The organism is Zobellella endophytica, assembly GCF_003012775.1.
Classification (GTDB): domain Bacteria; phylum Pseudomonadota; class Gammaproteobacteria; order Enterobacterales; family Aeromonadaceae; genus Oceanimonas; species Oceanimonas endophytica.
Genome location: NZ_PXYG01000002.1, coordinates 674,834 through 730,818, shown reverse-complemented (window position 1 = coordinate 730,818; position 55,985 = coordinate 674,834). Strand labels below are relative to the sequence as shown.

53 protein-coding genes and 7 tRNA genes (2 of these 60 running past the window's edge) are annotated in these 55,985 nt (G+C 62.8%); 28 read left to right on the top strand and 32 right to left on the bottom strand.

The window, feature by feature from the left end:
• From secA to C7H85_RS08620, 6 genes are all read left to right on the top strand, one after another.
• On the top strand, positions 1–1,423 hold the 3' portion of the coding sequence (gene secA, locus C7H85_RS08645) for a preprotein translocase subunit SecA (RefSeq protein ID WP_106729281.1). The gene continues 1,304 nt to the left of window position 1, outside the view; 1,423 of the gene's 2,727 nt are visible here — the last part of the coding sequence; its start codon lies beyond the left edge, outside the window; its stop codon occupies positions 1,421–1,423.
• 153 nt (positions 1,424–1,576) lie between these two features.
• Positions 1,577–3,244 carry a methyl-accepting chemotaxis protein gene (locus C7H85_RS08640; RefSeq protein WP_106729280.1) on the top strand — a complete coding sequence of 556 codons (1,668 nt, stop codon included), beginning with the start codon at positions 1,577–1,579 and terminating at the stop codon, positions 3,242–3,244.
• 101 nt (positions 3,245–3,345) lie between these two features.
• Entirely contained in the window at positions 3,346–4,065 is a 720-nt protein-coding gene (locus C7H85_RS08635; protein WP_106729279.1) for a 1-acylglycerol-3-phosphate O-acyltransferase, read from the top strand.
• 32 nt (positions 4,066–4,097) lie between these two features.
• Positions 4,098–4,442, top strand: coding sequence for a ribonuclease E inhibitor RraB (rraB, locus tag C7H85_RS08630; RefSeq protein WP_106729278.1), 345 nt, complete (start codon positions 4,098–4,100; stop codon positions 4,440–4,442).
• A 120-nt stretch (positions 4,443–4,562) separates the two neighbouring features.
• Positions 4,563–6,803: a DUF6351 family protein gene (locus tag C7H85_RS08625; RefSeq protein WP_106729277.1), complete on the top strand. Its 2,241-nt coding sequence runs from the start codon at positions 4,563–4,565 to the stop codon at positions 6,801–6,803.
• Positions 6,804–6,839: 36 nt separating this feature from the next.
• Positions 6,840–7,247 carry a hypothetical protein gene (locus tag C7H85_RS08620; RefSeq protein ID WP_106729413.1) on the top strand — a complete coding sequence of 136 codons (408 nt, stop codon included), beginning with the start codon at positions 6,840–6,842 and terminating at the stop codon, positions 7,245–7,247.
• On the opposite strand, the gene C7H85_RS08615 is transcribed toward C7H85_RS08620, so the two are convergent.
• On the bottom strand, positions 7,244–8,056 hold the full coding sequence (locus C7H85_RS08615) for a helix-turn-helix domain-containing protein (protein WP_106729276.1): 813 nt from the start codon (positions 8,054–8,056) through the stop codon (positions 7,244–7,246). The genes C7H85_RS08620 and C7H85_RS08615 overlap by 4 nt on opposite strands.
• A gap of 351 nt (positions 8,057–8,407) precedes the next feature.
• Between C7H85_RS08615 and C7H85_RS08610 the strand changes: the two genes are divergently transcribed.
• From C7H85_RS08610 to C7H85_RS08590, 5 genes are all read left to right on the top strand, one after another.
• Positions 8,408–9,805, top strand: coding sequence for an aspartate ammonia-lyase (locus C7H85_RS08610; RefSeq protein WP_106729275.1), 1,398 nt, complete (start codon positions 8,408–8,410; stop codon positions 9,803–9,805).
• Between the two features lies 1 nt (position 9,806).
• The gene (locus tag C7H85_RS08605) at positions 9,807–10,820 is read left to right on the top strand and encodes a type I asparaginase (protein ID WP_106729274.1); all 1,014 of its coding nucleotides are present in this window, start codon (positions 9,807–9,809) and stop codon (positions 10,818–10,820) included.
• Positions 10,821–10,939: 119 nt separating this feature from the next.
• Positions 10,940–11,161 carry an osmotically-inducible lipoprotein OsmB gene (gene osmB / locus C7H85_RS08600; protein WP_210433600.1) on the top strand — a complete coding sequence of 74 codons (222 nt, stop codon included), beginning with the start codon at positions 10,940–10,942 and terminating at the stop codon, positions 11,159–11,161.
• A 148-nt stretch (positions 11,162–11,309) separates the two neighbouring features.
• Complete coding sequence (gene ada, locus C7H85_RS08595; RefSeq protein ID WP_106729273.1) at positions 11,310–12,398, top strand: bifunctional DNA-binding transcriptional regulator/O6-methylguanine-DNA methyltransferase Ada; 1,089 nt, start codon at positions 11,310–11,312, stop codon at positions 12,396–12,398.
• A gap of 80 nt (positions 12,399–12,478) precedes the next feature.
• The gene (locus C7H85_RS08590; RefSeq protein ID WP_106729272.1) at positions 12,479–13,570 is read left to right on the top strand and encodes a 2OG-Fe(II) oxygenase; all 1,092 of its coding nucleotides are present in this window, start codon (positions 12,479–12,481) and stop codon (positions 13,568–13,570) included.
• Between the two features lie 22 nt (positions 13,571–13,592).
• On the opposite strand, the gene C7H85_RS08585 is transcribed toward C7H85_RS08590, so the two are convergent.
• The 4 genes from C7H85_RS08585 to pepA all read right to left on the bottom strand — a co-directional run bounded on the left by C7H85_RS08585 (position 13,593) and on the right by pepA (position 19,428).
• Positions 13,593–14,138: a CAP domain-containing protein gene (locus C7H85_RS08585; protein ID WP_106729271.1), complete on the bottom strand. Its 546-nt coding sequence runs from the start codon at positions 14,136–14,138 to the stop codon at positions 13,593–13,595.
• A 472-nt stretch (positions 14,139–14,610) separates the two neighbouring features.
• Entirely contained in the window at positions 14,611–17,463 is a 2,853-nt protein-coding gene (locus C7H85_RS08580; protein WP_106729270.1) for a valine--tRNA ligase, read from the bottom strand.
• A gap of 4 nt (positions 17,464–17,467) precedes the next feature.
• Positions 17,468–17,914: a DNA polymerase III subunit chi gene (locus C7H85_RS08575; protein ID WP_106729269.1), complete on the bottom strand. Its 447-nt coding sequence runs from the start codon at positions 17,912–17,914 to the stop codon at positions 17,468–17,470.
• A gap of 2 nt (positions 17,915–17,916) precedes the next feature.
• Positions 17,917–19,428, bottom strand: a complete 1,512-nt coding sequence (gene pepA, locus C7H85_RS08570) for a leucyl aminopeptidase (protein WP_106729268.1) — start codon at positions 19,426–19,428, stop codon at positions 17,917–17,919.
• A gap of 155 nt (positions 19,429–19,583) precedes the next feature.
• On the opposite strand from pepA, the gene lptF reads away from it, so the two are divergent.
• Positions 19,584–20,699, top strand: coding sequence for an LPS export ABC transporter permease LptF (gene lptF / locus C7H85_RS08565; RefSeq protein WP_168388243.1), 1,116 nt, complete (start codon positions 19,584–19,586; stop codon positions 20,697–20,699).
• Positions 20,699–21,769: an LPS export ABC transporter permease LptG gene (gene lptG, locus C7H85_RS08560; protein WP_106729266.1), complete on the top strand. Its 1,071-nt coding sequence runs from the start codon at positions 20,699–20,701 to the stop codon at positions 21,767–21,769. The genes lptF and lptG overlap by 1 nt, the downstream gene beginning before the upstream one ends.
• A 44-nt stretch (positions 21,770–21,813) precedes the next feature.
• On the opposite strand, the gene C7H85_RS08555 is transcribed toward lptG, so the two are convergent.
• Complete coding sequence (locus C7H85_RS08555; protein WP_168388242.1) at positions 21,814–22,314, bottom strand: RDD family protein; 501 nt, start codon at positions 22,312–22,314, stop codon at positions 21,814–21,816.
• Positions 22,315–22,484: 170 nt separating this feature from the next.
• On the opposite strand from C7H85_RS08555, the gene C7H85_RS08550 reads away from it, so the two are divergent.
• The 3 genes from C7H85_RS08550 (at position 22,485) to C7H85_RS08540 (ending at position 24,245) form a co-directional block, all read left to right on the top strand.
• A tRNA-Leu gene (locus C7H85_RS08550) sits at positions 22,485–22,569 on the top strand.
• 76 nt (positions 22,570–22,645) lie between these two features.
• Entirely contained in the window at positions 22,646–23,983 is a 1,338-nt protein-coding gene (gene rlmD, locus C7H85_RS08545; RefSeq protein ID WP_106729265.1) for a 23S rRNA (uracil(1939)-C(5))-methyltransferase RlmD, read from the top strand.
• 61 nt (positions 23,984–24,044) lie between these two features.
• Entirely contained in the window at positions 24,045–24,245 is a 201-nt protein-coding gene (locus C7H85_RS08540) for a hypothetical protein (RefSeq protein ID WP_106729264.1), read from the top strand.
• Between the two features lie 47 nt (positions 24,246–24,292).
• Here the strand turns inward: C7H85_RS08540 and C7H85_RS08535 are convergent, their stop codons facing one another.
• From C7H85_RS08535 to rsmC, 7 genes are all read right to left on the bottom strand, one after another.
• Complete coding sequence (locus C7H85_RS08535; RefSeq protein ID WP_106729263.1) at positions 24,293–25,126, bottom strand: ion transporter; 834 nt, start codon at positions 25,124–25,126, stop codon at positions 24,293–24,295.
• A 180-nt stretch (positions 25,127–25,306) separates the two neighbouring features.
• On the bottom strand, positions 25,307–25,867 hold the full coding sequence (locus tag C7H85_RS08530; RefSeq protein ID WP_106729262.1) for a CBS domain-containing protein: 561 nt from the start codon (positions 25,865–25,867) through the stop codon (positions 25,307–25,309).
• Between the two features lie 79 nt (positions 25,868–25,946).
• The gene (locus tag C7H85_RS08525; protein WP_106729261.1) at positions 25,947–26,270 is read right to left on the bottom strand and encodes a hypothetical protein; all 324 of its coding nucleotides are present in this window, start codon (positions 26,268–26,270) and stop codon (positions 25,947–25,949) included.
• A gap of 172 nt (positions 26,271–26,442) precedes the next feature.
• A tRNA-Leu gene (locus C7H85_RS08520) sits at positions 26,443–26,528 on the bottom strand.
• A 73-nt stretch (positions 26,529–26,601) separates the two neighbouring features.
• A tRNA-Leu gene (locus C7H85_RS08515) sits at positions 26,602–26,687 on the bottom strand.
• A gap of 66 nt (positions 26,688–26,753) precedes the next feature.
• Positions 26,754–26,839, bottom strand: a tRNA-Leu gene (locus C7H85_RS08510).
• A gap of 126 nt (positions 26,840–26,965) precedes the next feature.
• Positions 26,966–27,985, bottom strand: coding sequence for a 16S rRNA (guanine(1207)-N(2))-methyltransferase RsmC (gene rsmC, locus C7H85_RS08505; RefSeq protein ID WP_106729260.1), 1,020 nt, complete (start codon positions 27,983–27,985; stop codon positions 26,966–26,968).
• A gap of 294 nt (positions 27,986–28,279) precedes the next feature.
• On the opposite strand from rsmC, the gene dapA reads away from it, so the two are divergent.
• A complete protein-coding gene (dapA, locus tag C7H85_RS08500) occupies positions 28,280–29,152 on the top strand; it encodes a 4-hydroxy-tetrahydrodipicolinate synthase (protein WP_106729259.1) in 873 nt (290 codons plus the stop codon).
• Between the two features lie 42 nt (positions 29,153–29,194).
• Positions 29,195–29,776: an HAD family hydrolase gene (locus C7H85_RS08495; protein WP_106729258.1), complete on the top strand. Its 582-nt coding sequence runs from the start codon at positions 29,195–29,197 to the stop codon at positions 29,774–29,776.
• Positions 29,777–29,797: 21 nt separating this feature from the next.
• Here C7H85_RS08495 and hfq read toward each other — a convergent pair whose 3' ends face one another.
• Positions 29,798–30,187, bottom strand: coding sequence for an RNA chaperone Hfq (gene hfq, locus C7H85_RS08490; protein WP_106729257.1), 390 nt, complete (start codon positions 30,185–30,187; stop codon positions 29,798–29,800).
• Between the two features lie 104 nt (positions 30,188–30,291).
• Between hfq and C7H85_RS08485 the strand changes: the two genes are divergently transcribed.
• Positions 30,292–31,464: an MFS transporter gene (locus C7H85_RS08485; RefSeq protein WP_245879603.1), complete on the top strand. Its 1,173-nt coding sequence runs from the start codon at positions 30,292–30,294 to the stop codon at positions 31,462–31,464.
• Here C7H85_RS08485 and C7H85_RS08480 read toward each other — a convergent pair.
• A complete protein-coding gene (locus C7H85_RS08480) occupies positions 31,461–32,657 on the bottom strand; it encodes a multidrug effflux MFS transporter (protein WP_106729255.1) in 1,197 nt (398 codons plus the stop codon). The genes C7H85_RS08485 and C7H85_RS08480 overlap by 4 nt on opposite strands.
• A gap of 127 nt (positions 32,658–32,784) precedes the next feature.
• Complete coding sequence (locus C7H85_RS08475; protein ID WP_106454005.1) at positions 32,785–32,994, bottom strand: cold-shock protein; 210 nt, start codon at positions 32,992–32,994, stop codon at positions 32,785–32,787.
• A 322-nt stretch (positions 32,995–33,316) separates the two neighbouring features.
• Between C7H85_RS08475 and C7H85_RS08470 the strand changes: the two genes are divergently transcribed.
• Entirely contained in the window at positions 33,317–33,625 is a 309-nt protein-coding gene (locus C7H85_RS08470) for a putative quinol monooxygenase (RefSeq protein ID WP_106729254.1), read from the top strand.
• A gap of 1 nt (position 33,626) precedes the next feature.
• On the opposite strand, the gene C7H85_RS08465 is transcribed toward C7H85_RS08470, so the two are convergent.
• The 4 genes from C7H85_RS08465 to C7H85_RS20250 all read right to left on the bottom strand — a co-directional run bounded on the left by C7H85_RS08465 (position 33,627) and on the right by C7H85_RS20250 (position 38,082).
• The gene (locus tag C7H85_RS08465; protein ID WP_106729253.1) at positions 33,627–34,604 is read right to left on the bottom strand and encodes a hypothetical protein; all 978 of its coding nucleotides are present in this window, start codon (positions 34,602–34,604) and stop codon (positions 33,627–33,629) included.
• Between the two features lie 94 nt (positions 34,605–34,698).
• Complete coding sequence (locus C7H85_RS08460; protein WP_106729252.1) at positions 34,699–36,303, bottom strand: diguanylate cyclase domain-containing protein; 1,605 nt, start codon at positions 36,301–36,303, stop codon at positions 34,699–34,701.
• A gap of 167 nt (positions 36,304–36,470) precedes the next feature.
• On the bottom strand, positions 36,471–37,955 hold the full coding sequence (locus C7H85_RS08455; RefSeq protein ID WP_245879602.1) for a sensor domain-containing diguanylate cyclase: 1,485 nt from the start codon (positions 37,953–37,955) through the stop codon (positions 36,471–36,473).
• Between the two features lie 4 nt (positions 37,956–37,959).
• Complete coding sequence (locus tag C7H85_RS20250) at positions 37,960–38,082, bottom strand: hypothetical protein (protein ID WP_281257595.1); 123 nt, start codon at positions 38,080–38,082, stop codon at positions 37,960–37,962.
• A gap of 638 nt (positions 38,083–38,720) precedes the next feature.
• On the opposite strand from C7H85_RS20250, the gene C7H85_RS08450 reads away from it, so the two are divergent.
• Entirely contained in the window at positions 38,721–39,230 is a 510-nt protein-coding gene (locus tag C7H85_RS08450; protein WP_106729251.1) for a hypothetical protein, read from the top strand.
• Between the two features lie 7 nt (positions 39,231–39,237).
• Positions 39,238–39,777: a DUF5384 family protein gene (locus tag C7H85_RS08445; RefSeq protein WP_106729410.1), complete on the top strand. Its 540-nt coding sequence runs from the start codon at positions 39,238–39,240 to the stop codon at positions 39,775–39,777.
• 226 nt (positions 39,778–40,003) lie between these two features.
• Here the strand turns inward: C7H85_RS08445 and C7H85_RS08440 are convergent.
• The 5 genes from C7H85_RS08440 to mutY all read right to left on the bottom strand — a co-directional run bounded on the left by C7H85_RS08440 (position 40,004) and on the right by mutY (position 41,690).
• Positions 40,004–40,079 (bottom strand) — tRNA-Thr (locus C7H85_RS08440).
• Between the two features lie 8 nt (positions 40,080–40,087).
• Positions 40,088–40,163: transfer RNA gene (locus C7H85_RS08435), tRNA-Phe, on the bottom strand.
• Positions 40,164–40,192: 29 nt separating this feature from the next.
• Positions 40,193–40,268, bottom strand: a tRNA-Phe gene (locus C7H85_RS08430).
• A gap of 94 nt (positions 40,269–40,362) precedes the next feature.
• Positions 40,363–40,635, bottom strand: coding sequence for an oxidative damage protection protein (locus C7H85_RS08425; RefSeq protein WP_106729250.1), 273 nt, complete (start codon positions 40,633–40,635; stop codon positions 40,363–40,365).
• Entirely contained in the window at positions 40,632–41,690 is a 1,059-nt protein-coding gene (gene mutY / locus C7H85_RS08420) for an A/G-specific adenine glycosylase (protein ID WP_106729249.1), read from the bottom strand. The genes C7H85_RS08425 and mutY overlap by 4 nt, the downstream gene beginning before the upstream one ends.
• Positions 41,691–42,073: 383 nt before the next feature.
• Here mutY and C7H85_RS08415 point away from each other — a divergent pair, with 383 nt between their 5' ends.
• On the top strand, positions 42,074–43,252 hold the full coding sequence (locus C7H85_RS08415) for an aminotransferase-like domain-containing protein (RefSeq protein ID WP_106729248.1): 1,179 nt from the start codon (positions 42,074–42,076) through the stop codon (positions 43,250–43,252).
• 154 nt (positions 43,253–43,406) lie between these two features.
• On the top strand, positions 43,407–44,123 hold the full coding sequence (gene trmB, locus C7H85_RS08410) for a tRNA (guanosine(46)-N7)-methyltransferase TrmB (RefSeq protein WP_106729247.1): 717 nt from the start codon (positions 43,407–43,409) through the stop codon (positions 44,121–44,123).
• Between the two features lie 158 nt (positions 44,124–44,281).
• Here the strand turns inward: trmB and coaE are convergent, their stop codons facing one another.
• The 7 genes from coaE to C7H85_RS08375 form a co-directional block, all read right to left on the bottom strand.
• Entirely contained in the window at positions 44,282–44,887 is a 606-nt protein-coding gene (coaE, locus tag C7H85_RS08405; protein WP_245879601.1) for a dephospho-CoA kinase, read from the bottom strand.
• Positions 44,884–45,747 (bottom strand): prepilin peptidase, encoded by an 864-nt coding sequence (locus C7H85_RS08400; RefSeq protein ID WP_106729245.1) that lies wholly within the window; start codon positions 45,745–45,747, stop codon positions 44,884–44,886. Before C7H85_RS08400 ends, coaE begins: the two co-directional genes overlap by 4 nt.
• Before the next feature lie 113 nt (positions 45,748–45,860).
• Positions 45,861–47,087, bottom strand: a complete 1,227-nt coding sequence (locus C7H85_RS08395) for a type II secretion system F family protein (RefSeq protein WP_106729244.1) — start codon at positions 47,085–47,087, stop codon at positions 45,861–45,863.
• 185 nt (positions 47,088–47,272) lie between these two features.
• Positions 47,273–48,988 carry a type IV-A pilus assembly ATPase PilB gene (gene pilB / locus C7H85_RS08390; RefSeq protein WP_106729243.1) on the bottom strand — a complete coding sequence of 572 codons (1,716 nt, stop codon included), beginning with the start codon at positions 48,986–48,988 and terminating at the stop codon, positions 47,273–47,275.
• A gap of 3 nt (positions 48,989–48,991) precedes the next feature.
• On the bottom strand, positions 48,992–49,435 hold the full coding sequence (locus tag C7H85_RS08385; RefSeq protein ID WP_158260073.1) for a pilin: 444 nt from the start codon (positions 49,433–49,435) through the stop codon (positions 48,992–48,994).
• Between the two features lie 620 nt (positions 49,436–50,055).
• Positions 50,056–50,898 carry a carboxylating nicotinate-nucleotide diphosphorylase gene (nadC, locus tag C7H85_RS08380; RefSeq protein WP_245879620.1) on the bottom strand — a complete coding sequence of 281 codons (843 nt, stop codon included), beginning with the start codon at positions 50,896–50,898 and terminating at the stop codon, positions 50,056–50,058.
• 70 nt (positions 50,899–50,968) lie between these two features.
• Positions 50,969–51,484: a retropepsin-like aspartic protease family protein gene (locus C7H85_RS08375; RefSeq protein WP_210433599.1), complete on the bottom strand. Its 516-nt coding sequence runs from the start codon at positions 51,482–51,484 to the stop codon at positions 50,969–50,971.
• 89 nt (positions 51,485–51,573) lie between these two features.
• On the opposite strand from C7H85_RS08375, the gene ampD reads away from it, so the two are divergent.
• From ampD to aceF, 4 genes are all read left to right on the top strand, one after another.
• Positions 51,574–52,128, top strand: coding sequence for a 1,6-anhydro-N-acetylmuramyl-L-alanine amidase AmpD (gene ampD / locus C7H85_RS08370; protein ID WP_106729240.1), 555 nt, complete (start codon positions 51,574–51,576; stop codon positions 52,126–52,128).
• A 325-nt stretch (positions 52,129–52,453) separates the two neighbouring features.
• Complete coding sequence (gene pdhR / locus C7H85_RS08365; protein WP_106729239.1) at positions 52,454–53,215, top strand: pyruvate dehydrogenase complex transcriptional repressor PdhR; 762 nt, start codon at positions 52,454–52,456, stop codon at positions 53,213–53,215.
• 61 nt (positions 53,216–53,276) lie between these two features.
• Positions 53,277–55,937 (top strand): pyruvate dehydrogenase (acetyl-transferring), homodimeric type, encoded by a 2,661-nt coding sequence (aceE, locus tag C7H85_RS08360; protein WP_106729238.1) that lies wholly within the window; start codon positions 53,277–53,279, stop codon positions 55,935–55,937.
• A gap of 10 nt (positions 55,938–55,947) precedes the next feature.
• Positions 55,948–55,985, top strand: partial view of a pyruvate dehydrogenase complex dihydrolipoyllysine-residue acetyltransferase gene (gene aceF / locus C7H85_RS08355; RefSeq protein WP_106729237.1) — the start only. The gene runs 1,870 nt beyond the window's last position; only the first 38 of its 1,908 coding nucleotides appear in the window; its start codon is at positions 55,948–55,950; its stop codon lies beyond the right edge, outside the window.

Genomic DNA, 55,985 nt, shown 5'->3' with positions numbered 1-55,985 from the left:
CAAGGCCATCGTCGCCGACATCAAGGACTGTGTGGAGCGGGGCCAGCCGGTGCTGGTGGGCACGGTGTCCATCGAAAACTCCGAGCTGCTGTCCCATATCCTCAAGCAGGAAGGCATCAAGCACCAGGTGCTCAACGCCAAGTTCCACGCCAAGGAAGCGGAAATCATCGCCCAGGCCGGCCGGTCCGGCGCCGTGACCATCGCCACCAACATGGCCGGCCGGGGTACCGACATCGTGCTCGGCGGCAGCTGGATGGCGGAAATCGACGCCCTGGGCGAGGCATCCCCCGACCAGATCACCGCCATCAAGGCCGACTGGCAGCTGCGCCACGAGGCGGTGATCAACGCCGGCGGCCTGCACATCATCGGCACCGAGCGGCACGAGTCGCGCCGCATCGACAATCAGCTGCGCGGCCGGGCCGGCCGCCAGGGCGACCCGGGCTCCAGCCGTTTCTACCTGTCGATGGAAGACGCCCTGATGCGCATCTTCGCCTCCGACCGGGTCACCGCCATGATGAAGAAACTGGGGATGGAAGAGGGCGAGGCCATCGAGCATCCCTGGGTGACCCGGGCCATCGAGAATGCCCAGCGCAAGGTGGAAACCCGCAACTTCGACATCCGCAAGAACCTGCTGGAGTTCGACGACGTGGCCAACGACCAGCGCAAGGTGGTGTACGAACAGCGCAACGAGCTGCTCGATTCCGGCGACATCAAGGACACCATCGAAGTGATCCGCGAGGACGTGTTGAGCGCCATCGTCGACGAGTACATCCCGCCCCAGTCGCTGGAGGAAATGTGGGACGTGCCCGGGCTGGAGCAGCGGCTGCGGGTCGACTTCGCCCTGGAGCTGCCCATCGGCGACTGGCTGAAGCAGGATGAAAAGCTGCACGACGAACAGCTCAAGGAGCGGGTGCTGGAATCCGCCACCAAGGCCTACCAGGACAAAGAGGCGGTGGTGGGCGAGTCCGTGTTGCGCCAGTTCGAAACCTCGGTGATGCTGCAGACCCTGGACAACCTGTGGAAGGAGCACTTGGCGGCGATGGACCACCTGCGCCAGGGCATCCACCTGCGCGGCTACGCCCAGAAAAATCCCAAACAGGAGTACAAGCGCGAGTCCTACGAGCTGTTCACCCAACTGCTGGACAACCTCAAACGGGAGGTGGTCAGCATCCTCAGCCGGGTACGGGTACAGAGCCAGGAGGAAGTGGAAGCGGCCGATGCCAGGCGGCGCGAGGCGGCGGAGAAGCGGCCCCAGAGCTACAGCCACGCGGAGGCGGAAAATCCGCTGGCCGAGGGCGAGCCGGCACCCCCCCGGGGCGATGGCGCTCCCTTCGTGCGCGAGGGAGACAAGGTGGGGCGCAACGATCCCTGTCCCTGCGGCTCGGGCAAGAAATACAAGCAGTGCCACGGCCGGCTGAGCTGAACCCGGCTCCCTCCGCTATCCAGGCCGCCTTTCCGGGCGGCCTTTTCGTTCCGGCGAGCCCTTTCCGTGTATTTCACTTCTGTAACAATTAGCGCATAATTACACGTATTATTGTGTTCATTATTGTTTACTTTTGTGGGTGGGAGAATATACATGACGGGCAATCTGAGCCTCAAGGCCATTATCCGGCTGATTCTCGGGGTGGTGCTGCTGTTCGCGCTCACGCTGGGCGGAGCCCTTTACCTGCTGCTGCAATCCCAGCAAGGGGTACAGCAGGCGCAGCAACAGCGCTTCGATTATTTCAACTCGGCCAACTTGCTGCGGATGATGTCCGGCCAGCTGTCTTCCCGCATCCGCTCCTATGTGGTTACCGGAGATCGCGCCGAATTGCAGCTGTACCACAATGTCCTGGCGATGACCGAGGGGCGCCAGCCGCGGATCGACGGCAAAACCATCTCGAACCGGCAGATGCTGCAGGAGATGGCGCTGAATGACGAGGAGCGGGCCCTACTGGAAAAAGGCCGCCAGGCCACGCTGGTGATGGCCGCCCGGGAAAAGGAGGCCATCGAGCTGGCCGGCGCCGGCCGCCTGGAGCAGGCGCGGGAGAAGGTGTTCAGCCCCGACTACAACGAACAGAGCGCGGTGATGAGCACCTCGGTGAACCGGTTCATCACCCTGTTGCTGCAGCGACTGGATCAAAACATCGCCGCCGAAGAGGCGCGCAACCGGCTGATGGTCGCCGTCATGGTGGCGCTGTCGGTATTGCTGGTGCTGCTCAGCCTGGTGCTGGGCTGGGCGCTGCGGCGGATGGTGCTGGCGCCCCTGGGCGCCGAGCCGGCGGAGATGGCCCGGGTGGCCGGGCGCATCGCCGAGGGCGACCTGACCCTGAGCTTCGGCAAGTCCAGCGCCGGGGTGTACGGCCAACTGCATCACATGACCAGCAGGCTGCGCGAGCTGATCGGCCATATCCACCAGTCCAGCAACAGCCTGGCCGCGGCGGCGGAGGAAACCTCGGCGGTGTCGCTGCAGACCAGCAGCAACCTGTCCCGCCAGCAGCAGGACACCGATCAGGTGGCCACCGCCATCAACGAGATGTCGGCGACGGTGCAGGAAGTGTCCCATAACACGGGGCAGGCGGCGGAGTCGGCCCGGGCCGCCTTCGAGGCGGCGGAACAGGGCAAGCGGGTGGTTCAGCAAACCGTGGGCTCCATTATCCGGTTGGCGGAGGAGGTGTCGTCCACCGGCCAGGTGGTGCAGTCCCTGGCGGACAGCAGCAGCCAGATCAGCTCGGTGGTGGCGGTAATCCAGGAAATTGCCGACCGCACCAATCTGCTGGCGCTGAATGCGGCGATAGAGGCGGCGCGTGCCGGCGAGCAGGGCCGGGGTTTCGCGGTGGTGGCGGCGGAAGTGCGCAACCTGGCGGAGCAGACCCAGCATTCCTCCCAGGAAATTGTCACCACCATCGGCCGGCTGCAATCGGATGCGGAGCAGGCCATGACCGCCATGCACAGCGGCCGGCACCAGGCGGAGCAGACGGTGGCCAGCGCCCGGCAGGCGGAACAGGCGTTGGAAACCATCAGCCGGGCGGTACAGACCATCCACGACATGAATGCCCAGATCGCCACCGCCGTGGACGAACAGGCGGCGGTGACCGAGGATATCAGCCGCAATATTTCCAGCATTCATGAGATGGGGGGCGAGACCGCCGCCGGCGCCAAGCAGACCGCCAGCGCCAGCAACGAGCTGGCGGCCCTGGCGGCCCAGTTGCAGCAACTGGTGGCCGGTTTCCGCCTGGAGCACAACCAGGCCAGGGTCGGCTGACCTTCGGCACCTCAAGCGAAGCGGCCGGGGAAACCGGGCCGCTCTTGTCCCTTCCGGGTCCCCTCAGTATACTGCCGACTCCCAAATTGCGAGGATCCTTCATGTTAAAGCTGCTGAGGCTGTTACTGCTTGGCCTGGCCATGGTAACGGTGTTTGTGCTGGGTACCCTGGTGTGCCTGCTGCGCCCGCGTCATCCCAACAACGTCTATCTGCTGGGGCGCTTGTTCCACCGGGCCTGCCCGCTGGTGGGGCTCAAGGTCCGGGTGCGGGGATACGAACACGTCAGGGATCTGCACTCGGCGGTCTACATTGCCAATCATCAGAGCAACTGGGACATCATCGCCCTGCCCGGGGCGGTGATGCCGCGCACCGTGGCCATCGGCAAGAACAGCCTGTTCTGGATCCCGCTGTTCGGCCAGCTGTTCTGGCTGAGCGGCAACCTGCTGATCAACCGCGAGAACAAGGCCAAGGCGGCGAGCACCATCGGCACCGTGGTGGACCGGATCCGCCAGCGCAACATATCGATCTGGATGTTTCCCGAAGGCACCCGCAGCAAGGGCAAGGGCCTGCTGCCGTTCAAGACTGGCGCCTTTCATATCGCGCTGCAGGCCCGGGTGCCGATCGTGCCCATCGCCTGCTCCAGCTATTTCGGTCAGGTGGATCTCAATCGCTGGGACAACGGCGAGCTGATCGTCGAGATCATGCCGCCGATCGCCATTGAGGACTATGAACCCGGCCATCTGCGCGAGCTGCTCAAGCACAGTCGTCAGCTGATTGCCGAGCGTATTGCCGAGCTGGACAGCGAAGTGCGCCGGCCCTAAGCTTGGCCCAGATCACCACCCAGGAGCCCCGAATGAGCGAACAGATGGACTGGCGGGAAGAAACCCGCAACATTATCGAATCCCTGCTGGAAGACGGCAGTAACCCCGAGGTGGAATACACCATAGAGCATCACTTTTCCGGCCAGGATTTCAACCGGCTGGAAAAGGCGGCGGTAGACTGTTTCAAGGCCGGGTTCGAGGTGACCGACGCCGAGGAGCTGACCCTGGAGCGGGGCCAGGTGCTGCTGTGCTTCGACGCGGTCAAGGACAGTGTCCTCGACGAAGAGCCGATCATGCGGCAGATAGCCCTGCTGCTGCCCATCGCCGAGAAATACGGCATCGACTACGACGGCTGGGGCACCTACTTCGAGGAGTAAGGTGCCAGGGGGCACCATTGCCTGACCGGTGTCATCCGGCAAGACGGTCCCGCCGAGGGACCGCCATGCCGAAGCCGCGCTCGACTAAAATAGGGGGAACCACCTCCCGGGAGCAAGGCGATGCACAAAGGCGGGTTGCTGTTGGCGCTGTTGCTGGGCGGCTGTTCGCCGCTGTCCCACTGGCTGGGCAAGGATCTGCTGCCGGTGCCGCCGGATGCCCTGGTCGAACGCCTGCCGCCCGATTACGATCCCTCGGCCCCCCGGCCACCTTATCGCGGACCCCATCCTTCCCGGGTGCCGCTGGATCCGTCCTCTTTCCCCCTGCCGGTACTGCCCGGCGAAACGGGGCCCATCGACCCTAGCCTGGGTCCCTTGCAGTATCCCTTCGCCTGCGGCACCGAGGAGTCCGGCCTGGGCCAGCCGCGAGTGGATAACCGGGACGGGATCGGCACCCCGGTGTACGCCGAGGCACAGGGGCGCAAGCTGAAAGGCACCATAGTGGGCTACAGCCGGGACTGCCTGACCCCGACCCGTATGGATTACTTCTACAAGCCGGTGGCCGGTGACGACTTGCTGCCCCTGCCTGCCGGGCCCCTGCCGGCGGACATGGCGTGGTTCAGCCACGACGGCGAGCGCATTCCCTTCGTATTGCGGGTAGAGCGGGGCAGCCTCAACCGCTTCCTCTATGCCATTGCCATGCTGGCGGATCCCGCCGAGCCGGTGGCCGACACCCGCAGCCGTTACTGGAACCGGCGGCTAATTTTCCATTTCCGCGGCGGTGTCGGCATCGGCAAGCGCCAGGGGCACATGAAGATGAGCACCCTCACCAGGCGGCTGACGGACCAGCTGGCCGAGGGCTACGCGGTGCTCGGCACCAGCGCCAATGTCACCGCCACCCAGTACAACGTCTGGCTGGCGGGCAATACGGCGCAACTGGCCAAGGCCCAGTTCGTGGCCCGCTACGGCCGGCCCGACTATACCGTGGGCATCGGCGCCTCCGGCGGAGCGGTACAGCAGTACCTGCTGGCCGAGACCCATCCCGGGCTGCTGGACGCGCTGATCCCCCAGTACAGCTACCCGGACATGATCACCCAGAGCATCTGGGCGCTGGACTGCGAGCTGCTGGAGTATTACTTCGACGTGACCGCCCGGGACAATTCCCGCTGGCAGGTGCAGGAAAACCGCACCCTGGTGCTGGGGCTGTCGGCCAGCAGCCGGGTCGAGAACCGGGAGCGGCGCTATTACCGCTGGGCGCGCTGGGCCGGGCTGGGGCTGCGCCTGCCGCCGCTGCCGCCGGGCGCCACCGAATGCAGCCACAGCTGGCGCGGCCTGGCGCCGCTGACCAACAATCCCCACTATTCCCACCATGCCCATCGCTATGTCCCCGAGGTGGCTGCCCGCGCCCGCTTCAGCCACTGGCACGATCTGGCCCATGTCTACGGGGTGGACGAACACGGCTTCGCCCATCGCACCTACGACAACACCGGGGTGCAGTACGGCCTCGGTGCCCTGGTGGCCGGCGACCTGAGCCTGCCGGAGTTCCTGCACCTCAACGCCCACGTCGGCAGCTGGAAGGCACCGAAGGACATGGTCCAGGAGCGCTACTGGCTGCTGTCCGGCGACACCAGCCTGGCTCGGGCTTCCATCTGGAGCCACCACAACATGCGGCGGATAAAACCGGTGCCGCTGCGGGTGTTCGCCGAGAACCGGGTGGACGAGATCCGGGTCGCGCCGCGCGGCCGGGGCCAGGGGGAAGCCATGGCGGCGGCCTACCGCGCCGGCCAGGTGTTCCTCGGGCGAGTGGATCTGCCGATCGTCGATATCCGCCATTACCTGGATCCCGAGCTCGACATGCACCACTCCTTCGCCAGCCTGTCGAGCCGGCTACGCCTGCTACGTACCCGGGGTCACAGTGACAACATGCTGATCTGGCAAAGTCTGGAGCCGTTCGATTCCACCCCGGCGGCCTTTGCCCTGCTGGAGCGCTGGCTGGCCGCCGGGCACCGTCCGGCGGACGCCGAGGACGCCTGCTGGGACGGAGAGGGCAGGCTGATTGCCCGGGGCCCGGATGTCTGGCGGGGCCCCTGGCTGGGCGCGGCCGAGTCCGGTCCCTGCCTGCGGGCCTACCCCCCCTACCGGAGCCCGCGCAACGTGGCCGGCAGCCCGCTGGCCGGGGATCTGTTCCGCTGCGCCCTGATGCCGGTGGCCGAGGCCATGGCGCTGGGGCTCTACGGCGAGGTCGAGGTTCGTCCCTATCGGACCATGCTGGAAAAGATCTTTCCCGACGGCGTCTGCGATTACCGCCGGGGTGATCAGGCCCGGCCCACGGAGGCTGAGCTCGGCCTGGATCCCGTGTTATAGTCGGCATCCTGTTCGGGAGGGAGAGAGCCAGTGCAGATGCAACACGACCGGGATGCCCTGCTGTGGGATGAGTACAAATACCGCCACGACCACATCTGGAAAAAGTTGTTCCAGATCACCGCCGCCGTGGTGCTGCTGGGCGCCGTGCCCTACCTCAAGCCCGACATCACCCGGGTGCTGCAGGGCTGGATCCTGATAGCGCCCCTGCTCGGTACCGTGCTGTCGCTGATCACCCTGTTCCTGATGCACTTCGAACTGGCTCTGTTCGCCCGGATTGCCGGCGCCCACCGCCGGATCCAGGAGGAGCAGGGCATGATCCGCCACGCCCGCGGCAACTACTTCCGCCCGCTGGTGATGATCTACGTGGCCTTCCTGTGCCTGGTCAGCCTGGCCAACGTGGCGGTGGTACGGCTGCTCTGGCTGGGATTGTTGCCGGTGGTCTAAAAACAGTGCCGGGCGCGGAAGTGATGCTCGCCCGGGGCCATGTCGTTGGCGATGGCGGCGAGGATGGCCGGGGCGATGTGGCCGCTGTCCGCGTCGAAGGTGCTGCACAGCGCCAGGGTGCGGCGGATGTCCACCTTGCGGCCCAGGTATTCGAGCACCACCCGGGTACAGCTGGGAATACGCTCGCCGCTGGCCGAGGCGCCCAGGCGCAGGCCGCTCAGCCGGCCGACCCGGCTCTTGAAGGTGGGGATCAGTATGGTCTGGGTCAACTGGTTGCGGGTGAGCGACTCGTAGTCCACCAGGAAGATCCGATCCGCCAGCAGGTGGGCCATGCCCAGGTACTTGCTGTGATAGACCCGCTCGCCGGGGCTTTGCTGCAGCCGCTCGGTACGCTGGTAATAGACCCCCTGGCCGCGTTGCTCCAGGCACACCAGGTTGCGCAGTATCTTGCCGGGGAAGGCCATGGAATGGTGGTACTCGAAGTAGTAGCCCAGGTATTTGTCGAGCCCCTGGGAGTTGGCCTGCAGCAGCGCCAGGTGGCTGAGCTCCGGGTGTTCTTCTTCCTCTTCCCGCGGTCGTGGCCGCACCTGGATCAGCAGCTCGAACTGGCTGTGGGGCATTAGTATTTCATGCTCCTCCACCCCGAAAAAATCGCACAGCCGGCGCAGGCTGTGGGCCGAGGGCTTGTAGCGGCCGCTCAGGTAGCGGTTGAACTGGGGCCGGTTGACCTTGAGCTTGCGGCATACCTCGGCCACCGACTTGTAGTAGCTGCACAACAGGCGCAGGTTTTTGGCGAAATCTTGATGCATGGCGGCTCCCCGAAACTGGGCCCAGTGTACCCAAAGTCACTTTTCTGCAACAGAGTGCAACAGTATCTGATTGATGCAGCCAGTGCACCACACAGCGCCACTTTGCTACAGGGCGTCAAATTCCCCGCCAGCCCCCCTTGTTGCTGTAATAACGCCAACAGATGAACCTGTGCGAACGCGCTCAGGCACCGGAAGGCACAGCACGCCGACACGCTGTGAATACATCCCTGTACGCTCGCACATGCCATTCATGGCATGTGACGGTCGGCTTAGCTGTATCCTTCCGTTGCCTGTTCGGGATCCCGATCGTCTGACTCGTCAAACAACAGTGCAAGCCGGTGGAGAAGCCAAATGCAAACACGTACCGAATACGATCTTCTGGGCGAACAGCAGGTGCCGGCCGAGGCCTGGTACGGTATCCAGACCCAGCGTGCCAAACAGAACTTCAACATCACCGGCGTGCCCATCAGCCACTTTCCCGAGCTGATCCGGGCCCTGGCCATGGTCAAGGCCGCCGCCGCCCAGGCCAACCACCAGCTCGGCCTGCTGCCCGAACACAAGGCCGCCGCCATCGAGGCCGCCTGCGCCGATATCATCGAAGGCGAGCTGCACGACCAGTTTATTGTGGATCTGATCCAGGGCGGGGCCGGCACCTCCACCAACATGAACGCCAACGAAGTGATCGCCAACCTGGCGCTGCACAAGCTCGGCTTCGCCCGCGGCCAGTATCAGGAACTGCACCCCAACAACGACGTCAACCGCTCCCAGTCCACCAACGACGCCTATCCTACCGCGGCGCGGCTGGCCATCGTGTTCGCCGCCCAGCCGCTGAAAGAAGCCATTGCCGGCCTGCAGCAGAGCCTGGCGGCCAAGGCTCTGGAATTCGGCCATATCCTCAAGATGGGCCGCACCCAGCTGCAGGACGCGGTGCCCATGACCCTGGGCCAGGAATTCGAGGCCTTCGCTGTCAATCTGGGCGAGGAGGAGGCGCGTATCGACGACGCCTGCCGGCTGCTGTGCGAGGTCAATCTGGGCGGTACCGCCATCGGTACCGGCATCAACGCCCACCCGCGCTACGCCCGGCTGGCGGTGACCGAGCTGGCCGGGATTGCCGGCCAGCCGGTGAGCCTGGCGGGCAACCTAGTGGAGGCCACCTCCGACATGGGTGCCTTCGTCACTTTCTCCAGCGTACTCAAGCGGCTGGCGGTGAAGCTATCCAAGCTCAGCAACGACCTGCGCCTGCTGTCCAGCGGTCCGCGCACCGGCCTGGGCGAGATCATGCTGCCGGCCATGCAGCCCGGCTCTTCCATTATGCCGGGCAAGGTCAACCCGGTGATCCCCGAGGCGATGAACCAGACCGCTTTCCAGGTGATCGGCGCCGATCTGGCGGTGACCCTGGCGGCGGAAGCCGGCCAGCTGCAGCTCAACGCCATGGAGCCGCTGATCATCTACAACCTGCTCAACAGCTGCCGCATGCTGGGCGAGGCCATCCGTATGCTGGACGAGCGCTGCGTGCGCGGCATCGAGGCCAACGAGGCCCAGTGCGCCCGCCACGTGCAGAACAGCATCGGCATCGTCACCGCCCTGGTGCCCCATATCGGCTACGACAACGCCAGCCGCATCGCCGGCCTGGCCCTGCTGAGCGGCGCCGGCGTCGCCGAGCTGGTGCGCAAGGAAGGGCTCTTGAGCGAGGAACAACTGGCCGCGATCCTGAGCCCGGCGGCCATGGTGGCGCCGGTGGAGGCCTGAGATGGGACGGGTACTGATACTGCATACCGGCGGCACCATCGGCTGCCGGGCCACCAGCGAGGGGCACAAGCCGTCCCTGGACTTCACCGCCCTGCTGCGCAAGCGGCTGGCGGACAGCGGCGAGCCCGAGCTGCCCGGGTTCGACGTGATCGAGCTGCAGACGCTTATCGACAGCGCCAACCTGACGCCGGCGCACTGGGCGCAGATCGCCGGCCTGCTGGTGGTGCACTGGCAGGACTACGACGGCTTCCTGGTACTGCACGGCACCGACACCATGGCCTACACCGCCTCGGCGCTGTCGTTCATGCTGCAGGGGCAGGACAAGCCGGTGATCATCACCGGCTCCCAGATCCCGCTGTCGGAGCGGCGCAGCGACGGCCTGGACAACCTGATCAACGGCTTGCACCTGTGCGTGGCGCCGGGGCTGGCGGAAGTGTGCATCTACTTCAACGGCCGGCTGCTGCGGGGCAACCGCACCACCAAGCTCAAGGCCACCGAGCTGGACGCCTTCGCCTCACCCAACCTGCCGCCGCTGGGGGTGGCGGGCATCCGCCTGGAACCGGATCGCGGGCTGCTGCTGCCGGCCGGGCCGCTGTGCTTCCGCATTCCCGAATTCGACCCAGAGGCGGTGACGGTGCTCAGCCTCTACCCGGGCATCAGTGCCCGCGCCGCCCGCGCCCTGCTCGAGCACGCGCCGCTGCGGGGGGTGGTGATGCTCAGCTTCGGGGTCGGCAATCCGCCGGACGCCAATACCGAGCTGATGGCGGCGCTGGCGGCGGCGGTGGAGCGGGGCATCGTGATCGTCAACCGCACCCACTGCCTCTACGGCAAGGTCGATCAGGGCACCTATGCCACCGGCAACAGCCTCAACCGCATCGGAGTGACCCCGGGCGGCGATCTTACCCTGGAGGCGGCCTTTGCCAAGCTGCATTACCTGCTCGCCATGGAGCAGGATCCGGCCCGGGTGCGCGAGCTGATGTGCCGGCCGTTGCGGGGGGAGATGATGGCCGTCTGACACCACACGACAGTTATCTGCGGACGGCGTCCCGCGGCGGAGGTTGGTTCATCATGAAATGCTTACACTATAAGGACCGGTCTTTATGACCAATGACCCACACCGCCGAGGACAAGATGATGAACCACAAGATAATGACGGGAGCCGTTGCCGCCGCCCTGCTGTTCGGTCTGTCGGCCTGCAGCAACATGTCGGATCGGGATCGCAACACCGCCATCGGCGCCGGTGCCGGTGCCGTGGGTGGCTCTGTCCTGACCGGGGGCAGCACCATGGGCACCATAGGCGGAGCCGTGGTGGGTGGGGTTATCGGCAACCAGGTCGAGACCAAGGACAAGAAATAATCCCCGGCCCACCCTGGAACGCCATATAGTCCACAACTTAGGCTGCCTCATTTTCGAGCTCCCGGATTCAACCGCAAGAGCCGGAGTGCCCCCGGCCACGGAGCGGGCTACATTGAGGGGGTGACCCACTACAGCCAAGGACAATGCCATGGACAGCAACAAGGCGGCCCATATCGAGGCGGTGCAGCGCGATCCCCGCTGGCAGGCGGTGCTGAGCCGGGATGCGCGGGCCGACGGCCATTTCTGCTATGCGGTCAGTACCACCGGCGTCTACTGCCGGCCCTCCTGCCCGTCGCGCCAGGCCCGGCCCGAACACGTCACCTTCTACACCAGCGGTGCCGCGGCCCGGGCCGCCGGCTACCGGCCCTGCAAGCGTTGCCGGCCGGAGCCGACGAGCGGGGAGCCGGCACTGATCCCGGCCCTGTGCCGTTATATCGAGCAGGCGGAACGGCTCCCCACGCTGGCGGAGCTGGCCGGTCACGCCGGACTCAGCCCCTGCCACCTGCATCGCCGCTTCAAGGCCGAAACCGGGGTGACGCCCCGGGCCTATGCCCTGGCCCGGCGCGGCGAACGTGTGCGGCGGGAGCTGGCCCGGCAGCACAGGGTGACCGATGCCATCTATGAGGCGGGATACGGCTCGGACAGTCGCTTCTACGAACAATCCGCCCGTCTGCTGGGCATGACTCCGGGCCGCTACCGCGCCGGGGGCCAGGATACCGATATCCGCTTCGCCGTCGGCCAGTGCTCGCTCGGCGCCATCCTGGTGGCGTGCAGCGAGCGGGGCGTCTGCGCCATTCAACTGGGTGATGAGCCGGAAGCGCTGCTGCGGGAGTTGCAGGATCGCTTTCCCGCCGCCAACCTGATCGGCGGCGATGTCGATTTCGAACAACTGGTGGCCCGGGTGGTGGCCATGGTGGAGTGTCCCCGCCTGGGGGTGGGGTTGCCGCTGGATATTCGCGGCACCGCCTTCCAGCAGCGGGTGTGGCAGGCGTTGCAGCAGATCCCCCCGGGCGAGACCCTCAGTTATGCCGACATTGCCCGGCGTATCGGCAGCCCCCGGGCGGCGCGGGCGGTGGCGGCCGCCTGTGCCGCCAACCCGCTGGCGGTGGCCATTCCCTGCCATCGGGTGGTGCGTGGCGACGGCAGCCTGTCCGGCTATCGCTGGGGCATAGCGCGCAAGCGACAATTGCTGGAGCGGGAGGGCGAGGCGCTGCCGGCACCCGGGCCGGCGGACTGAGGGGAGAGTTGCCGCCGGCTGGGCTATACTGCCAGCACCAGATACTGCCCGCCCGGGCAGGCTGCCATGGAGGGCAGGTGATGCAAGAGAATCTGTTGCACGTGGGGCAATCCGCACCTTGGTTCGTGGCACGCACCACCAGCAATCCCCGTTTTCAGTTCAACACCGTGGCCGGCCGCCACGTGGTGCTGTGTTTCTTCGGCTCCGCCGCCGATCCGCTTGGCCGGGATGTGCTCGGGGAGATAGACCGGCATCGCAGCGTGTTCGACGACGTCAATATCTGCTTTTTCGGCGTCAGCACGGATCCCGAGGACGAGAGCAGCGGACGGCTGGCGGCCTTGCTGCCGGGCATGCGCATCTTCTGGGATTTCGACGGGGGCGTCAGCCGCCTGTATGGCGCGGCGGGAGAGGCGTCGTCGTCCTATCGGCGCTTTACCCTGGTGCTGGACGAGCGGCTACGGGTTTTCGCCGTGCTGCCGTTCGGCGAGCGGGCCGGCAACCACATGCTGGAGCTGATGCGGGTACTGTCGGTGCTGCCGCCGCTGGCGCCGACCTGGACCGCGGTGTCTCACGCCCCCATCCTGATCGTCCCCCGGGTGTTCGAGCCCGAGCTGTGCCGCGCCCTGATCGGCTATTACGAGCGGGAGGGGGGCTATGAGTCGGGCTTTATGCGGGATATCGACGGCAAGACGGTGCAGGTCCATGATCACCTGCACAAACGCCGGCGCGATCAGGACATCACCGACGAACAGCTGATGCTGGCCTGCAGAACCCGGCTCCAGTACCGGCTGCTGCCGGAAGTGCACAAGGCGTTCCAGTTCCGGGCGACCCGCATCGAGCGCTACATCGTGGCCTGTTACGAGGCCGAGAGCGGCGGCCATTTCCGTCGCCACCGGGACAACACCACCCAGGGTACGGCCCACCGGCGTTTTGCCGTGTCCCTGGTACTCAACAGCGGCGAGTTCGAGGGCGGCCAGTTGCTGTTTCCCGAATTCGGGCCCCAGAGCTACAGCCCGCCGGCGGGGGGCGCGGTGGTGTTTTCCTGCTCCCTGCTGCACGAGGCCACGCCGGTCACCCGGGGGCGACGCTACGCCTTTCTGCCGTTCCTGTACGACGAGGAAGCGGCCAGGGTGAGGGAGGAAAACCTGCATGCCCTGGATCGCGGGGACTAGCCTTGGCGAACAGCGCGCCAATTCAGTAGGCCCTTTCCCCCAGGTAGTTGCCCGGCGGGTGGTAGTGGCACACCAGGATCAGCTTGTCGTCGCAGACCGAGGTGGCACAGCCCAGCTCCCGGGTGGCAGGCCAGACCATCTGGGTGTAGTGGCCCACCACCGGGGCCAACGCCCGGGTCAGCGGCTGGCCCCGATAGTCCCGCTTCTCCTCTTCCCAGGCCCTGACCCCGTCCAGCTCGTCATAAAAGCCGAGGGTGCCCATAAACAGGTTTTCGCCAAAGCCCGAGCCCTGGCTGTGCTCCAGTACGCAGCGCCGGGCCAGTGCCCCGGCCCAGCGTTCGGCCTGTTCGGTGGCATGGGCCGACCAGCCCAGGGGCGGCGCCCCCACTTCCTCCCGTGCCTTGTTGTGGGCTTCCAGCAGCACCCGGCGCTGGTCCTGGGTGAGGACGCCGGGACCGGGCAGTCCGGCATCCGGCGTGATGACGGAGATGGGGCCAGGGGCCCAGGTGGCCGGGCCGCCACAGGCGGTCAGCAGCAGGGTCAGCAGGCTGAGATGGACGAGGTGCATAAGGCGGCTCGCGGCAGGAGTACAGACCCTAAGTGTACCGGGCGCCAATAAAAAGCGCCCAGCGGCGGGCGCTTTCAGAAGGATGATGATCCTACGGATTGGCCCAAAAAGACAACACCCATGCCAGAAAGGAGGACAAAGGGAGCCGCTCCGCCGACCGTCACATGCCAGGGATGGCATGTGTGAGCGTATTTACAGCGTGTCGGCGGAGTGGGCCCTTTGGCCGCTTGCATCGGTCATGACAAGCGGTCTAAATAGCTGTTCCGAATAGTAGATCAATCAAGACAGCGGGCGGGTACTGCTAAGCAGACCCTTTGCGCCAGGGATTGGCGCGGCGGAGCCCCCAGGGATGGGTTTACGGCGTGTCTGTGTGCGGTGCCCGGCCGATGTAGCACCATTAGGATCAGTTATTTAGTGAACAGCCTGAACAAAGCGCCTATCGGCGGGCGCTTTGTGGTTCAGGGTGAGGTGATCAGAGGCTGGCGATCTGCTCGCGCTGGGCTTGCAGCTTGGCCAGGGTGGCTTGGTAGTCGGCCAGCTTCTCCTGCTCCTTGGCCACCACCTCGGCGGGGGCCTTGGCCACGAAGCCGGGGTTGTTCAGCTTGCCTTGCAGCCGCTTGATTTCACCGCCGACCTTGTCCAGCTCCTTCTGCAGGCGCGCCAGCTCGGCGTCCTTGTCGATAAGTCCCGCCATCGGCAGCAGCAGCTCGGTGTCGCCGATCAACTGCTTGGTGGACACCGGTGCTGCTTCATCGGCGGCCAGCAGGGTGATACTGTCGAGCTTCGCCATGGCCTTGAGGAAGGCGTCGTTGTCGGTGGCACGGCGGGCGTCGTCGCCGGCCGGGCGCAGCAGCACGGACAGTGCCTGGGCGGGGGGGATGTTCATCTCGGCGCGCAGGTTGCGGATGGACACGATAAAGCGCTTCACCCACTCCAGATCCGCCATCGCCTGCTGGTCTTCCAGTGCTGCATCGGCCTGCGGGTAGGCGGCCAGCATGATGGTGTCGCCGGCGCGGCCGGCGAGCGGGGCCACCCGCTGCCAGATTTCCTCGGTGATGAAGGGCATGAAGGGGTGAGCCAGACGCAGCAGGGTCTCCAGCACCTCGATCAGGGTCTTGCGGGTGGCGCGCTGTTCGGCCTCGGAGCCGTGCCACAGCACCGGCTTGGTCAGCTCCAGATACCAGTCGCAGAACTGGTTCCAAATGAACTCGTAGAGGGCGTTGGCGGCCCGGTCGAAGCGGTAGCCGTCGAGCGCGCTGCGCATGTCCCTGATGGTGACCTGCAACTGGGCCTGGATCCAGCGGTCCGCCAGCGAATACTGCAGTTCGCCGCCGTGTTGGCCGCAGTCCTGCTCTTCGGTGTTCATCAGCACGTAACGGGAGGCGTTCCACAGCTTGTTGCAGAAGTTGCGGTAGCCGTCCAGGCGCTTCATGTCCCAGTTGATGTCGCGGCCGGTGGAGGCCATGGCGCAGAGGGTGAAGCGCAGGGCGTCGGTGCCGTGGGGCTCGATGCCCTCCGGGAACTCCCTGCGGGTGTTCTTCTCGATCTTGGCGGCCAGCTGGGGCTGCATCATGTTGCCGGTGCGCTTGGCCACCAGCGATTCCAGATCGATGCCGTCGATCATGTCGAGCGGATCCAGCACGTTGCCCTTGGACTTGGACATCTTGTCGCCGTTCTCGTCGCGGATCAGGCCGGTGACGTAGACGGTCTTGAACGGCACCTGGGGCTTGCCGTTCTCGTCCTTGAGGAAGTGCATGGTCATCATGATCATGCGCGCCACCCAGAAGAAGATGATGTCGAAGCCGGTGACCAGCACGCTGGAGGGGTGGAAAGTCTCGAGCTCCGGGGTCTGCTCCGGCCAGCCCAGGGTGGAGAAGGTCCACAACGCCGAGCTGAACCAGGTGTCGAGCACGTCCTCGTCCTGGCGCAGGGCCACGTCATCGCCCAGCTGGTGGGCGGCGCGTACCTCGGCCTCGTCGCGGCCCACGTAGACCTGGCCGTTGTCGTCGTACCAGGCGGGGATGCGGTGGCCCCACCACAGCTGGCGGGAGATGCACCAGTCCTGGATGTCGCGCATCCAGGAGAAATACATGTTCTCGTACTGCTTGGGCACGAACTGGATGTCGCCGTCCTCCACCGCCTGGGTGGCCACGGCGGCCAGGGGGCCGGCGCGCACGTACCACTGATCGGTGAGCATGGGCTCGATCACCACGCCGCCCCGGTCGCCGTAGGGCACGGTCAGCTCGTGATCCTTGACCCCGTCGAGCAGGCCCAGCCGCTCCAGCTCGCTCACCACGGCGCTGCGGGCGTCGTAACGGTCGAGGCCGCGGAAGGCGGCGGGCAGCTCGGCGCCGTAGGCGTCGGACGGCTCGCCCTTGGTGGTGAACACCTCGGCCTGGTCGCGGATCTCGGCGTTCAGGGTGAGCACGTTGATCATCGGCAGGCCATGGCGCTTGCCCACCTCGTAGTCGTTGAAGTCGTGAGCCGGGGTGATCTTGACGCAGCCGGTGCCCTTTTCCATATCGGCGTGTTCGTCGCCGACGACGGGGATGCGGCGATGGACGATGGGCAGGATGATGTCCTTGCCGATCAGGTCCTTATAACGAGGATCCTCCGGGTTGACCGCCACCGCGGTGTCGCCCAGCATGGTTTCGGGACGGGTGGTGGCCACCACCAGGTAATCCTTGCCATCGGCGGTCTTGGCGCCGTCGGCCAGGGGGTAGCGGAAGTGCCACATATGGCCCTTCATCTCGCGGTTTTCCACTTCCAGGTCGGAGATGGCGGTATGCAGCTTGGGATCCCAGTTCACCAGCCGCTTGCCCCGGTAGATGAGATCGTCCTCGTACAGGCGCACGAACACTTCCTTCACCGCGTTGGACAGGCCCTCGTCCATGGTGAAGCGCTCGCGCTCCCAGTCCACCGAGGCGCCCAGGCGGCGCAACTGGCGGGTGATGGTGCCGCCGGACTCTTTTTTCCACTCCCAGATCTTGTCGATAAAGGCGTCGCGGCCGTAATCATGGCGGTTCTTGCCCTCTTCGGCGGCGATCTTGCGCTCCACCACCATCTGGGTGGCGATGCCGGCGTGGTCGGTGCCCACCTGCCACAGGGTGTTCTTGCCCTGCATGCGCTGGTAGCGGATCAGGGTGTCCATGATGGAGTCCTGGAAGGCGTGGCCCATGTGCAGGCTGCCGGTCACGTTGGGCGGCGGTATCATGATGCTGTAGGCATCTTTGCTGGTGTCGCCGTGGGCTTTGAAGTAGCCCTTGTTTTCCCATTGCTGGTACAGGGCCTGTTCGATGGCGTTGGGGTTAAACGTTTTGTCCATGGTGTTATGCGTCTTCAGTTTGGGATGGTGCAGGCGCGGTGGTCAGTTCGACCCCGGCCTGCCGATAGGCTTTGAAGCGTTCGCGGGCCAGTTGCTTACCGGCCTCGTCGGGTGGCACGAAGTCGAGCAGGCGGTTGAAGCGCCGGGCGAAGGCAGGGGCCTGGGGCGCCAGGTTGATCAGCAGCGGCCGGCCCTGGTGCGGTGCCTGCCAGCCGATCACTACGGGGGCGCCCTGACGGGGACCCTCGCCCTGCAGGTTGTGGGCCACGAAGCTGTCGGGCGACTGTTGCCAGAGCAGTTCATCCAGCGCTTCGGCCTGGGCCTGGTCGCGGGTATGGATGAACACACCCAGCCCCTGGCGATAGGCGTCGGTGGCGAGCCGGCATGCCAGCTGCTCCGGCGCATCGGGGCCGGCGTGGTCCGGCAACAGGTAGAAACAGCCCTGGTTCATGCTCACTCTTCGGTATTGTTAATGCCGGCCCGGTTCAGCAGGAACTGGGTCAGCAGCGGCACCGGGCGGCCGGTGGCGCCCTTGTCCTTGCCGCTCTTCCAGGCGGTGCCGGCCACGTCCAGATGCGCCCAGTTGTACTTCTTGGTGAAACGGCTGAGGAAGCAGGCGGCGGTGATGGTGCCCGCCGGACGGCCACCGATGTTGGCCATGTCGGCGAAGGGACTTTCCAGCTGTTCCTGGTACTCGTCGTTCATGGGCAGGCGCCAGGCTCGGTCGCCTGCCTGTTCGGAGGCGTTGAGCAGCTCATGGGCCAGGGGGTTGTGGTTGGCCAGCAGTCCCGAAGTGTGATGACCGAGGGCGATGATGCAGGCACCGGTGAGGGTGGCCACGTCCACCACCGCTTCCGGTTCGAAGCGTTCGATGAAGGTCAGCGCATCGCACAGCACCAGCCGGCCCTCGGCATCGGTGTTGAGCACTTCCACCGTCTGGCCGGACATGGTGGTGAGGATGTCGCCGGGGCGATAGGCGTTGCCGTCGGGCATGTTCTCGCAACCGGCCAGCACCGCCACCACGTTGACCGGCAGCTGCAGCTCGGCCAGGGCGTGCATGGTGCCCAGCACCGAGGCGGCGCCGCCCATGTCGTACTTCATTTCGTCCATGCCGTCGGCCGGCTTGAGCGAGATGCCGCCGGCGTCGAAGGTCAGGCCCTTGCCCACCAGGGCGATGGGGCGCGCATTGGGATCCGGGTGGCCCTTGTACTCGATCACCGACATCATGGCTTCGTTGTGGGAGCCGCGGGCCACCGCCAGGTAGGCGTTCATGCCGAGCTCGGCCATTTCCTGCTCGCCGATCACCCGGGTGCTGATGTTGTCCCAGGCGTCGGCCAACTGGCGCGCCTGGGAGGCCAGGTAGGCCGGGTTGCAGACATTGGGCGGCATATTGGCCACGTCGCGGCAGATCCGTACGCCCTTGGCTACGGCCAGGCCGTGCTGGATGGCGCGTTCGCCGATGGTCAGCTCGCGCCGCGTGGGGACATTGAACACCAGTTTGCGCAGCGGACGGCGCGGCTCGGCCTTGTTGGTCTTGAATTGGTCGAAGCTGTACAGGCTGGCCTTGGTGGTTTCCACCGCCTGGCGCACCTTCCAGTAGGTGTCCCGGCCCTTGACGTGCAGCTCGGTGAGGAAGCAGACGGCTTCCATGGAGCCGGTTTCGTTCAGGGTGCTGATGGTCTTCTGGATGATCTGCTTGTACTGGCGCTCATCCAGCTCGCGTTCCTTGCCGCAGCCGACCAGCAGCACCCGCTCGCCCAGCACGCCGGGCACCTGGTGCAGCAGCAGCATCTGGCCGGCCTTGCCTTCCAGATCGCCCCGGCGCAGCAGGGAACTCAGGTAACCGTCGCTGATCTTGTCCAGCTGTTCGGCGACCGGCGACAGGCGGCGGGGTTCAAACACGCCCACCACGATGCAGGCGCTGCGCTGTTTTTCGGGACTACCACTCTTGACACTGAACTCCATGGATTCTCCTACAGCTTGAAGACAATGGGCGCCAGATGAACGATAATGATGGCCATCGCCAAAGGCGCCGATCTTCGCGTACTTAATATGCGAAAATCGTGATTTTACGCTTATTCTTAAGCGTTTCCATTAAAAAAGACAAGTTTACACTGGGATTGACGGTGATTGCATTCCGCTATTTGTTTCGGGAAACCCTGAAGACTCAGCTGGCCGTATTGTTCGTCTTGCTGCTTATTTTTATCAGCCAGAATTTTATCGAGGTGCTGGGCGACGCCGCCAGCGGCGACATTCCCGGCGCCCTGGTGGGCAAGTTGCTGCTGCTCAACCTGCCGGAGATGGCCACCATCATGCTGCCGGTCAGCCTCTTTATCGGCATCCTGTTCGCCCATGGCCGGCTCTATGCCGAGAGCGAGATGACGGTGATGCGGGCGGTGGGCATGGGACCGGGCAGGATCATGCGTACCACCCTGGTGCTGGCACTGTGCTGGACGGCGGTGGCGCTGTTCAACTCGCTCTGGCTCAATCCCTGGTCCAAGGCCCAGGTCTATCAGCTGCTGGAAGAGGTCAAGGCCGATCCGGGCTTTGCGGTATTGCGCGAGGCCCGCTTCATGAGCCTGGACGGCGGACGCATCGTCGCCTACGTGGAAGAGCTGGAGTCCGATGCCGACGGCAATCGCCTGAACCGGCTGTTCGTGGCCCAGCGCGCCCAGGGCCAGCAGGCCCCGGCCATAGTGGTGGCCGATGGCGGCCGCATCCACGAGCGGGAAGGCGGCCAGTGGCTGACCCTGGAAGAAGGACGCCGCTACAGCGGTACCCCGGGCAGCCGCGAGTTCGATGTGGCCACCTTCAGCGAGTACAGCGCCTATATCCGGGCGGCCGAGGTAGGCGAGGCCGAACGGGAGGAAGCCTCGGCGGACAGCCTGAGCCTGTGGCACTCCGATGAGCTGAGCGACAAGATAGAGCTGCAGTGGCGGCTGGTGCTGCCGCTGTCGATGCTGGTGCTGACCCTGGTGGTGGTGCCGCTGGCGGTGGTCAACCCGCGTCAGGGCCGCTATGCCAAGCTGCTGCCGGCGATACTGCTGTACCTGGCCTATTTCCTGCTGCAGAGCGCGTCCCGCTCGGCGGTGTCCGGCGGCAGCCTGCCGACCACGCCCGGCCTGTACCTGGTGCCGCTCGGCTTCCTGCTGCTGGTGGCATTGCCGCTCAACCTGCTGGAAACGGCCTGGTGGAACCGGACCCGGGAACAATTCAAACGGAGCAGGGCGGCCTGATGTTCAGTATCCTCGATCGTTACATCGGCCGTACCGTGCTGATGTCCATTTTATTGTGCGAGCTGACCCTGGTGGGGCTGTCGGCCATCATCCGCTACGTGGAGCAGCTGCGCAGCGTGGGCGAGGGCAGCTATACCCTGCTGGTCGCGTTCTATTACGTGCTATTGTCCATGCCCAAGGAAATCGTGCTGTTTTTCCCCATCGCCGCCCTGCTGGGGGGACTGATCGGCCTCGGCCAACTGGCCAGCAGCAGTGAGCTGGTGGTGATGCAGGCGGCGGGGCGCTCCCGTTTCAATATCGTGACCAGCGCACTCAAGACCACGGTGCCGCTGATGCTGGTGATCATGCTGGTGGGGGAATACCTGGCCCCGGCGACCAAGCTGGCGGCGGACGACCTGCGCACCCAGGCCCGTTCCGACGGCCAGGTGGTGCTCTCGGTCAACGGTGTCTGGGCCAAGGACGGCGAGGCCTACATCAATATCGGCCAGGCCCGCCGGGACGGCAGCCTGAGCGGCATCACCCTCTATTATTTCGACGACGACATGCGGCTCAGCCGTATCACCCAGGCGGCGGAAGCCAGCTATCGGGGCGACGAGTGGCAACTGCTGAACGTGACCGATACCCTGTTCAATCATGGCGAGTTGATCACCACCGAACTGCAGGCCAGTCGCGGCTGGCGCTCCAGCCTGACCCCGGAAAAGCTGGGAGTGGTGGCGATAGACCCAGATGAGCTGTCGATGCGCGGCCTGCGGGAGTATCAGGCCTACCTGCAGGAAAACGGCCAGGACGGCAGCCTGTACGCGCTGGAGTTCTGGCGCAAGGCGCTGCAGCCGGTGATGGTGGTGGCCATGATGCTGCTGGCCTCGTCCTTCGTGTTCGGCGCCCTGCGCAGTGTGACCATGGGGGCCCGGTTGCTGATGGGCATCCTGTTCGGCTTTGGCTTTTACGTGGCCAACGAGGTGTTTGGCCCGGTCAGCCTGGTGTACGAGGTACCGCCGGTGGTGGGTGCCCTGGGTCCCAGCCTGCTGTTTATCGGGGTGGCGCTGTTTTTGCTGAATCGCCGGGCTTGAAAGCGGGGATTAGGAATTAGGGATCAGTCCCCGGTCCCGGGCAATCAATCCCGGCGCAGCAACTGCCGGTTCTGCTCCTTGGTCAGTACCACCACCTCGCAGTCGGCGATCTTGTCCTGCAGCGCCAGTTTGGTGCCCGGGTTGAGCCAGACCCAGAAGTTGCCGAGTCCGAGCAAGGCGCTGGCGGCGCGGATCAGCGTCTGGCTCAGGCGCAGGGGGGAACCGTCGGTGTTCTGCACCCGCAGCCGCCAGGCGCGCATGCCCAGGGTCTGGCCGCTGGTATGCCAGAACCAGCTGTAAAAGCCCATGACCACGCTCAGCAGGTAGAGGCTGTACAGCCGGCTGGCGCCGAGCAGCGCCGCGGTATCCGCATGGGCACCCAGGCCGATCCAGCCCAGGACCAGGGCCAGCTGGGTCAGCCCGAAACCGATGAAACCGGCCACCATCAACAGTGCCGTCACTATCAGAAAATCGTAGAGCCAGGCGCCCAGCCGGCGTAGCACGCCGGCCCTGGGCAGGCCCGAGAAGGAAGAAACCGCCATCATTCGTCTGCCGTGAGAAAGTTTGGCGCATTCTAGCAAAACCGCGGTCCGGGGTAACCTTTGCGTCGACGCACAATTAATGGTCAATCATCGCCGGCATCCCCAGAATAAGCTTGCGGGCCATAGGTGGATACGTATAATGCAAACCGCTTACCAAGTTGAGCATACCAAGTGGCAGTGTGATGAAATTGGTAGACATGAGTGATTCAAAATCACTTGCCTTCGGGCGTGCCGGTTCGAGTCCGGCCACTGCTACCACTTAAAACCCAGCATCGGCTGGGTTTTTTTGTTTTTGCTAAGCTGACAGACAGCTTCATTGCGCAGAGTTGATCCCATGTTAAAGCCCGGCCAGCTGGTTTCCGTTTCCATTCATAGCCTTACCGACAAGGGCGACGGCATCGCCACCCTGGAGGGACGACCGCTCTACGTGGAGCGGGCCCTGCCGGGAGAGCGGGTTGAGGTGAGTCTGACCCTGGTCAAGCCCAATTACTGCCACGGCAGCCTGCTCCGGGTCGAACAGGCGGCGAGCGGCCGTAGCGAGGACTTCTGCCCCTATACCGCCTGCGGTGGCTGCCAGTTACGGGTGATGGACAACGGGGCGCAGCTGGCGCTGAAACGCCGGTTGCTGCTGGACGCCCTGCAGGCGACCGGGCTCGACTGCCCGGTGGCGGAAACCCTGGGCATGGCCGAGCCCTATCACTATCGCAACAAGGCCCAGTATGCGGTGCAGCCCGGGCCCTACATCGGCTTCTACGCCAAGCACAGCCACCAGTTGGTGGAAGCGGATCGGTGCCGGGTGCAGGCGCCGGTCACGGCCGAGGTGGTGCAGCGGGTGCGTGGCTGGATGCGCCAGTGCGCCGTGCCGGCCTATAACGAGGCGACGGGGGATGGGGTGGTGCGCCATATCATGGTGCGCGACGGGGTGAACAGCGGCGAACTGATGGTGGTGCTGGTGGTGGCCGAGCCACCGGCGGAGCCGGCGCTGGAGCAACTGGTGGCCGGGCTGCGCTCGCTGGCCGGCCTGGCCAGCCTGATCCTCAACCTCAACCCCAAGCCGGGCAACCGCGTGCTCGGACCGGAAAACCGGGTGCTGTGGGGGCGGGAGGCGATAGTGGATCGGCTGGACGGGCTGCAGTTTTCCATCTCCCCCCTGTCGTTTTACCAGGTGAACCCGCGCCAGACCGAGGCCCTCTATCGGGAGGCGGTGCGCCTGGCCGGGCTGAGCGGCGACGAGGTGGTGTTCGATCTCTATTGCGGCATCGGTACCATAGCGCTGTTTATGGCCCGGCAAGCACATCGGGTGATCGGTGTGGAGCTGGTACCGGAGGCGATTGCCGACGCCCGCGCCAACGCCGAGCGCAATGGCCTGGCCAACGTGGAGTTTCACCTGGGGGCGGCGGAGCAGGTGGTGCCGGCCCTCTATGCCGAGGGGCTGAAGGCGGACGTGGTGGTGCTGGATCCGCCGCGCAAGGGGTGTGATCAGGTCCTGCTCGAGACCCTGGTCGAGATGCGGCCGGCCCGGCTGGTGTATGTATCCTGCAATCCCAAGACCCTGGCCCGGGATCTGGCCTGGTTGACCGACCATGGTTTTGTACTGGAGCAGGCGACACCGGTGGACATGTTCCCTCATACCATGCACGTGGAAACCGTGGCGCTGTTGACCCGGAAATAAATAAAGCTTTGCAAAATAACGAATGATAACTATTATCAATAACTCGACGGAGGAGGTGGCTATGGTCGTGTTATTGGTATTGTGCTGGCTGACGGTGGTGTGGTGGGTGCCGGCCTCGGCGCTCACCCTGTGGCTGAGCGCCGGTTTTGCACTGTTTGCATTGCTGCTGACCGTACCCTCGGTCAGCCGGCACTGGTACTGGCTGCCGGTGGGCGGCCTGGCCGGGCTGGGACTGACCCTGGGCTTGTTGCTCGGGGCCTGAGCCCGGATGCCGGGGCCGGGAAGGGCGGGCCTCTTCCCGGCTGCGGTTCAGGGAGCCCGGTGATTTTCCCGCAACAGGGCTTCCATTCGGTCAAGCTGCTGGCGTAACTGATCCAGCTCCTGCTGCAGTGCCCGGCTCTCCTGCTCCGGCCCTTCCCCGTTTTCCGCCTTGAATTTCTCGCTTTCGCTCTGCATCACTTCCAGCACGATGCCGATCATCATGTTGAGGAAGATGAAGGCGGTGAGGAAGATAAAGGTGACGTAGTAGATCCAGCTGTAGGGGTAGGGCTCCATGGTGGCATACATCACATCGGTCCAGTCCTCGAAGGTGGCGATGCGAAACAGGGTCAGCATCGCCTGGCTGATATTGCCCCACAGGAAGGGATCCACCTGCTCGAACACGAAGCTGCCGACAGCGGCATAGATATAGAAGATGATAAACATCAGTAGTGCCACGTAGCCCATGCGCGGGATGGACACCACCAGGGCATTGAGCAGCACCCTCAGCTCGGGGATCATGGAGATCAGCCGCAGGGCGCGGAATACCCGCAGTAGGCGGGCGATCAGCACGGTATCGGTGCTGTCGATGGGCACTATGCTGGCCAGCACTATCACCAGGTCGAAGACATTCCAGCCGGACTTGAAAAAGTCCCGGAAGCGGGGCTCGGCCGCCATGCGGATGGCGATTTCCACCAGGAAGAACAGGGTGACGGCGGCGTCCAGCACCGCCAGTATGTGCTCGAAACGGCTGGTGTTGTCGTAGGTTTTGGCGCCCACCACCAGGGCGGACAACACGATGACGGTAATGACGAAACCTTCGAACAGTCTGTTGCTGCGCAAACGTAGAAACTGGGCCTGCAGCTGGGCAAATCCGTTATTCATGCTCTATCTCAAACTCAAAAAGCCATCCGCACAACAGCGTGCGGCGCTCAAATTACTCTATTGTGCCGCGTCGCACAAACCTTTCGCGCGGGCTTCGGAGCCGGATGAGGGAGGTGGGCCGGCCGCGGTGGTCGCGGCCGGCATCGGGAAGGCGGAAACCGGGAGGCTTCCGCCGTGCCGTCAGGCGGAGTGGGTATCGACGATATTCAGCAGGGTCGGCGTTTTGCGGATATCGAGCGGCATATGCAGCCGTTGGGCGATGTCCTGCACCGAGATCACGCTGCGGATCTGATGGGATTCCCGGTCGATCACCAGGCAGTACTGTTCCCCGCTGGACTGCAGGGTATGGATCACATCGGCAATGGTGCTGTGCTCCAGCTGCTGATAGGAGAACGACTTGATCTTGTCGCGGGGCAGCATCAGATCCGTCACCAGGATGTCGTGGCGGGCATCCCCTTTCGCCACCTGGCGGATGATGGCCTGGTGGGACAGCTGTTCCAGCTGGATCAGCCCCAGCAACTCGTCCCGGTCATCGACCACCAGCTTCAGCCGGGTATGATCGTGTTGCATCATCTCCAGGGCATCGGCGGCCCGGGTATCGGCGTCGATCATGGTGGGCTGGCTGTGCTTGAAGTCGCTCAGCAGGCTGAGCGCCGGGGAGTCGAGGTAGGCACCGGTAAAATCGGCAGGCTGCACCAGGTGATCGGTGGCTTCAACGGCATACAATGGCAGTGTTTTCATGGCAATTCCTCTCATGCCGAACTCATTTGGGTGTCGGCCATGTCTTATTATGATGGGGAGTGGCGCTGCACTCCGGGAATCAGCTGAGAGAGGAAGGAGCCGGAGGGGCCCTGATATGCAGGGCGCCGAGGAAACGAAGCGAATCCTGTGCGACCCGGGCTGCCGGCCAGTGGCCGGTGGGAGGGGGTTCCTGTCCCCGGCCGGTGAACGGTAGGGCGGGATCCGGCTCGTCACCACCGGCGGCGGCCTCGGTATGCAGGCTCGGCTGGCCGGGCTGCTGGCCGGTGATGCTGGCATGGGCGTCGGCCAGCGGTGCCAGCTGCTGGCCATAGGCCACGGCGGTGTCTGTGGTGGACAACAGGCTTAGGTACAGCAGCAGGGTAAAACGGCACAGCCAACGCATGGATACCACGTTTAACAATCTGGTAACGAAGGGCCCATGATGAGATGGCGGATAACAAAATGCAAGGGAATAAGGAGGCGCGGCGACAGGGGTCGACAGTGACGGTGCGAGAAGCTGTTGGGAAAAAAGAAAGAAGAATAAATACAGGAAGATATTATCGATTCAACAATCGTGGTGCGAAGGGGGGGACTTGAACCCCCACGTCCATAGGACACTAACACCTGAAGCTAGCGCGTCTACCAATTCCGCCACCCTCGCATACCTGATTGTCCGGCTGTTTTAGATGAGCCACCATCCTGATGGTGAGTATATTACCAAACTGCATGGAGTCTGGTGCGAAAGGGGGGACTTGAACCCCCACGTCCATAGGACACTAACACCTGAAGCTAGCGCGTCTACCAATTCCGCCACCCTCGCATACTCAACTTGTCCGGCTGTTTTAGATGAGGCCGTCATCTGCTTAGCGTTACTTACAAAGTAACTTGGTGCGAAGGGGGGGACTTGAACCCCCACGTCCATAGGACACTAACACCTGAAGCTAGCGCGTCTACCAATTCCGCCACCCTCGCACTGTGCTAAGGACTGCGAATTCTATAGATTTTTTATCGGTCGTCAATACGCAGTTTCCGGGAAAATTTAAAAAAAACCGGCGTTCAACACCGGTTTGTCAAAAAATCGGCAATTTGTGCAAAAACTCAACGAGTGGCCCGGTAGATCTTGAACTTGCCGGTCGCGGCCAGGGTTTCGCAATGGCCAAAATTCCGTTCGATCAATTCCGGATAGGGCAGGAAAGCGTTGGCCACCAGAATAAGAGATCCCCCCGGCCGCAGGTAATCGGCCGCCTGGGTCAGCAGGGTTTCGGTGGTGTGATAGAAAGTCTTCAGGCCGGCGTGGAAGGGCGGGTTGGTCACGATGTGGTTGAATTTGCCGGTTACCTGGGCCAGCCCGTCGGAGGCATAGACCTTGGCGTGCAGCCGGTTTTCTGCCAGCGTCAACCGGCTGGCTTCCAGCGCCAGGGCATTGATGTCGATAAGTTCCAGCTCCAGTCCAGGGTGGCGTTTGAGCAGGCTGGCGCCGATCACGCCCGCGCCGCAGCCGAAGTCGAGCACCCGGCCGTGCAGGCTCGTCACTGTATCCAGCAGCAGCCGGGAGCCGCTGTCCAGGTGCTCGGCGCTGAACACCCCGGGCAGCGAGCAGATCTGCAGGCCTTCCTCTGTCAACGGGTAGCGGCGTACCCAGTCGGCCGGCTGGAAGGCGGGGGCAGGCCGGCTCAGTTCGGCCTGGTACAGGCTGGCCCGGCGGGCACTGTCGAGCTTGTTGACCTGGTCACAGTAGGGCGCCAGCAGCTTGGGGGCGGCCTTGACCCCACCCTTGTTGTCGCCGGCAATAAAGATCCGGGCGCCGGGGGCGAGCAGGGGCAGGCAGGCGGCCAGCAGGTATTCGGCTTCCGCCTTGGCCTTGGGCATCAGCAGCAGCAGGGCCTCCACCAGCCGCTGCCGGGGGCGGTGTCCAAACTCCGCTTCCGGATAGCCGTGCTGCTGCAACCATTGAAAATAGCGAAAATCGGTGGTGAACACGGCCGGGGCCGGCCCCTGCTCTGCCAGCATCCGGGGCAGGCTGTCTTCTAGCTGGCCACAGATAAGCAGTTTCTGCCGGCAAAGGGGATCAAAATTACGGGTCAGCATCTCGCCGACCGGAGTCAAGGCCTCAAACATTTCGGGCTCCGCAGTGTATCAAAGCAATTGGGCATTATACATGCCACCGCGGCCCTTGACATTTGTCGGTCATTAGCAAAAGATGCTGTTCAAGGTCTTTTTAGGTGCAAGTCATGATTTTTACCATTAAACGCAAACCGGCCAACCCGCTTAAACGAAAAGCGGCTGCCCCTATTGCGTGACCGACGCCTGATCCTCATCAAGACGAGAAGTTCTCAAACCCCGGTTACGCAGCAGCAGCCGGGGTTTTTTAATCCAAAATCTTTAATCCTCTAGCCAGGAGAAGGAGTTTCCATGTTTCGCGGTTCTTTAGTTGCCCTGCTTACCCCCTTTGACGGTGATCGTCTCGACGAGGCGGCCCTGCGCCGCATGGTTGAGTGGCACATCGAGGAGGGTACTCACGGCATTGTGCCGGTGGGCACCACCGGGGAAAGTCCGACTCTGAGCCATGATGAGCACTGCCGCGTGATTGAAATCGTGGTCGAGCAGGCGGCGGGCAGAGTGCCGGTGATCGCCGGGGCCGGCTCCAACAACCCGGTGGAAGCCATCGAATACAGCAACTACGCCCAGCAGGTGGGCGCCGACGCCACCCTGCATGTGGCCGGCTATTACAACAGGCCCAATCAGGACGGCCTGTACGCGCACTTCAAGATGCTGCACGATGCGACCGAGCTGCCCATCATCGTCTATAATATCCCGCCCCGGGCCGTGGTGGATATTTCCCCGGCCACCATGGCGCGCATCGCGGCGCTGCCGCGTATCGCCGGGGTGAAGGATGCCACCGGCGACCTGGCCCGGCCCTGGGCCGAGCGTCAGCTGATCAAGAAGTCCTTCGCCTGGCTGTCCGGAGAGGACGGCACCGCGGTGTCCTACAACGTGGCCGGCGGTCAGGGCTGCATTTCGGTCACCGCCAACGTAGCGCCCCGCCTGTGTGCCCAGCTGCAGGAACTGACCCTGGCCGGCAAATGGGAAGAAGCCCGCGCACTGCAGGACAGGCTGCTGCCGTTGCACCAGGCGATGTTCGCCGAGCCCAACCCCGCCTGCCCCAAATACGGGTTGTCGCTGCTGGGGCTGGCCAGCGAAGACTGCCGCATCCCGGTGGTGCCGCTGCAGGACGGCACCAAGGCGCGGATTCGCCAGGTGATGGAAGAACTGGAACTGATTTAACCCCGATGGCCGCGCAAGCGGCCATATTATTTGGAACAGAGCATGAATCCGGAACAATTTGACGGTTTGATTTTTGATCTCGACGGTACCCTGGTGGATACCATGCCCCTGCACCTGGCTTCCTGGGAGCTGGCCTCGCGGGAGTTCGGCTTTGTCTACGACGCCGACTGGCTCTACGCGCTGGGGGGGGTGCCCAGCCGCAAGATCGTGGACATCATCAACCGGGAGCAGGGGATTTCCCTGGATGGCGAGCGGGTGGTGCAGGTCAAAAACGATCATTACCAGACGCTGCTGCCCCAGGCCCGACCGTTTCCCGCCATGCTGGCCCTGCTCGAACAGCATCGCGGCCGGCCCATGGCCATCGGCACCGGGTCGTCCCGGGTTAATGCCGAGCGGGTGCTGGCCAATACCGGCCTGAAGGCGTTTTTTCCGGTGGTGATCACCGCCGATGACGTCGAGCAGCACAAACCCGGCCCCGAGACCTATCTGCGGGCAGCGGACGGGCTGGGCATCAGCCCCGAGCGCTGTCTGGTATTCGAGGATACGCCCATCGGCCGGCAGGCGGCGACGGCGGCCGGCATGGCCTGTGTAATGGTGGTGGAGGGTCAGCCCGAGCTGGGCTGACCTCTGCCGACAGGGAGTGGCCTAGGACTGTTCATCCTGGCCATCGTCATGATGGCCGTGATTATCCTGATGACCGTGATGATCCTGATGGCCGTGGTGATCGTGGTGGTTTTCGTAGCGCGGGCGACGGGGCTTGTTGATGATCACCCCGGTGCGCGGCGGTCGGCGGGTGGCCGGCGAAATGGTGGATATCTTGGCTTTGTAAATCAGCTGCTGCTGACCGCGCGGGTCCGACAGCAGGATACTGTATTGGTCAAAGGCACTGATCATCCCTTCCAGCTTGATGCCATTGGTGAGGAAGATGGCGCAATGAGTCTGATTCTTGCGCAACCAGTTCAGTGCCGCATCCTGTCCGTTACCCAATGAAAAGGCTTGTTGCAGCGATTGGGGATTAGATGATTGGGCAGTCATGTAGGCAGTCCTGTTTGTAATTTTTCAACCTTGATTGTGCTTAATGAATGCCCAGCTTGTCAAAGCAAAGCTCACATTAATCCAACAACTCATAAGGAGTCGAGGTGGCAGCGCCTGCCAGGCAGACTCGTACTATCATACTGGCCTGTCTTATCGTCAGCATGGGACAGCTCAGCGTAGGGTTGCTGTTTCCCGTGTTGCCGGCCATCAGCATCGCCCTGGCGGAAGAGCCGGAACGGGTGCAATGGCTGATCTCCGCCTATCTGTTTGCCTTCGGTCCGGTACAGCTGCTGTACGGCCCGCTGAGCGATGCCCGCGGTCGCCGCCCGGTGCTGCTGGCGGGGCTGACCCTGGCCCTGCTGGGCGTCGGGCTCTGTCTGTTGCCCGGGGTGTCCTTCGAGTGGTTGCTGATCGGGCGGCTGTTACAGGGGCTCGGCGCCGGCTGCGGCGCCGTGGTGTCTCGCGCCATGCTGCGCGACAGCTTCGAGGGGCCGGCGCTGCGTAACGCGCTTTCCTATGTGGCGATGGCGGCGGCGTTTACGCCGATCATGGCCCCGGCTCTGGGCGGTCTGATCGGCCACCACCTGGGATGGTACAACGTCTTCGCCGCCATGCTGCTCTATCTGCTGACCCTGTGGCTGCTGCTGCTGGCCGGGTTCGAGGAAACCCACAACGGTAAGCGTCGCCCCATGCGCCTGACAACCATCGTCGCCAACTACCGCCAACTGCTGGGGCAGCGGCACTTTCTCGGTCATGGTGGCATGCTGTGGGGCCAGTTTTCGTTGATGATGCTGGCCATTTCGGTACTGCCTTATGTGATGCAGCAGCAGATCGGCATGAGTGCGGCGGAGTACGGCCGCTGGGCGCTGATCCCGGCGCTGGGGCTGTTGCTGGGCGGTATCGTCAACAACCGCATTCAGCACCGGGTCAGTGCCGGGCAGGTGCTGCGGCTGAGCCCCCTGATCCAGATGGCCGCCGGTGTCTGGGTGATGCTGGCGCCCCTGCGGCCGGGCTGGATGATCGCCGGCATCTTTCTGCAGGCGCTGGGCAACGGCATGGCCTTTCCCAATGCCATGAGCCGGCTGCTGGAGCCGTACCGGGACTTGGCCGGGGCGGCGGCGGCCTTGTCCGGCGCCCTGCAGATGCTCTGCGCCAGCCTGTTGTCGGCCGGGCTGGTGCTGTATGGCGTGGATACCGCCTTCAGCCTCGGCCTGTGCATACTGCTGGGCGCCCTGGGCCTCAAGCTGCTGTCTTGGTGCGCCATCGGCCGCTTTTAGGCATCCGCATCGGCCAGGGCTCGTTGTTCCCGGGGCAGCCGGGTCAGGGCCAGCAAGGCCATCAGGGCCAGCACCAGTATGGTCGACGCGCAGGCCTCGCCGGGGCTCAGCGGCAGCCGGGAAGCGAGATAGGAAGCGCCGGCCGCGCCGGCCATCTGCAGGCAACCGAGCAGGGCGGCGGCCCGGCCGGCCCGGTCGGCGAAGGGCGCCATGGCCGACGCCGCCGCCGCGCCCAATACCAGCGAAAACCCCACCGAACACCATGCCACCGGCAGCATGAAGGCCCATACCCCCGGCGCCGCCTGCATCCACAGCATCATGGCGCCGCCGCCGCCCAGCAGGCACAGGGCACCGGCTCTGACCACCCTGTGCCGCCCCAGCCGCTTGCTCAGGCGGGGAGCGGAAAAGCTGGCCGCCATCACCACCAGGGCATTGGCGCTGAATGCCAGGGCGAATTGGGCCTCGTTCAGCCCGAGCTGATCCATCAGGATCAGCGGCGCAAAGGTCACGTAGGTCAGGATGGCCCCCATGGCGGCGATGCAGGTCAGCACATAGATCCGGAAGGCCCGGTGCCGCCATACCGCCAGGTAGGCATCGGGCGACAAGATAGCCTGGCGACGGGTATGGCCCGGCCGGGTTTCCCGCAGGCGGCTCATCACCGGCAGCAGGGCCAGGGCGGCAAACAGGGCGAGAAAGAAAAAATTGGCCTGCCAGCCGAAGCGCAGGGTGAGCCAGGCGCCCAGTACCGGGGCCAGCGCCGGGGCCAGGCAGAGGGCGCCGTTGAGATAGGAATAGGCCCGGGCACTGTCGGCGGCGTTGAGCTTGTCGCGTACTACCGCAAAGGCCACCACCGAGGTGCCGCAGGCGCCCAGCCCCTGGATCAGGCGGCCCAGCAGCAGCTGCGGCAGGCTATCGGACATGGCGGCCACTAGTGCCCCGATAAAGAACAGGGTGATGGCGCCGAGGGCCACCGGACGACGGCCCAGGTTATCCACCAGGGGGCCGAATACCAGTTGCCCCAGGCCGACCGCCAGCATGAATACCGACAGGCTGAGTTGGATATCGGCGGCACCGACCGCCAGCGCCTGTGCCATCTGCGGCATGGCCGGCAGGTAGATATCGATGCCCATGGGACCGAACAGGATCAGGGGGAGCAGCAGCAACACCAGGCTGATAACGGGATTTTTGGCCATTGAGTCTGTCCTTTCGGGAAAAGGCGGAATTATAACCAGAAAGTCAGAAAAATGGCAGAGCGGGAAAAGGGAAATAAAAAAGCCGCGCCCGGAGGCACGGCTTAGGAATTCTTGGCGAGGTAGTCTCTTACAGAGGAACTACGTTCTCGGCTTGAGGACCTTTCTGGCCTTGAGCTACAGTGAACTGTACGGCTTGGCCTTCAGCCAGAGTTTTGAAACCCTGAGTCTGGATGGCGCTGAAGTGTACGAACACGTCAGGACCTTGTTCTTGCTCGATGAAACCGAATCCTTTGGACTCATTGAAGAACTTTACTTTACCTTTAACGATATTAGACATACCTAAATCCTGTAAACAAACTTACATAAATAACTAGCTGTGAAAAATACCGGTTTAACTTATGAAATACAGGACGAGGTACTACTAGGAACTTCGTAAGCAAGAACATAAATATAGCCGTATCTTTCGAGCTGGGGTCACTCTAACCGGTTCCCTGATGGGGGTCAACAGGTATTTTCGGGCGTCGAGCGGCTTTCATCGAACTTTAACATAGAGAGCCGCCGCCCGGGGTTGAGCGGCTCCTGTTGCCTGCTCGCGGTATCATTCCGGCCCCCGTATGAATTAGGATAAGCGTGGTCTGAATTGAGGAGAAGCATCGAACATGTCCGAACTCTATTGTGTCGCCCGTTTCCGGGCTCAAGCCGGCAAGGCCGACGAACTGCAGCAGGCGCTGAAGTCCCTGATTGCCGACACCCACCGGGAAGCCGGCTGCCTGTTGTATCAGCTGACCGAGGAAGTGCCCTACGAGGGCGCCAACGGTGAGCCCTGGGATTGCGTGTTCGTCGAGCGGTGGGCCAGTCGCGAGGCGTTCGATGAACACTGTGCCCAGCCCTATATCAAGGAGTATTTCGAGCAGGTGTCCCCGGCCCTGGTGGCCGAGGCGGATGTGAGACTGTATCGTCCGCTGTGATTCAGCGGCGCACGACGAGATCGCCCCGGAACAGGACTTCCAGACGCAGGGTCAGGCCCCACTGGGGCTCGTAGTCCTGTTCCCGGGGAAAGTGCAGCTCGGGGATGACATCGAGGAAAAGCAGTTCCCGGTGCAGGTTGCGCCGGTAGTGGCTGAGCAGGTAATAGTCGTGCAGCCGCGGGTCTGACGCGCTCTGCCCCACGGCCACGACGGCATAGCGGATGACGCTGCGGCGGCCGAGGATCTGGTTGAGCTCCACGGCCTCGGAATATTCGAGGGTGTCCACCGTTTCCTGCCATTGCACATTGGTGACAAAGCGCAGGTGGCGGTGTTCATCCAGCGGCCGGCCCAGATCCCATTTGCTGCGCACCGAGTAGCCGTCTTCGTTGAACCAGGAAGCCCGGTTGTAGGACGCCAGCTGCCAGGGGCTCTCGTCCAGTTGCCACAGGCGTTCACCGGTGATCCTGGCATAGGGATCCAGGGGCAGGCGGAATTTGACCCCGGCCCCGACGCCGACATCCCATTCCCTGGTTTTGTCTCCTCTCCCCAGGCGGCTGAGGCCGATCACCGTACTGCCGGTACCGCGCTGATCGGTACGCAACCGGTTCGAACCCTGTTCGGCCAGGGTGCCCTGGGACTCTTCGGGATCGCTTTCGATGATCAGCCGCAGCCGTTCCTTGGTAGTGGGCAGGTCGAGCCGGAAGCGTACCGCGCTCTCGGCGGAGAAGTTCTCGGTATCGTTCCATTCCAGCTCCTGGCTCAGGCGCAGGTAGGAGCCGTTTTCCACATGCAGGCTGTCGTCGGTGCCGAAAAAGCCATCGATGTTGCGGGAAGTATTGCTCACCCAGTGGGACACGGCATCGTGCATCGGGGTCATTTTATCCACCGCCCAGCGGGGTAGATCCGTGTCATCATCGTGCTGGGCTTGCGCCAGGCCCGCAAAGATGGCCAGCGTGGCCGCGAGGTAGCTCGTTCTCATGGCATGGTTCCTTTGCCTTTTGAGGTTAAGACTATGTTTTTCGGTACGGTAACGCCATCCTCGGCGGGAATAATTGCGACGAATGATGCCGTGGTCACGTCCGGCAATCCGCTTGGCCGGAGGCCGCTTCCAGGATCATATAGCGGCCCTTGCCCGCATTCTTGGCCCTGTACATGGCGTTGTCCGCCAGGGATAGCCAGTCTTCGAGGAGGCGCTCACCGTTACAGGGCAGCACCGCCCCCAGGCTGGCGGAGACCGTTACCCGGCTTTTTGATACCAGGCTGATTGGCTGCCTTATCTCGTCGCTCAGCCGCTGCAGGGTATGCTCCGTCATGTCGCGGCTGCGCAGTCCCTGCAACACGATGACGAACTCGTCGCCTCCCAGCCGTGCCAGGGTATCGGTGGCCCTCAGGCTGCGCTGCATCCGCCGGGCCAGGCAGGCCAGGACCTGATCTCCCGCCTGATGCCCAAGGCTGTCGTTCACTTCCTTGAAGCCGTCCAGATCGAGCAGGCAGATGGCGGTAAAGCTGCCCTGGCGGCGGTCGTTGACAAAGGCCTGGCTGACCCGGTCGGTCAGCAACATACGATTGGGCAGGCCGGTGAACTGGTCATAGTAGGCCAGTTCATCCAGTTCCTTCTGGCGATGCAGCAGTTGCCGGTTGGCACTGGCCAGGGCACGGGCGTCCCGCAAGGAGCGAGCCACGAAGGCGACCAGCAGGGCGGTGAGCAGCAGCAGGGAAAGCAGCAGCCACAGCGGTTGCCGGCTGGCATGGGCGGAGAGGAAATGGGTGGACGGCCACAGCTCCAGTTGCCACTGGCGCCCCGGCAGTTCCAGCAGGAAGCTGACCCTGTCATTGGAGGTGGCTGGGGGCGGCTCCTGCCTGGGATAAATCGGCACCGCTTGTTCGCCGGAAATATCCAGCAGGCGCAACTGGCTGTTGAGCTGGTCATCATCGATCAGCGCCTGCAGCAGCAGCTCCGGCCTGAGCATCAGGATCACCAGCCCCTGCAGGGCCTGCCGGTATTGTGCCGGTGTGGTCGGCGGCGCCGGTTGCGTGGTATAGATCGGCTGATAGATGGCCATGGCGAGGGGACCTTCCGGATCCTGGATGATCCGGAACGGGGGACTGCTGGCCTGCTGTCCCTGGCTGGCAGCCCGCTGCACCGCCTCCCGGGTATCAGGGCGCTGCAGGGCATCCAGGCCAATCAGCACCTGATTGATTTCCCGGGGTTCGGCAAAGAGGATGGGAAAATACTCGGGGCGATCGGGGGAGGGGAACATGTGATCGGCGCCGGGTGTGATGTCGAAGATCCCGATGGGAGCCAGCCCCTGGGCAGCCAACTGGCCCTCCTGCTCGGCACGGTCGGGTGCCACGATCCTGGGCGCCCAGTGCACCGTGATGATCTCCGGGTGATTTTCCAGCACGGACAGGACGAAGCGGCGGTATTCTTCCCGGGTCAGTAGCTCCGAGGCGATGAACATTCCCCTGAATGCATCGAGCAACTCCTTGGAATTATCGATTAGCTGTTGGGCCCTCAGCGCCTGAATCTGGGCCAGCCGTTCGAACTCCTTCTGGCGGAGCTGGCCGTTGAATGCCACTCCCTGATAATAGGCGGCGATGGACAGACAAATTCCCAGTACGGCAATCGATACCAGGATCAGCCGGTGGTAGCGGCCATAACCGAGGGGACTGTTCAAGATCGGTGACTCGCCCGCATAGTCGCGTTTTGCAAGACGTTATCACTACCAATATTTTTGCCGGCTCGCAAGCGCGCCGGAAGGCTTATCTGATGTGAAAAAATGAATTCTCTTTCACATCAGATAGATAGTTTCGGGGTGAAAAACGGCTAAATCAATGTTTGGTGTCAAGTGGATTTTTTTTGGCCGGCGGTAACAAAACGGAGGCCGTCCGGGCTTCTTACCACCCGGTTTCGCCCCTGCTTCTTGGCTTCATAAAGGGCCATATCGGCGATCTTGAGCGCCAGCTTCAGGTTCTCGATGTCCGGCGGACAATGGGTGATGCCAAGAGAAATGGTGATCCGGCCGACGTCGGGTATGGCCTGACTTTCGGTGCAGGCCCGTAGGCGCTCCGCTATCTGCACGGCGATGTCCAGGCTGCCGTCTGGCAGCAGTATCATGAATTCCTCGCCGCCGCTGCGGCACAGCAGATCGGTTTCCCGCGAATTGTCACGCATCAACCGGGCCAGGCTCTTGATCACCCGGTCGCCGACATCGTGGCCGTGGTTGTCGTTGATGGCCTTGAAGTGATCGATATCCAGTGCAATGATCGAGAAAGGCTGCTGCTTCTCCCGATATTTTTCCAGCGAGACCTGCATTCCCCTGTGATTGAGCAGGCCGGTCATGGAATCGGTCAGGCTGTCGATGTTGAGCTGGCTTATCTTCTCGTGCAGCAACCCTATGCCCCTGAGCAGGGCCCGCTTCAGTTTGGCGGCCTCGTAATACCAGGAATGGATTCCGGTGATGTGGTGGTGCACTTCATCTGAATCCATGCGGTGGGCGTTGCTGGCCAGTTGCCAGAGCGGTTTGGAGATCAGTGCCGCGAAAAACCAGATAAGCGGCAGGGTCACCAGGGTAAAGAGCAGGGCCCGGATGAAAATGGCGAGCATCTTGTCATCCAGCTCGGCCAGGGTGGCGGCGGTAGGGCGCTGGGCCACCACGCCCCACCCCGCGGCCGGCACCGGCGCATAACCGGCCAGCATATCGACCCCCTGGCTGTTCACCAGCCGTTGCACCCCCGCCTTGCCCTGGATAACAGCCTCGATGACCGGGTTGTCATTGACCACTTCGCCCACCCGCTCGGGAGTCAGGTGGCAGATCAGGTGCCGGTCGCTGTCGACCACATAAAGGTAGGAGCCGTCGTTATAGTAGTGCTCGCCCAGCAGTGCGTTGAGGATATTCTTTTCCCTCAGGTAGAGAGCGCCGCCGACATAGCCGAGGTAGCGGTTATCGGCCGAAAATATCGGGTAGGACAGGGAGACCACCAGATTGTTGCTGGCCGAAAGATAGGGCAGGGTGATCAGCGGGCACCGTTCCTGCAGGGCTTGTCTGGCGCCCGGGCTGTCGAGGCGGGCGCCTTTCAGCCGCAGCGAATCCGGGGAGGCGGCCAGCACCTGCCCATAACGGTTGACGATGACCGCGGAGTTGAAGCTGTCGGTCTGCCGGTACAACCTTTCGGCCTCGGCCTGCAAGGTGGCCGCATCATCCACATGGCCTGCCATCAGGCCGGCGCTGTAGGACAACTGTTGCTTGGCCGAATCGAAAAACTGCCCGGCGCTGTCCGCCAGCTTGGCGGCATACACCCGGTTGGACTCCAGGGTGTTGTGGATCAACAATTCATGCTGTATCCGGTAGCTGGCGTATAAAGATATTGGCCTGTGTCAGCAGGGCACTGAAAATGGCCAGGAGTAAAATCAGCCGTCTCAGGTCAAGACGAAACAGGAACGCCAGTGATTTCATTGCAGAATATCCGTCAGTCCGGGGTCGATACGCAGAGGACAATACCGCTTATTTTGCCCGACATCCGTTAACAGTTTGGCAGTTTTTTGCAATGTGGCCCAAGTGGAGCCAGTGTTTGGCCCTTGGATGTAAGGATTCGAACGGCGTGATCGAGGTACAAACCGCGGTGTCAGAAGGGCGACGAGCTTTCCGGTCGCGAGGAGATCGCCGTCAAACGGCTGTTGTTGGCACGGCTTGGGCTCTGCCACACGGTGAGCTCACCAGGCCGACGGCAGGCCTCCGCATAGGCAGATTTTGTTCCCCCATGACCGGTTAACGATACGGCTTTCACCATCCTTGGCCAGCTTCACCCACACACCGGGTGCTTGACCGTTGCTCTGTGCTCCGAAAGCGTTTGATCTGGCAAACCAGATCGGGGGGTTAGACATTCGTAGTGTAAAAAATAATCGCCTAATGAATGCCGGGCCCGTGATTTCTATTTTGCATTTCAATTCTACCTTTTTGCGATTGTCATCAAGGCAATAATGTAATACAACTGATTTTCACGGCGTTCAAATGAATCTCTACGTTTAATCGTATTGGGCGATTATTCCGAATGACTGTGAACAAAATATAAACAAAAAAAGGATGTTGATTAAATGTTTAAAAAATCTCTCGTTATCTTGTCCATGGGCATCGCTGTTGCTGGTTGTCAGTCCACCGGTGAGGAATACCAGGCCAATGTCTTTGATGCCAGTCAAGTCAATACTCAGCAAGAAGCCAAAACAATCGAGATCGTTACCGTCACTCCCACCAAGATTAAGGTGAGTAATGAACAGAATAAAAAAGCGGCCAGTGTTATCGGGGGGCTTCTGGGCGCTGCTGCAGGCGCTGGTATTGGGTCGTCATACAATAGTCAAAGAGCGGTTGCCGGCGGAGCTGTTGGCGGTATAGGCGGAGCGTTGGCGGGATCTTTGGTCAGTGATACCAGTCTGGTTGACGGTGTTCTTATTGGCTACGCCGATGAAGGCAAGATATTCACTTCTGCGCAAGTGGGGCGGGTTTGTGAGTTCGAAATAGGTAAGATTTCCCTGATGGTCAAGACCATGGCTGATGAAACACGTATTCAGCCAAACGCGGCATGCCCAGAGTCAGAACAAGTGAAGTGAGGTGGTCATGAAACACACCTTACAGACTCCGTTGCTGGCTATAGCGTTGTTAAGTACACCGTATCTCGCTGAGGCTCAGTTCGATAAGCTGCATCAGATCGAGCAACAGCAGAAAAGGGATGCGGCGGCAGCTGAAGCAGAGCAAAGGCGACAACTGGCAGCCGAGAAGGCCCGTAAAGAAGCCAGGGAAGATGCGCTGAGGCGGCAAAGAGCAGCGGCCGAACAAAAAGCCAGGGAGCAACAGTTAGCTTTAAGTAAAGAAAAGGAAGAGGAAGCCAGACGCCTACAAAAGAGAGATGAGAGTTTCGAGGATGAATTAAGAGCTCTTGAGCTGGAAGAGAGAAAGCTGATACTTCAGGCGAAGAAAGCCAGGGTTACCCGAGCGGATGAATTTATTGATGCTGAACTCCGTGAGCAAGCTGCGAAAACCGATGTCATTCAGTCAGAAGCCGACTCGGCGAGAGATTTGAGTTCTGGAACCAAGGCTTTCCTGGAAGGCCATGGTGAAGCTGAAGTTAACCGATCCAAGCGGCTTTTTGGTGATTAATCCTGCTCTTTAGATGCAGTGTGGCGCTCTATATTGGGTTGGAGCTACCAGATGATGTCAATATAGAGCGCTTTATATGGGACTGTGGCTGTGTATGAAACCATTTCGTGCCAAATAGCAGGTGCCGGTGCTGTGGGTACGGTACGGAACATCTGGAGAGGCGTCGTGTTCCGGGAAAGTACCAGGACCGCGGGCATAAAAAAACCAGCGCGGAGGCTGGTCTGGATGGTGCCGGCAGAAGGAGTCGAACCCTCGACCTACTGATTACAAGTCAGTTGCTCTACCAACTGAGCTATGCCGGCTAAGGATATGGTGCCCAGAGGCGGAATCGAACCACCGACACGGGGATTTTCAATCCCCTGCTCTACCGACTGAGCTATCTGGGCGTTGGGCTTTTTTACAAGAGCACCGAAAATGGTGCCCAGAGGCGGAATCGAACCACCGACACGGGGATTTTCAATCCCCTGCTCTACCGACTGAGCTATCTGGGCAACGGGGCGTCATTAAATAAGATCGACCAAGGCAAGTCAATCGCTTTTTGGAAGGCCCGAGCGCGTTCGCTCAAGCCTTGAGCAAAGCGGTGGTTTACTCGGCGGGGGGGGTGTAGCCCTCAACCTGAACGTCGGCGCCTTCGAACAGGTAGGCGACCATCTCCTGCTCGAGCAACTGACGGTGCTCGGCATTCATCATGTTGAGCTTTCTCTCGTTGATCAGCATGGTCTGCTTTTTCTGCCAGTCGGCCCAGGCTTCCTTGGATATATTGTCGTAGATGCGTTTGCCGAGCTCACCCGGGTAAAGTTGAAAATCCAGGCCTTCGGCCTCTTTTTTTAAGCGCTGGCAAAAAATAGTGCGGCTCATTGTATCCTCTCTTGCAGTTGCGGGTAGGCCAGCAGTTTCTTGGTTGCTGCCGCCAGGCCTACCGATGCCGGTTGCTGCAAGTTATACCAAAGACGTTCCTCTCCCGCCATGACCTCGGCGGGCAACCGTGGCAATTCCGCCAGCCAGGGCTCGATATCCAGGTGGAAGTGGCTGAAGGTGTGGCGAAAACCGGGCAGGGGACGGGGCTCGCTCGCATCCGGGTAACGTTTGAGCCAGGTTCTGAGTTGCTGCTCATCGGCAAATTCCGGGAAGCAGTACAGGCCGCCCCACAACCCCTGGGGTGGCCGCTGCACCAGCAGCAGCTGCTCACCGTGCCTGAGCAGCAGGAAACTGGACTGTTTTTCCGGCTGCGCGGTTTTTTTCGGCTTGGCATGGGGAAAGGCGGCGGGGGTGCCGAGGGCCAGGGCCCGGCAGTCGTCCTTGACCGGACAGCGTTCGCATTTGGGTTTGCTGCGGGTGCAGATGGTGGCGCCGATGTCCATCATCGCCTGGTTGTACTGGCTCACTCCTTCCCCGGGCGTCAGCCGCGCCACCTGCTGCCAGAGGGCGTTTTCTACTTCCTTCCGGCCGGGCCAGCCCTCCAGGGCCAGCCAGCGGGTCAGCACCCGCTTGACGTTGCCGTCCAGAATGCCGTGGTGCTGCCCGAGCGACAACGACAGCACGGCGCCGGCGGTGGAGCGGCCGATGCCCGGCAGGCCCAGCACCTCCTCGAAGCGTTCGGGAAAGCGGCCCTGGTAATGGTCGCGGATCACCTGCGCCGCCTGGTGCAGGTTGCGGGCCCGGGCGTAATAGCCCAGGCCGGTCCAGTGATGCAGCACTTCGTCCTGAGCGGCATCGGCCAGGGTGACCACGTCGGGGAAGCGGGCCATAAAGCGCTCGTAGTAGGGGATCACGGTGGCAACCTGCGTTTGTTGCAGCATGATTTCCGATACCCATACCCGGTAAGGGGTCTTGTCCTGCTGCCAGGGCAGGGTCTTGCGGCCATATTGCTGATACCAGCTCAGCACGCGTTCGGCAAAAGAGGTTGTGTTCACGGTATTCGGGGCTGAAAGGGAATGGGGCGATCACAACACAGCCTTGGGAACAGTGCAAATCCGGCTTGCTTCACCATCCCGACCCAGACTCCCCCGGCTTTTCCCCGCAGTGGTTTTTGGTCGACTGAAGTCGACCCTACGGCTGGCTTATCCTCGCCGGAAGGCTTGTAAGTCCGCCGCCAGGGGGAGGGCTGGGGAGGGGGGCGCCGTGCGGGCAACCCCGCCGCCAAGGGAGAGCTGCACTCCGAGCCGCTCCGGCAGCCATGGCGCTGATAGTCGTCACCAACAATCTTTTGCTGTTCATTGTTTGTTATTCGAATGTTTTCTGATACAAAAGAAGGGTTTTGTTGGTGCCCGCCATGCCCGTAATCAGAGAGACCCCTATGCAGCCCTTTTTTGCCCAGCGCTTTGCCAAGGTAGAGCCCTCCTTCATCCGTGAAATCCTCAAGGTCGCCGTCAACCCGGAGGTGATCTCCTTCGCCGGCGGCCTGCCCAACCCGGCCTTCTTCCCGAACGAAGAGCTGGCAGCGGCCACGGCCAAGGTGCTGCAGAACAAGGGCAACGGCGCGCTGCAATATGCCGCCACCGAAGGATTCGGCCCGCTGCGTGAATACATCGCCGAGCGCTATCACACCCAGCACGGCATGCGGGTGTCTCCCGACAACATACTGATCACTAATGGTTCCCAGCAGGCGCTGGATCTGATCGGCAAGGTGCTGGTAGACGAAGGCTCGGATCTGATCATCGAGGAGCCGGGCTATCTGGGTGCCATTCAGGCCTTGTCGGTCTACCAGCCCAATTTCCGCGGTGTCTCGCTGAACGAAGACGGCCCGGATCTGGCCGAGCTGGACGCCCTGCTGGCCGAGCCCAACCATGCCCGGCTGATGTACGGCGTGACCAACTTCCAGAACCCGTCGGGCCTGAGCTACAGCCTGGAAAAGCGCCAGGCGGTGGCCGAGCGGCTGATCAGGCACAATGTACTGATGGTGGAAGACAACCCCTACGGCGAGCTGCGCTTCGAAGGGGAGCACCTGCCGCCCATCGCCAAGCTGGCACCGGAAAACGTAGTGCTGCTGGGCTCCTTCTCCAAGGTGGTGGTGCCCTCCTTCCGCCTGGGCTGGATGCTGGTGCCGGACTGGCTGCGCCAGAAGATCACCATCGCCAAGCAGGCTTCCGACCTGCATACCAACGGCTTTGTGCAGCAGGTGCTGTACAGCTACCTGCAGGACAACAGCCTGGATGCCCATATCGACCGCATCCGCAGTGTGTACGGCCAGCAGAAAAAAGTCATGGAGCAGGCGCTGCTGCGTCATTGCCCAGGGCTGGACTTCACCCGCCCCGAGGGCGGCATGTTCCTGTGGCTGAAGCTGCCCCGGCACATCAGCGCCATGGAGCTGTTCAACCAGGCTATCAAGGAGAACGTGGCCTTCGTGCCGGGCCGGCCTTTCTATGTACGCCCGGACATCCTCAACACCGCCCGCTTCAGCTATTCGGGCGCCGACGCCGCCACCATCGAGGAGGGCATCGGCCGCCTGGGCCGGGTGATCCAGCGGGTGCTGTAAGCCGCCAGCGTTAATTCTTTCCCGTATCGGCCGCCGGTTAAACCGGCGGCTTTGTTTTTGGCTTGTCACTTATCGCTCAAGACAGCGGTTCCGCCCTTGCACCTTTGGGCTAACTTTGGATAATTCGCCTTCCCAAGCCTGCCGGAGAAAACAAATGACAGATCAACACCCGTCCGCCCAAACCGAGGAAGAACTGCGCAAACGCAAAATCCGCAGCTTCGTGCGTCGGGAAGGACGCCTGACCAAGGGCCAGGAAAAGGCCCTGGCCGAGCAATGGCCGGTGATGGGCATCGAATACCACGGCCAACTGCTCGATCTGGACGCGGTCTTCGGCCGCAGCGCGCCGCGGGTGCTGGAAATCGGCTTCGGCATGGGCGCCTCCCTGGTGGAGATGGCCAGAGCCGCGCCGGAGCAGGATTTTATCGGCATCGAGGTGCACACCCCCGGGGTAGGCGCCTGCCTGATGGCCGCTGGCGAGGTGGGGCTGACCAACCTGCGGGTGATGTGCCACGACGCGGTGGAAGTGTTCGAGCAGATGCTGCCCGAGCAGAGCCTGGACCGGGTACAGCTGTTCTTCCCCGATCCCTGGCACAAAAAGCGCCACCACAAGCGGCGCATCGTGCAGCCGGCGTTCGTGGAAATGGTGCGCAGCAAGCTCAAGATCGGCGGCGAATTCCATATGGCCACCGACTGGGAAAACTACGCCGATCACATGCTGGAAGTAATGCAGGCCGCCCCCGGCTACGGCAACGCCGCCCCCGCCGGTGACTACATGCCGCGCCCGGATTACCGGCCGCTGACCAAGTTCGAACAGCGCGGCCAGCGCCTCGGCCACGGGGTATGGGATCTGATCTTCAGCCGCACCGCCTGAACCGGCCCGCTCCCTCCCCGAATACGATACCGCCAGCATGGCGCCGGGGTGCCAGTATCCCCGCGACCAAGGGGAAGCAGCAGTTAGCTCCCCCCTCCTAACACGGTCTGGTCAGCATGGCGCCGTGGTGTCGCCAGGGGGAGGGCTGGGGAGGGGGCTCAGGCGGATTGGGCCTGGGCCAGGTATTTCCGGTGCAGTCCGGCCACCGCCGCCTTGATTCCTGCCATATCGCTGTCGCTGTTGTCCAGCACGTCGTCGGCGGCGGCCAGGCGTTGTTCCCGGCTGGCCTGGGCGGCCATGATGGCGCGGATTTGTGCCTCGTTGGCCCGGTCGCGCCTGACGGTGCGGGCCAGTTGCAGCTCGGGCGAGACGTCTACCACCAGCACCCGGTCGGTCAGTCCGGTCAGGCCGTTTTCCACCAGCAGCGGCACCACCAGCAGGCAGTAGGGCGAACGGGCGGCGGCACAGGCGGCGAGCATGCGTTCCCGGATCAGGGGATGCAGCAGGGCGTTGAGCCAGTCTTTCTGCATCGGTTCGGCGAACACCCGTTCACGTAGCAGGCGGCGGTTCAGGCCGCCATCCGGCAGCATCACCTCCTCGCCGAAGTGCGCGGCGATGGCCGCCAGGGCCGGTTCCCCCGGCGCCACCACCTCGCGGGCGATAAGGTCCGCGTCTACCACTTCCGTTCCCAGTGCGGCAAACAAATCGGCCACGGTGCTCTTGCCGCTGCCGATGCCGCCGGTCAGTCCCACGATAAAATTCACAGTGCCAGGCTCCAGTACAGGCTCATCAGTTGTGGGCCCCATAATAAATACAACCAGCCGCCCAGGGCCAGCGCCGGGCCAAAGGGCAGCACCCGGTCTTCCCCCAGGCGACGCCGAGCCATCAGCCCCAGTCCCAGGGCGGCGCCGGTCAGGGAGGCGAGTAGCAATACCGGCAGCAACGCCTGCCAGCCGAACCAGGCGCCGATGGCCGCCAGCAGCTTGAAATCACCGTAGCCCATGCCCTCCTTGCCGGTGGCCAGTTTGAACAGCCAGTACAGGATCCACAGCACGCCATAGCCGAGTACTGCGCCCAGCACCGCATCTTCCAGCGGAATGAACAGGCTGTTCAGGTTCAGCAACAGCCCCATCCACAGCAGCGGCAGGGTGAGGTTGTCCGGCAGCAGCAGATGGTCCAGATCGATCAGCGTCATGCACAGCAGCATCCAGCTGAACAGCAGGGCGCCCAGCAGCTGCGGGCTGGCGCCGAAGCGCCACAACGCCAGCGCCGCCAGCACGGCGGTGGCCAGCTCTACCAGCGGATAGCGTGTGGCGATGGGGTTGCTGCAATAACGGCAGCGTCCCCTGAGCCACAGCCAGCTGAGCAGCGGAATATTGTCGAGTGCCGAGAGCGGGTGCTGGCAATGGGGGCAGCGCGAGCGGGGGGTGCAGAGATTGAAAGGGAGATGCTCGTCGGCCGGCTGGCCGGCGAATTCGGCGCATTCCTGCTGCCACTGGCGCTTGAGCATGAGCGGCAGGCGGTAGATCACCACATTCAGAAAGCTGCCGACCAGCAGGCCCAGCAGGGTGATGATGAAATACAGTGAGGTGGTATTGGTGATCCATGGGCTCGATTCGGCCATGTTTGTTCCTTGTTCGGGTTGTTATAGGGTGTCGCGGCTTGACTTAATCTGTTGGTCCGGATTGCTTCTCCCCCTCGGTGGCGGCGTGGGGGCGACCCTTCCAGCCTCCCGCTTCAGCGGATAACACTACCCAAATTAAAGATGGGAAGATACATGGCGATCACCAGGCCGCCGACCAGCACGCCCAGTACCACCATGATCACCGGCTCGATCAGGCTGGTGAGGCCGTCGACCGCGTCGTCCACTTCCCGCTCGTAGATGGTGGCCACCTTGTTCATCATATCGTCGATGGCGCCGGATTCCTCGCCGATCATCACCATCTGCACCACCATGTCCGGAAACAGCTGGGTGGCGCGCATGGCCAGGTTCATCTGCATGCCGGCGATCACCTCGTCGCGCATCTGCATCACCGCGTTGCGGTACACCACGTTGCCGGAGGCGCCGGCGGAAGAGACCAGGCCCTCCACCAGCGGGATACCGGCGGAAAAGGTGGTGGCCAGGGTGCGGGCGAAGCGGGCCAGGGCGGCCTTGTGCAGTATTTTACCCACCACCGGAATACGCAGGACAAAGCGGTCGGTGGCATCGCGCACCTTCTGGGAATGGCGCCAGGCGCGCACGTAAAGGAACACGCTCACGATGACGACGGCCAGAATATACAGCCAGTTGTCCTGCATAAAGCGCGACAGGTTGATTACCATCTGGGTAAAGGCGGGCAGGGTGGCGCCGAAACCGGCAAAAATCTCCTCGAACTGGGGGATCACGAACAGCAGCAGGATGGAGGTGACCACGATGGCCACCAGTATCACCATGGCCGGGTAGAACATCGCCTTCTTGATCTTGGACTTCAGCGCCTCGGCCTTTTCCCGGTAGATGGCTATCTGGTCGAAAATATGCTCGAGCGCCCCGGTCTGCTCGCCCGAATGCACCAGATCGCAGTAGAGATCGTCGAAGTGGCGGGGGTGCTTTTTCAGCGCGTCCGACAGCGGCGTGCCCCCTTCCACATCGGAGGACACTATGCCCACCAGCTCGCGGATGCTGCTTTTTTCATAGGAGCGGGAGATGATCTGCAGGGTTTGCACCAGGGGGACGCCGGCACCGAGCATGGTGGCTATCTGGCGGGTGATAATGGCGATGTCCATCGGCTTGATGGCGTCTTTGTAGCGCGAGAACAGGCTCTGGCTCCTGCGGCGCACGCTGGTGGCATTCACCCCCTGGCGCTGCAGCTCGCGCTTGACCGCCTGGGTGTTGATCGCCTGGATAAAGCCGGACACCTTCTGCCCGCGCCGGTTTACCCCTTCCCACTTATAGGGGTAGACCTTGTAGTTTTTGGTCGTTGCCATAACACATCCTTGTTACCGATAAGGCCCGCAGACAATTACGCTGGGTCGCCATTCCCGGCTCGATTTGCTCCAACCCCCCCAACCCTCCCCCTTGGCGGCGGCGTTGCAGGCACCTCGTCGATGCTTACCCAAGGGGAGGCCGGGTGGGGGTGTCGCTCCTTCCCGCTATTCCTCTTCGTCCCGCCTCAGCCGCTGATACGGTTGACCTCGGCCAGGCTGATCACCCCCAGCCGGGCCTTTTCCAGGGCCGAGCGGCGCAGGGTCATCAGGCCGTCTTCTTCCGCCGCCCGGGCCAGCGCCAGCGAGTTGGCTCCCTCCATGATCAGGTTGGCCAGCCGTTCGTTCATCGGCAACACCTCGTACACCCCGACCCGGCCCTTGTAGCCGTCGGTACAGAGGTTGCAGCCCACCGCCTTGTACAGGCTAATTCCCTGTTCCAGCTGGAACTTGCTGAAGCCCAGGGTCAGCAACTGCTCTTCCGGTACCTGTTCCCGGGCCTTGCAGTGGGGGCACAGCTTGCGCGCCAGCCGCTGGGCCATGATCAGGGTCACCGAGGAGGCGATGTTATAGGCGGGCAGGCCCATGTTGCTGAGCCGGGTCAGGGTCTCGGTGGCGGAGTTGGTGTGCAGGGTCGACAGCACCAGGTGGCCGGTTTGCGCCGCCTTGACCGCGATTTCGGCGGTTTCCAGATCGCGGATCTCGCCCACCATGATGATGTCCGGATCCTGGCGCAGGAAGGCGCGCAGGGCATGGGCGAAAGAGAGCCCGGCCTTGGGGTTGATCTGCACCTGGTTGATGCCGGGCAGGTTGATTTCAATGGGGTCTTCGGCGGTGGAGATGTTGGCGGTCACGGTGTTGAGGATGCTTAAGCCGGTGTACAGCGACACCGTCTTGCCCGAGCCGGTGGGGCCGGTGACCAGTATCATGCCCTGGGGTTTGCGCAGGGCGTGCAGGTAGAGTTGTTTCTGGTGTTCGTCGTAGCCGAGCTGGTCGATATCCAGCCGGGCGCCGGAGCTGTCGAGGATACGGATCACCACCTTCTCGCCCCACTGGGTGGGCAGGGTGTTGACCCGCATGTCCACCGACTTGTTGCGGGTGAGCTTGAGCTTGATGCGGCCATCTTGCGGCAGCCGGCGTTCGGCGATATCGAGCCGGGCCATCACCTTGAGCCGGGCGGCGAAGCGGGTGGCCAGGTTGACCGGCGGCGAGGCGACTTCGTGCAGCATGCCGTCGATGCGAAAGCGGATGCGGTAAAAGCGTTCATAGGGTTCGAAGTGCAGGTCGGAGGCCTCCTTGCGCACCGCATCGAGCATGATCTTGTTGATGTAGCGGACGATGGGGGCGTCGTCGTCGCCCCGGCCCAGGTCGTCGTCCCGTTCGCTCGGATCCTCGCCCAGCTCCAGGCCGGCGATGTCGTTGTCTTCGATATGCTCCAGGTCGAGCACGCCGCTGGTGCCGCCCTGCTGCAGCCGGGTCAGCATCTGCTGCAGTTTGTCTTCCTCCACCAGCAGGGCGTCGGTCACCAGGTTGAAGCGGAAGCTGAAATCCTCCAGCGCCGCCACATTGGTGGGATCGGCCATGGCCAGGTAGAGTACCTTGCCCTGCAGGTAGATGGGGATCACATGATGGCGCTCGATCAGGTCCATGCTGATGTATTGCGGCGGTACCTGCTCCAGCTCGAAATCGTTCAGGTCGATCAGCGGCAGGCCGTATTCCTGCTCGCAGAAACGGGCCAGCGCCTGGCTGGTCAGCAGCCGCTGCTCCACCAGCACGGTGCTGAGCGGCTTGCCCTCCTGGCGAACCAGGGTCTGCGCCTGCTCCAGCTCGTCGGGCAACAAAAGTGAAGAAGCGGCCAGGCTTCTGGCCAGACCGCTTCTGATAATATTAATAGGCATGGTCATAGGTTAGCACAGGCCATTGGTGACGCATGATCCGGATGTTGTCCATACGACTTGCTGACCGGCGGAAGCGATTGTGTCGCTGACTAGCAAGAAAGTCATGCCGGAACCAAATTCTGTGGTGTTACCTGTTGCAGTAATTGTAACAACTCCACTTGCATTAGCTGCAGATACACTTGCAACCATATCTGTATTAAAAGATCCAGCAGCAGCGTTTGTACCTGCAGTTGCACAATCCGCTACATTAAGTGTTGCAGCGCCTTGAACACATACTTCAACTGCGGTTTTTGCCGGCCCCGTCGCCGCTATTACCTCGCTAAACTTGGCTCTTTGGGTATAGGTCTGATAGGCGGGCAAGGCCACCGCGGCCAGAATGGCCACTATCGCCACCACTATCATCAGTTCAATCAGGGTAAAACCGCCCTGTCGGTGAATAGGTAGGTTGTTCATCATTATCATCCTTGATCTGAAAGGTTTTGGTTGAGGTGGGAAGCACGGTGCCCGCCTTAAGATCTATAGCCAAGCTTGCGCGCTTTTACTACCGGGGACGGATGAAAAAAACAGTAACTACCAACATTGGGGATTCGTATGGAGTTGTCTTGGTTGCGGCCCACCCGGAACTTGCCCCAGTAGCCGAACGACGCCGTCAAGGGGGAGACAGTTAGCTCCCTCCCCGAACAGCGGGTTGCCAGGCTGGCGCCATGGTGCCGCCAGGGGAGGGGGGCGGTATAAGCGGCTTCCCGCCTCCCGCCACCGGCGCCGTGTTTTGGTCCGATGTAGGGTCCACTTCAGTGGACCAGTCCCGCCACCGGCGCCGTGTTTTGGTCGACTGAAGTCGACCCTACGGCCGGCGCTTCCCCGCCGGGGTGCCTGTCAAGGCCGCCGCCAAGTGTTTTGGTCCGATGTAGGGTCCACTTCAGTGGACCAGTCCCGCCACCGGCGCCGTGTTTTGGTCGACTGAAGTCGACCCTACGGCCGGCGCTGCCCCGCCGGGGTGCCTGTCAGGCCGCCGCCAGGGGGAGGGGGGGCGGTATGTTCTGCTTCCAGCTTCCAGCTTCCAGCTTCCAGCCTCAGCCTTCGACCCGCATCGACAGGTCCAGGGCGCGGATATGCTTGGTCAGCGCGCCCACCGAGATATAGTCCACCCCGGTGGCGGCGTAGTCGGCGATGGTGTCGAGGGTGACGTTGCCGGACACTTCCAGCCTGGCGCGGCCGGCGGTGGTGGCCACGGCGGCGCGCATGTCGGCCACGCTGAAGTTGTCGAGCATGACGATATCGGCGCCGGCCGCCAGGGCCTGCTCCAGCTCGGCGAGGGATTCCACTTCCACTTCCACCGGTTTTTCCGGCTGCAGCCGGCGGGCCTCGGCAATGGCGCTATCGATGCCGCCGCAGGCGAAGATATGGTTTTCCTTGATCAGGTAAGCGTCGTACAGGCCCAGGCGGTGGTTGTGGCCGCCGCCGCAGGTGACCGCGTACTTGAGGGCGTGGCGCAGGCCGGGCACCGTCTTGCGGGTGTCCAGCAGCCGGCAGCGGGTGCCGGCGAGCCGGTCCACGTAGCGGCGGGTCACGGTGGCCACCCCCGACAGGGTCTGGATAAAGTTGAGCGCGGTGCGCTCGCCGGTCATCAGCGCCCGGGCCGGGCCGGTGAGGGTCAGCAGCCGCTGGCCGGCCGTGACCGCGTCGCCGTCTTTTACCTGCCAGTGCAGATGCACCTCGCCACCCAGTTGCACAAAGGTTTCATCGGCAAAGGCGCGGCCACAGAAGACGCCGTCTTCCCGGGTGATCAGGTGGGCGGTCACCTGCTGCCCGGCAGGCAGCAATTGGGCGGTGATGTCTTGTTTGGGATCCAGGGTGCCGCCGAGGTCTTCGGTCAGCGCCGCGGTCACGTTGAAACGGATTTCCTGAGCCAGCATGGTGTTGTGCATGGTGATGTGCCTTACCTTTTGTTCACGTATCCTTGCCCGGACCACCCCGGGTGCGGCGCTATTCGGGCGTTAAATATTTGATGGTCAGCCGGTCGCCCCGCTGCGTCAGCTCGAACTGGCGCAGGGCGTTCATGCCGAGCAGCACCTCGAAGTTGCTGCCGGGAACGATGACCGCGTCCAGATCGTACAGGGTGAGCGGCCCGAGCGACAGTGTTTTGATATGGCTGTGATAGCCGGTTACCCGGCCGGCGGCGGTGTTCAGGGTCAGCTCCGGCCCCCGGGGCAATCCCAGGCGTTTGGCTTCGGGGCCGGACAGGGCGACCTGGGTGGCGCCGGTATCCAGCAGGAACACCACCGGCTGGCCGTTGATGGCGCCGTTGGCCAGGTAGTGGCCATGGCGGTTCTGATCCAGCACTATGGTCCGGCTGTCGAGCAATTGCACCTGCTGGTTGGGATTGTAGTCGCGCTCCAGCTTTTGCTGGAACAGCCAGGTCAGCAGGATCAGCGCCAGGCCCCATACCAGCAGCCACATTATCCGCCCGATTTTCTGCGGTTTGTTGTCGTTGTTCGTCATGTTCAGCTCCTTGGGTGGCGGCACAGTGCCGGCCCGGGCCGGTAAATTGTTAGTATATGTGTTGGTGTTGTCTGTTTCGGGAAACCAGTATGTCTTTTCAGTTAACCGCGGCGGGCTGGCTCGAGCCCGCCCGCCATTGTGCATCGCCCCATTGCGACGGGCGGCCCGGGGGCGAAGTGTCGCTGCTGGTGGTGCATTGCATCAGCCTGCCGCCCGGGCGTTTCGGCGGTCCTTATATAGACGACCTCTTTATGGGTCGTTTAAATCCCGGTGAGGATCCTTATTTTGCCGAGATCCACCGGTTGCGGGTATCGGCCCACTGCCTGATCCGGCGGGACGGCGAGCTGGTGCAGTACGTGCCCTTCGGCCAACGGGCCTGGCACGCGGGGTTGTCCTGTTTCGAGGGGCGGGACAAGTGCAACGATTTTTCCGTGGGCATCGAACTTGAGGGCACCGATACCGGTGGCTATACCGAGGCCCAGTACCGGGTGCTGGCCGGGGTGGCCCGGCTGCTGATGCAGGCCTACCCGGCCATGACTCCCGAGCGCATCACCGGCCACAGCGATATCGCCCCCGGGCGCAAGACGGATCCCGGACCGGGATTCGACTGGGCAAAATTCAGGGCAATGCTGGCCACCGGCTGAGCAGTAGCGCCAGGGGGAGGGCCGGGGTTAGCTCCCTCCCCGAACACCGGGTTGCCAGCTATGGAGCCGTGGTTGCGCCAGGGGGAGGGTTGGGGAGGGGGTGTCGGTATGTTCTGCTTCAGGCTTCCAGCTTTTTTTGGTCTTACCAATTTTATCTTCTTGTTTTTCCCTTCGCTTAAGCTAGTTTTATAGATTCCCGCCCGAAAAAGGTGAAATTTTTATTTTTTTGTATGCAATCAATACAAAACACATGGACATTTATACCCCACTCTGATACCTTTTTTTAACAGTGTTAATTGGTCTTACCAATTTCAAGCCGGACCGCATGTCATATCAGCGCATCAAACAGCCAAAACTCGCCGAAACCATCGCCGCCAAACTGGAGCAGATGATAGTGGAGGGCAGCCTGCAGCCCGGGCAGCGGTTGCCGCCGGAACGGGAACTGGCCGAGCAGTTTGCGGTCTCGCGGCCCTCGGTGCGGGAAGCCATTCAGCACCTGGAAGCCCGGGGGTTGGTGTCGCGCCGCCAGGGCGGCGGCACCTATGTGCAGAACGCCCTGAGCAAGGGCCTGGCGGATCCGCTGTTCCAGCTGCTGGCCGAACATCCCGAGTCGCAATACGACCTGCTGGAGTTCCGCCACACCATGGAAGGCATTTCCGCCTACTATGCGGCGTTGCGCGGCACCGAGGCGGACTTCGACGCCATCCGCGAGGCTCAGCAGGCCATCGTGAAGGCCCAGGAAAAGGGCGATTTACCGGCCGAAGCCAAGGCCGCCGCCGAGTTCTATCTGGCGGTGGCGGCGGCGGCGCACAATGTGGTGCTGCTGCACCTGTTGCGGGCGATTCAGCCGATGCTGGAGTCCAGCATCCTGCGCAACATCAAGATTCTCAACCGGCGCGCCGGCATGGTGGAGAAGATCCGCGTTCATCGCGCCAATCTGATCCAGACCATCCTTGCCCGCGAGCCGGAGCAGGCCCGGGATGCTTGTCATGAGCACCTGGCCTTTATTGAAGAAACCCTGCTCGACATTCAGCGCGAGGAAAGCCGCATTCAGCGGTCCCTGCGCCGGACCCGTCAGCAGGAATAATAATGCCTCCGGCAACGACGAAACCCATGGGCAGGTGCCCCAAACGAGATAGGAAACAGCCATGTCTGATATCCTGAAAAACGATGTGGATTCAGTAGAGACTCTTGAGTGGCTCGACGCCCTCGAGTCCCTGATCCGTCAAGAAGGACCTGAGCGCGCGCAGTACATCTACGAGCGTCTCACCACCAAGGCCATCAAATCCGGTGTGGCCGTGGCCAGAAATGCCCACTCAGACTACGTCAACAGCATCAAGACCGACGAAGAGCCTGAATACCCGGGCAACTGGGATCTGGAGCGGCGGATCCGCGCCATCATCCGTTGGAACTCAGTCATGATAGTGCTGCGCGGCTCCAAGAAAGACCTGGATCTGGGCGGCCACATGTCTTCCTTCTCCTCCAGCGCCACCATGTATGAAGTGGCGTTCAACCACTTCTTCCGTGCCCGCAACGAGAAGGACGGCGGTGACCTGGTGTTCTTCCAGGGCCATATCTCCCCCGGCATCTACGCCCGTGCCTTTGCCGAAGGCCGCCTGACCGAAGCTCAGCTCGACATGTTCCGCCAGGAAGTGGATGGCAAGGGCATTCCGTCCTACCCGCATCCCAAGCTGATGCCGGACTTCTGGCAGTTCCCCACCGTGTCCATGGGTCTGGGCCCGATCAACGCCATCTACCAGGCGCGCTTCCTCAAGTACCTGACCGACCGTGGCCTGAAAGACTGCTCCGAGCAGCGCGTTTACGCCTACCTGGGTGACGGCGAGATGGACGAGCCGGAATCCAAGGGTGCCATCACCATCGCCGCCCGCGAGAAGCTGGACAACCTGTGCTTCATCGTCAACTGCAACCTGCAGCGGCTGGACGGCCCCGTGGTCGGCAACGGCAAGATCATCAACGAGCTGGACGGCATGTTTACCGGTGCCGGCTGGAACGTGGTCAAGGTGATCTGGGGTCGTCGCTGGGACGAGCTGATCGCCAAGGACAAGTCCGGCAAGCTGGTTCAGCTGATGAACGAAACCCTGGACGGCGACTACCAGAACTTCAAGTCCAAAGACGGTGCCTATGTGCGCGAGCACTTCTTCGGCAAGTATCCGGAGACCCTGGAACTGGTGAAGGACATGACCGACGAGGAAATCTTCGCCCTCAACCGGGGTGGTCACGATCCGGCCAAGATGTTCGCCGCCTACAAAAACGCCGCCGACACCAAGGGCAAGCCGACCGTCATCCTGGCCAAGACCATCAAGGGTTACGGCATGGGCAACGCCGCCGAAGGCAAGAACATCGCCCACCAGGTCAAGAAGATGGACATGTCTTCGCTCAAGCATTTCCGTGACCGTTTCAACATCGAAGTCACCGACGAAGAGCTGCCCAACCTGCCCTACATCAAGATCGAGGAAGGCAGCCGCGAGCACGAGTACCTGCACACCCGTCGCCAGGCACTGAAAGGCTATGTGCCCACCCGCCTGCCGCAGACCACCGTCAAGCTGGATATCCCCGCCCTGAGCGAGTTCCAGCCGCTGCTGGAAGAGCAGAAACGGGAAATCTCCACCACCATGGCGTTCGTGCGTTCGCTCAACATCATGCTGAAGGACAAGTCCATCGGCGAGCGTATCGTGCCCATCCTGGCCGACGAAGCCCGTACTTTCGGCATGGAAGGCCTGTTCCGCCAGATCGGTATCTACAACCCGCACGGCCAGCAGTACGTACCGCAGGACCGCGAGCAGGTGGCCTACTACAAGGAAGACAAGCAGGGCCAGGTGCTGCAGGAAGGCATCAACGAGCTGGGCGCCATGTCCTCCTGGCTGGCGGCTGCCACCTCCTACAGCACCAACGACTGCCCGATGATCCCCTTCTACATCTACTATTCGATGTTCGGGTTCCAGCGGGTCGGCGATCTGTGCTGGGCGGCGGGCGATCAGCAGGCACGAGGCTTCCTGCTGGGCGCGACCTCCGGTCGTACCACCCTCAACGGCGAGGGGCTGCAGCACGAGGACGGCCACAGCCACATCCTGGCGGGCACCATCCCCAACTGCATCACCTATGATCCGACCTACGCCTATGAAGTGGCGGTGATCGTACAGGACGGGCTGCGCCGCATGTACGGCGACAACCCGGAAAACGTCTACTACTACCTGACCACCCTGAACGAGAACTACCACCAGCCGGCCATGCCCGAGGGCGCCGAGGAAGGTATCCGCAAGGGTATCTACAAGCTTGAAACCGTGGCAGGCGACAAGGGCAAGGTCCAGCTGATGGGCTCCGGCACCATACTGGTGGGCGTGCGCGAAGCGGCGCAGATCCTGGCCGAGGAATACGGTATCGGCTCCGACGTGTACAGCGTGCCTTCGTTCAACGAGCTGACCCGCGACGGTCAGGACGCCGAGCGCTGGAATATGCTGCACCCGACCAATGAGCCGCGGGTGCCCTATATCGCCCAGGTGATGGGTGAGGCGCCGGCCATCGCCGCCACCGACTACATGAAGAACTACGCCGAGCAGGTGCGGGCCTTCATGCCGTCCGCCAGCTACAAGGTGCTGGGCACCGACGGGTTCGGCCGTTCCGACAGCCGCGAGAACCTGCGCCGTCACTTCGAGGTGAACAAGCACTACGTGGTGGTGGCCGCGTTGAACGAGCTGGCCAAGCTGGGCGAGCTGGACAAGCAGGTGGTGGCCGACGCCATCGCCAAATACGGCATCGACGCCGACAAGATCAACCCGCTGTACGCATAAGGGGTAACACATGTCTAAAGATATTCTGGTGCCGGATATCGGCGCGGA

Coding starts and splice junctions, on each gene's coding strand:
- C7H85_RS08640 (WP_106729280.1), top strand. CDS start 1,577: ATGACGGGCAATCTGAGCCTCAAGGCCATTATCCGGCTGATTCTCGGG.
- C7H85_RS08635 (WP_106729279.1), top strand. CDS start 3,346: ATGTTAAAGCTGCTGAGGCTGTTACTGCTTGGCCTGGCCATGGTAACG.
- rraB (WP_106729278.1), top strand. CDS start 4,098: ATGAGCGAACAGATGGACTGGCGGGAAGAAACCCGCAACATTATCGAA.
- C7H85_RS08625 (WP_106729277.1), top strand. CDS start 4,563: ATGCACAAAGGCGGGTTGCTGTTGGCGCTGTTGCTGGGCGGCTGTTCG.
- C7H85_RS08620 (WP_106729413.1), top strand. CDS start 6,840: ATGCAACACGACCGGGATGCCCTGCTGTGGGATGAGTACAAATACCGC.
- C7H85_RS08615 (WP_106729276.1), bottom strand. CDS start 8,056: ATGCATCAAGATTTCGCCAAAAACCTGCGCCTGTTGTGCAGCTACTAC.
- C7H85_RS08610 (WP_106729275.1), top strand. CDS start 8,408: ATGCAAACACGTACCGAATACGATCTTCTGGGCGAACAGCAGGTGCCG.
- C7H85_RS08605 (WP_106729274.1), top strand. CDS start 9,807: ATGGGACGGGTACTGATACTGCATACCGGCGGCACCATCGGCTGCCGG.
- osmB (WP_210433600.1), top strand. CDS start 10,940: ATGAACCACAAGATAATGACGGGAGCCGTTGCCGCCGCCCTGCTGTTC.
- ada (WP_106729273.1), top strand. CDS start 11,310: ATGGACAGCAACAAGGCGGCCCATATCGAGGCGGTGCAGCGCGATCCC.
- C7H85_RS08590 (WP_106729272.1), top strand. CDS start 12,479: ATGCAAGAGAATCTGTTGCACGTGGGGCAATCCGCACCTTGGTTCGTG.
- C7H85_RS08585 (WP_106729271.1), bottom strand. CDS start 14,138: ATGCACCTCGTCCATCTCAGCCTGCTGACCCTGCTGCTGACCGCCTGT.
- C7H85_RS08580 (WP_106729270.1), bottom strand. CDS start 17,463: ATGGACAAAACGTTTAACCCCAACGCCATCGAACAGGCCCTGTACCAG.
- C7H85_RS08575 (WP_106729269.1), bottom strand. CDS start 17,914: ATGAACCAGGGCTGTTTCTACCTGTTGCCGGACCACGCCGGCCCCGAT.
- pepA (WP_106729268.1), bottom strand. CDS start 19,428: ATGGAGTTCAGTGTCAAGAGTGGTAGTCCCGAAAAACAGCGCAGCGCC.
- lptG (WP_106729266.1), top strand. CDS start 20,699: ATGTTCAGTATCCTCGATCGTTACATCGGCCGTACCGTGCTGATGTCC.
- C7H85_RS08555 (WP_168388242.1), bottom strand. CDS start 22,314: ATGATGGCGGTTTCTTCCTTCTCGGGCCTGCCCAGGGCCGGCGTGCTA.
- rlmD (WP_106729265.1), top strand. CDS start 22,646: ATGTTAAAGCCCGGCCAGCTGGTTTCCGTTTCCATTCATAGCCTTACC.
- C7H85_RS08540 (WP_106729264.1), top strand. CDS start 24,045: ATGGTCGTGTTATTGGTATTGTGCTGGCTGACGGTGGTGTGGTGGGTG.
- C7H85_RS08535 (WP_106729263.1), bottom strand. CDS start 25,126: ATGAATAACGGATTTGCCCAGCTGCAGGCCCAGTTTCTACGTTTGCGC.
- C7H85_RS08530 (WP_106729262.1), bottom strand. CDS start 25,867: ATGAAAACACTGCCATTGTATGCCGTTGAAGCCACCGATCACCTGGTG.
- C7H85_RS08525 (WP_106729261.1), bottom strand. CDS start 26,270: ATGCGTTGGCTGTGCCGTTTTACCCTGCTGCTGTACCTAAGCCTGTTG.
- rsmC (WP_106729260.1), bottom strand. CDS start 27,985: ATGTTTGAGGCCTTGACTCCGGTCGGCGAGATGCTGACCCGTAATTTT.
- dapA (WP_106729259.1), top strand. CDS start 28,280: ATGTTTCGCGGTTCTTTAGTTGCCCTGCTTACCCCCTTTGACGGTGAT.
- C7H85_RS08495 (WP_106729258.1), top strand. CDS start 29,195: ATGAATCCGGAACAATTTGACGGTTTGATTTTTGATCTCGACGGTACC.
- hfq (WP_106729257.1), bottom strand. CDS start 30,187: ATGACTGCCCAATCATCTAATCCCCAATCGCTGCAACAAGCCTTTTCA.
- C7H85_RS08480 (WP_106729255.1), bottom strand. CDS start 32,657: ATGGCCAAAAATCCCGTTATCAGCCTGGTGTTGCTGCTGCTCCCCCTG.
- C7H85_RS08475 (WP_106454005.1), bottom strand. CDS start 32,994: ATGTCTAATATCGTTAAAGGTAAAGTAAAGTTCTTCAATGAGTCCAAA.
- C7H85_RS08470 (WP_106729254.1), top strand. CDS start 33,317: ATGTCCGAACTCTATTGTGTCGCCCGTTTCCGGGCTCAAGCCGGCAAG.
- C7H85_RS08465 (WP_106729253.1), bottom strand. CDS start 34,604: ATGAGAACGAGCTACCTCGCGGCCACGCTGGCCATCTTTGCGGGCCTG.
- C7H85_RS20250 (WP_281257595.1), bottom strand. CDS start 38,082: ATGAAATCACTGGCGTTCCTGTTTCGTCTTGACCTGAGACGGCTGATT.
- C7H85_RS08450 (WP_106729251.1), top strand. CDS start 38,721: ATGTTTAAAAAATCTCTCGTTATCTTGTCCATGGGCATCGCTGTTGCT.
- C7H85_RS08445 (WP_106729410.1), top strand. CDS start 39,238: ATGAAACACACCTTACAGACTCCGTTGCTGGCTATAGCGTTGTTAAGT.
- C7H85_RS08425 (WP_106729250.1), bottom strand. CDS start 40,635: ATGAGCCGCACTATTTTTTGCCAGCGCTTAAAAAAAGAGGCCGAAGGC.
- C7H85_RS08415 (WP_106729248.1), top strand. CDS start 42,074: ATGCAGCCCTTTTTTGCCCAGCGCTTTGCCAAGGTAGAGCCCTCCTTC.
- trmB (WP_106729247.1), top strand. CDS start 43,407: ATGACAGATCAACACCCGTCCGCCCAAACCGAGGAAGAACTGCGCAAA.
- C7H85_RS08400 (WP_106729245.1), bottom strand. CDS start 45,747: ATGGCCGAATCGAGCCCATGGATCACCAATACCACCTCACTGTATTTC.
- C7H85_RS08395 (WP_106729244.1), bottom strand. CDS start 47,087: ATGGCAACGACCAAAAACTACAAGGTCTACCCCTATAAGTGGGAAGGG.
- pilB (WP_106729243.1), bottom strand. CDS start 48,988: ATGACCATGCCTATTAATATTATCAGAAGCGGTCTGGCCAGAAGCCTG.
- C7H85_RS08385 (WP_158260073.1), bottom strand. CDS start 49,435: ATGAACAACCTACCTATTCACCGACAGGGCGGTTTTACCCTGATTGAA.
- nadC (WP_245879620.1), bottom strand. CDS start 50,898: ATGCTGGCTCAGGAAATCCGTTTCAACGTGACCGCGGCGCTGACCGAA.
- C7H85_RS08375 (WP_210433599.1), bottom strand. CDS start 51,484: ATGACGAACAACGACAACAAACCGCAGAAAATCGGGCGGATAATGTGG.
- ampD (WP_106729240.1), top strand. CDS start 51,574: ATGTCTTTTCAGTTAACCGCGGCGGGCTGGCTCGAGCCCGCCCGCCAT.
- pdhR (WP_106729239.1), top strand. CDS start 52,454: ATGTCATATCAGCGCATCAAACAGCCAAAACTCGCCGAAACCATCGCC.
- aceE (WP_106729238.1), top strand. CDS start 53,277: ATGTCTGATATCCTGAAAAACGATGTGGATTCAGTAGAGACTCTTGAG.